The sequence below is a fragment of the Sphingopyxis jiangsuensis genome (assembly GCF_016734905.1).
Taxonomy (GTDB): domain Bacteria; phylum Pseudomonadota; class Alphaproteobacteria; order Sphingomonadales; family Sphingomonadaceae; genus Sphingopyxis; species Sphingopyxis jiangsuensis.
This window is the reverse complement of record NZ_JAERPO010000002.1, coordinates 57,672-113,332: the sequence shown is the minus strand read 5'-3', so window position 1 is coordinate 113,332 and position 55,661 is coordinate 57,672. Positions and strand designations below refer to the sequence as shown.

Annotated in this window: 55 protein-coding genes and 1 tRNA gene (2 of these 56 cut by a window edge); 30 read left to right on the top strand and 26 right to left on the bottom strand. The window is 64.0% G+C overall.

The window, feature by feature from the left end; translation table 11 throughout:
* The 5 genes in view from JI743_RS07250 to JI743_RS07230 are tightly spaced (at most 10 nt apart) and all read right to left on the bottom strand, a layout consistent with a single transcriptional unit that may run on beyond the window.
* On the bottom strand, nt 1–648 hold the 5' portion of the coding sequence (locus JI743_RS07250) for an SMP-30/gluconolactonase/LRE family protein (protein WP_330902218.1). The gene continues 198 nt to the left of window position 1, outside the view; the window shows 648 of its 846 coding nt (coding positions 1–648); the start codon lies at nt 646–648; its stop codon lies off the left edge, out of view.
* Nucleotides 645–1,292: a carboxymuconolactone decarboxylase family protein gene (locus JI743_RS07245; protein WP_201927513.1), complete on the bottom strand. Its 648-nt coding sequence runs from the start codon at nt 1,290–1,292 to the stop codon at nt 645–647. The genes JI743_RS07250 and JI743_RS07245 overlap by 4 nt, the downstream gene beginning before the upstream one ends.
* Before the next feature lie 10 nt (nt 1,293–1,302).
* Nucleotides 1,303–1,698 carry a nuclear transport factor 2 family protein gene (locus JI743_RS07240; protein ID WP_201927507.1) on the bottom strand — a complete coding sequence of 132 codons (396 nt, stop codon included), beginning with the start codon at nt 1,696–1,698 and terminating at the stop codon, nt 1,303–1,305.
* A gap of 9 nt (nt 1,699–1,707) precedes the next feature.
* The gene (locus tag JI743_RS07235) at nt 1,708–2,595 is read right to left on the bottom strand and encodes an SDR family NAD(P)-dependent oxidoreductase (RefSeq protein WP_201927504.1); all 888 of its coding nucleotides are present in this window, start codon (nt 2,593–2,595) and stop codon (nt 1,708–1,710) included.
* Nucleotides 2,592–3,887: a spinster family MFS transporter gene (locus tag JI743_RS07230; protein WP_201927501.1), complete on the bottom strand. Its 1,296-nt coding sequence runs from the start codon at nt 3,885–3,887 to the stop codon at nt 2,592–2,594. The genes JI743_RS07235 and JI743_RS07230 overlap by 4 nt, the downstream gene beginning before the upstream one ends.
* Nucleotides 3,888–3,994: 107 nt before the next feature.
* Between JI743_RS07230 and JI743_RS07225 the strand changes: the two genes are divergently transcribed.
* Complete coding sequence (locus JI743_RS07225) at nt 3,995–4,765, top strand: SDR family NAD(P)-dependent oxidoreductase (RefSeq protein WP_201927499.1); 771 nt, start codon at nt 3,995–3,997, stop codon at nt 4,763–4,765.
* Between the two features lie 18 nt (nt 4,766–4,783).
* On the opposite strand, the gene JI743_RS07220 is transcribed toward JI743_RS07225, so the two are convergent.
* From JI743_RS07220 to JI743_RS07210, 3 genes are read right to left on the bottom strand one after another with little or no spacing between them, the layout of a single operon-like run.
* The gene (locus JI743_RS07220; protein ID WP_201927496.1) at nt 4,784–5,494 is read right to left on the bottom strand and encodes a glutathione binding-like protein; all 711 of its coding nucleotides are present in this window, start codon (nt 5,492–5,494) and stop codon (nt 4,784–4,786) included.
* On the bottom strand, nt 5,491–5,988 hold the full coding sequence (locus JI743_RS07215) for a nuclear transport factor 2 family protein (protein WP_236659823.1): 498 nt from the start codon (nt 5,986–5,988) through the stop codon (nt 5,491–5,493). Before JI743_RS07215 ends, JI743_RS07220 begins: the two co-directional genes overlap by 4 nt.
* A 2-nt stretch (nt 5,989–5,990) precedes the next feature.
* Complete coding sequence (locus JI743_RS07210; RefSeq protein WP_201927493.1) at nt 5,991–8,219, bottom strand: TonB-dependent receptor; 2,229 nt, start codon at nt 8,217–8,219, stop codon at nt 5,991–5,993.
* 131 nt (nt 8,220–8,350) lie between these two features.
* On the opposite strand from JI743_RS07210, the gene JI743_RS07205 reads away from it, so the two are divergent.
* Complete coding sequence (locus JI743_RS07205; RefSeq protein ID WP_201927492.1) at nt 8,351–8,857, top strand: DUF3237 domain-containing protein; 507 nt, start codon at nt 8,351–8,353, stop codon at nt 8,855–8,857.
* Nucleotides 8,857–9,582, top strand: coding sequence for a glutathione binding-like protein (locus tag JI743_RS07200; protein WP_201927491.1), 726 nt, complete (start codon nt 8,857–8,859; stop codon nt 9,580–9,582). Before JI743_RS07205 ends, JI743_RS07200 begins: the two co-directional genes overlap by 1 nt.
* Before the next feature lie 31 nt (nt 9,583–9,613).
* Here JI743_RS07200 and JI743_RS07195 read toward each other — a convergent pair whose 3' ends face one another.
* Nucleotides 9,614–10,318: a glutathione S-transferase family protein gene (locus tag JI743_RS07195; RefSeq protein ID WP_201927490.1), complete on the bottom strand. Its 705-nt coding sequence runs from the start codon at nt 10,316–10,318 to the stop codon at nt 9,614–9,616.
* Between the two features lie 4 nt (nt 10,319–10,322).
* Nucleotides 10,323–11,489: a CaiB/BaiF CoA transferase family protein gene (locus JI743_RS07190; RefSeq protein WP_201927489.1), complete on the bottom strand. Its 1,167-nt coding sequence runs from the start codon at nt 11,487–11,489 to the stop codon at nt 10,323–10,325.
* Nucleotides 11,490–11,611: 122 nt separating this feature from the next.
* Here JI743_RS07190 and JI743_RS07185 point away from each other — a divergent pair, with 122 nt between their 5' ends.
* Genes JI743_RS07185 through JI743_RS07175 form a run of 3 tightly spaced genes read left to right on the top strand, consistent with a single transcriptional unit; the run spans nt 11,612 to nt 14,496 of the window.
* On the top strand, nt 11,612–12,520 hold the full coding sequence (locus JI743_RS07185; protein ID WP_201927488.1) for a hydroxymethylglutaryl-CoA lyase: 909 nt from the start codon (nt 11,612–11,614) through the stop codon (nt 12,518–12,520).
* A 21-nt stretch (nt 12,521–12,541) separates the two neighbouring features.
* The gene (locus tag JI743_RS07180; RefSeq protein WP_201927486.1) at nt 12,542–13,735 is read left to right on the top strand and encodes an acyl-CoA dehydrogenase family protein; all 1,194 of its coding nucleotides are present in this window, start codon (nt 12,542–12,544) and stop codon (nt 13,733–13,735) included.
* Nucleotides 13,735–14,496, top strand: coding sequence for an SDR family NAD(P)-dependent oxidoreductase (locus JI743_RS07175; protein ID WP_201927485.1), 762 nt, complete (start codon nt 13,735–13,737; stop codon nt 14,494–14,496). Before JI743_RS07180 ends, JI743_RS07175 begins: the two co-directional genes overlap by 1 nt.
* Nucleotides 14,497–14,521: 25 nt before the next feature.
* On the opposite strand, the gene JI743_RS07170 is transcribed toward JI743_RS07175, so the two are convergent.
* The 3 genes from JI743_RS07170 to JI743_RS07160 all read right to left on the bottom strand — a co-directional run bounded on the left by JI743_RS07170 (nt 14,522) and on the right by JI743_RS07160 (nt 16,229).
* Nucleotides 14,522–14,836 carry a hypothetical protein gene (locus JI743_RS07170; protein ID WP_201927484.1) on the bottom strand — a complete coding sequence of 105 codons (315 nt, stop codon included), beginning with the start codon at nt 14,834–14,836 and terminating at the stop codon, nt 14,522–14,524.
* Nucleotides 14,837–15,127: 291 nt separating this feature from the next.
* Nucleotides 15,128–15,203, bottom strand: a tRNA-Thr gene (locus JI743_RS07165).
* 153 nt (nt 15,204–15,356) lie between these two features.
* The gene (locus JI743_RS07160) at nt 15,357–16,229 is read right to left on the bottom strand and encodes a hypothetical protein (protein ID WP_201927483.1); all 873 of its coding nucleotides are present in this window, start codon (nt 16,227–16,229) and stop codon (nt 15,357–15,359) included.
* Nucleotides 16,230–16,292: 63 nt separating this feature from the next.
* Between JI743_RS07160 and JI743_RS07155 the strand changes: the two genes are divergently transcribed.
* The 13 genes from JI743_RS07155 to JI743_RS07095 all read left to right on the top strand — a co-directional run bounded on the left by JI743_RS07155 (nt 16,293) and on the right by JI743_RS07095 (nt 27,278).
* Entirely contained in the window at nt 16,293–16,871 is a 579-nt protein-coding gene (locus tag JI743_RS07155) for a NifU family protein (RefSeq protein WP_201927482.1), read from the top strand.
* A gap of 25 nt (nt 16,872–16,896) precedes the next feature.
* Nucleotides 16,897–17,490, top strand: a complete 594-nt coding sequence (locus tag JI743_RS07150) for a malonic semialdehyde reductase (protein ID WP_201927481.1) — start codon at nt 16,897–16,899, stop codon at nt 17,488–17,490.
* A gap of 18 nt (nt 17,491–17,508) precedes the next feature.
* Entirely contained in the window at nt 17,509–18,126 is a 618-nt protein-coding gene (tsaB, locus tag JI743_RS07145) for a tRNA (adenosine(37)-N6)-threonylcarbamoyltransferase complex dimerization subunit type 1 TsaB (RefSeq protein ID WP_201927480.1), read from the top strand.
* On the top strand, nt 18,123–18,587 hold the full coding sequence (locus JI743_RS07140) for a GNAT family N-acetyltransferase (protein WP_227340434.1): 465 nt from the start codon (nt 18,123–18,125) through the stop codon (nt 18,585–18,587). Before tsaB ends, JI743_RS07140 begins: the two co-directional genes overlap by 4 nt.
* 128 nt (nt 18,588–18,715) lie before the next feature.
* Nucleotides 18,716–19,147 (top strand): Ros/MucR family transcriptional regulator, encoded by a 432-nt coding sequence (locus JI743_RS07135; protein WP_201927478.1) that lies wholly within the window; start codon nt 18,716–18,718, stop codon nt 19,145–19,147.
* A gap of 132 nt (nt 19,148–19,279) precedes the next feature.
* Nucleotides 19,280–19,705 carry a Fur family transcriptional regulator gene (locus tag JI743_RS07130; RefSeq protein ID WP_201927476.1) on the top strand — a complete coding sequence of 142 codons (426 nt, stop codon included), beginning with the start codon at nt 19,280–19,282 and terminating at the stop codon, nt 19,703–19,705.
* A complete protein-coding gene (locus tag JI743_RS07125) occupies nt 19,677–20,471 on the top strand; it encodes a lysophospholipid acyltransferase family protein (RefSeq protein ID WP_201927474.1) in 795 nt (264 codons plus the stop codon). Before JI743_RS07130 ends, JI743_RS07125 begins: the two co-directional genes overlap by 29 nt.
* A 7-nt stretch (nt 20,472–20,478) precedes the next feature.
* Nucleotides 20,479–21,828: a tRNA (N6-isopentenyl adenosine(37)-C2)-methylthiotransferase MiaB gene (gene miaB, locus JI743_RS07120; RefSeq protein WP_201927472.1), complete on the top strand. Its 1,350-nt coding sequence runs from the start codon at nt 20,479–20,481 to the stop codon at nt 21,826–21,828.
* A gap of 145 nt (nt 21,829–21,973) precedes the next feature.
* Complete coding sequence (locus tag JI743_RS07115; RefSeq protein ID WP_236659900.1) at nt 21,974–22,966, top strand: PhoH family protein; 993 nt, start codon at nt 21,974–21,976, stop codon at nt 22,964–22,966.
* Between the two features lie 71 nt (nt 22,967–23,037).
* Complete coding sequence (locus tag JI743_RS07110; protein ID WP_201927466.1) at nt 23,038–23,355, top strand: YidH family protein; 318 nt, start codon at nt 23,038–23,040, stop codon at nt 23,353–23,355.
* Nucleotides 23,356–23,408: 53 nt separating this feature from the next.
* Nucleotides 23,409–23,915 carry a DUF421 domain-containing protein gene (locus JI743_RS07105; RefSeq protein WP_201927463.1) on the top strand — a complete coding sequence of 169 codons (507 nt, stop codon included), beginning with the start codon at nt 23,409–23,411 and terminating at the stop codon, nt 23,913–23,915.
* A 182-nt stretch (nt 23,916–24,097) separates the two neighbouring features.
* Nucleotides 24,098–26,281 (top strand): TonB-dependent hemoglobin/transferrin/lactoferrin family receptor, encoded by a 2,184-nt coding sequence (locus JI743_RS07100; RefSeq protein ID WP_330902217.1) that lies wholly within the window; start codon nt 24,098–24,100, stop codon nt 26,279–26,281.
* Between the two features lie 22 nt (nt 26,282–26,303).
* The gene (locus tag JI743_RS07095; RefSeq protein ID WP_201927461.1) at nt 26,304–27,278 is read left to right on the top strand and encodes a DUF6607 family protein; all 975 of its coding nucleotides are present in this window, start codon (nt 26,304–26,306) and stop codon (nt 27,276–27,278) included.
* Nucleotides 27,279–27,436: 158 nt separating this feature from the next.
* On the opposite strand, the gene JI743_RS07090 is transcribed toward JI743_RS07095, so the two are convergent.
* Nucleotides 27,437–27,823 (bottom strand): DoxX family protein, encoded by a 387-nt coding sequence (locus JI743_RS07090; protein ID WP_201927459.1) that lies wholly within the window; start codon nt 27,821–27,823, stop codon nt 27,437–27,439.
* A 141-nt stretch (nt 27,824–27,964) separates the two neighbouring features.
* On the opposite strand from JI743_RS07090, the gene JI743_RS07085 reads away from it, so the two are divergent.
* The 7 genes from JI743_RS07085 to JI743_RS07055 all read left to right on the top strand — a co-directional run bounded on the left by JI743_RS07085 (nt 27,965) and on the right by JI743_RS07055 (nt 35,568).
* The gene (locus tag JI743_RS07085; RefSeq protein WP_201927458.1) at nt 27,965–28,426 is read left to right on the top strand and encodes a carboxymuconolactone decarboxylase family protein; all 462 of its coding nucleotides are present in this window, start codon (nt 27,965–27,967) and stop codon (nt 28,424–28,426) included.
* Entirely contained in the window at nt 28,423–29,298 is an 876-nt protein-coding gene (locus JI743_RS07080) for a sigma-70 family RNA polymerase sigma factor (RefSeq protein WP_201927455.1), read from the top strand. The genes JI743_RS07085 and JI743_RS07080 overlap by 4 nt, the downstream gene beginning before the upstream one ends.
* Nucleotides 29,299–29,384: 86 nt before the next feature.
* Nucleotides 29,385–31,421 (top strand): transglycosylase domain-containing protein, encoded by a 2,037-nt coding sequence (locus JI743_RS07075; RefSeq protein ID WP_201927453.1) that lies wholly within the window; start codon nt 29,385–29,387, stop codon nt 31,419–31,421.
* A gap of 154 nt (nt 31,422–31,575) precedes the next feature.
* A complete protein-coding gene (gene ybeY / locus JI743_RS07070; protein ID WP_201927451.1) occupies nt 31,576–32,082 on the top strand; it encodes an rRNA maturation RNase YbeY in 507 nt (168 codons plus the stop codon).
* Nucleotides 32,083–32,099: 17 nt separating this feature from the next.
* Nucleotides 32,100–33,035: a hemolysin family protein gene (locus JI743_RS07065; protein WP_201927449.1), complete on the top strand. Its 936-nt coding sequence runs from the start codon at nt 32,100–32,102 to the stop codon at nt 33,033–33,035.
* Nucleotides 33,036–33,094: 59 nt separating this feature from the next.
* Nucleotides 33,095–34,249 carry a glycosyltransferase family 4 protein gene (locus tag JI743_RS07060; protein WP_201927447.1) on the top strand — a complete coding sequence of 385 codons (1,155 nt, stop codon included), beginning with the start codon at nt 33,095–33,097 and terminating at the stop codon, nt 34,247–34,249.
* Between the two features lie 2 nt (nt 34,250–34,251).
* Nucleotides 34,252–35,568: a replication-associated recombination protein A gene (locus JI743_RS07055; protein ID WP_201927445.1), complete on the top strand. Its 1,317-nt coding sequence runs from the start codon at nt 34,252–34,254 to the stop codon at nt 35,566–35,568.
* Nucleotides 35,569–35,574: 6 nt separating this feature from the next.
* On the opposite strand, the gene JI743_RS07050 is transcribed toward JI743_RS07055, so the two are convergent.
* From JI743_RS07050 to JI743_RS07035, 4 genes are all read right to left on the bottom strand, one after another.
* Nucleotides 35,575–35,985, bottom strand: coding sequence for a GFA family protein (locus JI743_RS07050; RefSeq protein ID WP_201927443.1), 411 nt, complete (start codon nt 35,983–35,985; stop codon nt 35,575–35,577).
* Between the two features lie 85 nt (nt 35,986–36,070).
* Entirely contained in the window at nt 36,071–38,365 is a 2,295-nt protein-coding gene (gene ptsP, locus JI743_RS07045; RefSeq protein ID WP_201927441.1) for a phosphoenolpyruvate--protein phosphotransferase, read from the bottom strand.
* 100 nt (nt 38,366–38,465) lie between these two features.
* Nucleotides 38,466–39,239: a hypothetical protein gene (locus JI743_RS07040; protein ID WP_227340438.1), complete on the bottom strand. Its 774-nt coding sequence runs from the start codon at nt 39,237–39,239 to the stop codon at nt 38,466–38,468.
* A complete protein-coding gene (locus JI743_RS07035) occupies nt 39,236–40,240 on the bottom strand; it encodes an NAD(P)H-dependent flavin oxidoreductase (RefSeq protein ID WP_201927439.1) in 1,005 nt (334 codons plus the stop codon). Before JI743_RS07035 ends, JI743_RS07040 begins: the two co-directional genes overlap by 4 nt.
* 336 nt (nt 40,241–40,576) lie before the next feature.
* On the opposite strand from JI743_RS07035, the gene katG reads away from it, so the two are divergent.
* Together katG and JI743_RS07025 are read left to right on the top strand one after the other, a co-directional pair.
* Nucleotides 40,577–42,745 (top strand): catalase/peroxidase HPI, encoded by a 2,169-nt coding sequence (katG, locus tag JI743_RS07030; protein WP_201927437.1) that lies wholly within the window; start codon nt 40,577–40,579, stop codon nt 42,743–42,745.
* A 133-nt stretch (nt 42,746–42,878) separates the two neighbouring features.
* Nucleotides 42,879–43,289 carry a PaaI family thioesterase gene (locus tag JI743_RS07025; protein ID WP_330902776.1) on the top strand — a complete coding sequence of 137 codons (411 nt, stop codon included), beginning with the start codon at nt 42,879–42,881 and terminating at the stop codon, nt 43,287–43,289.
* A gap of 8 nt (nt 43,290–43,297) precedes the next feature.
* Here JI743_RS07025 and JI743_RS07020 read toward each other — a convergent pair whose 3' ends face one another.
* Complete coding sequence (locus tag JI743_RS07020; protein ID WP_201927435.1) at nt 43,298–44,545, bottom strand: aspartate kinase; 1,248 nt, start codon at nt 44,543–44,545, stop codon at nt 43,298–43,300.
* Between the two features lie 154 nt (nt 44,546–44,699).
* Here JI743_RS07020 and ubiG point away from each other — a divergent pair, with 154 nt between their 5' ends.
* Both ubiG and JI743_RS07010 read left to right on the top strand, forming a co-directional pair.
* Nucleotides 44,700–45,425, top strand: a complete 726-nt coding sequence (gene ubiG / locus JI743_RS07015) for a bifunctional 2-polyprenyl-6-hydroxyphenol methylase/3-demethylubiquinol 3-O-methyltransferase UbiG (protein ID WP_201927434.1) — start codon at nt 44,700–44,702, stop codon at nt 45,423–45,425.
* The gene (locus JI743_RS07010) at nt 45,422–46,015 is read left to right on the top strand and encodes a YdeI/OmpD-associated family protein (RefSeq protein ID WP_201927433.1); all 594 of its coding nucleotides are present in this window, start codon (nt 45,422–45,424) and stop codon (nt 46,013–46,015) included. The genes ubiG and JI743_RS07010 overlap by 4 nt, the downstream gene beginning before the upstream one ends.
* Before the next feature lie 108 nt (nt 46,016–46,123).
* On the opposite strand, the gene JI743_RS07005 is transcribed toward JI743_RS07010, so the two are convergent.
* The 7 genes from JI743_RS07005 to JI743_RS06975 form a co-directional block, all read right to left on the bottom strand.
* Nucleotides 46,124–46,795 carry a glutathione S-transferase family protein gene (locus JI743_RS07005; RefSeq protein WP_201928701.1) on the bottom strand — a complete coding sequence of 224 codons (672 nt, stop codon included), beginning with the start codon at nt 46,793–46,795 and terminating at the stop codon, nt 46,124–46,126.
* Nucleotides 46,796–46,862: 67 nt separating this feature from the next.
* On the bottom strand, nt 46,863–47,294 hold the full coding sequence (locus tag JI743_RS07000) for a hypothetical protein (RefSeq protein ID WP_201927432.1): 432 nt from the start codon (nt 47,292–47,294) through the stop codon (nt 46,863–46,865).
* Nucleotides 47,295–47,418: 124 nt separating this feature from the next.
* Nucleotides 47,419–51,951, bottom strand: a complete 4,533-nt coding sequence (gene gltB, locus JI743_RS06995) for a glutamate synthase large subunit (RefSeq protein ID WP_201927429.1) — start codon at nt 51,949–51,951, stop codon at nt 47,419–47,421.
* Nucleotides 51,952–51,975: 24 nt separating this feature from the next.
* The gene (locus tag JI743_RS06990; RefSeq protein ID WP_236659819.1) at nt 51,976–53,088 is read right to left on the bottom strand and encodes a DUF2059 domain-containing protein; all 1,113 of its coding nucleotides are present in this window, start codon (nt 53,086–53,088) and stop codon (nt 51,976–51,978) included.
* 23 nt (nt 53,089–53,111) lie between these two features.
* Nucleotides 53,112–54,554, bottom strand: a complete 1,443-nt coding sequence (locus JI743_RS06985) for an NAD(P)-dependent oxidoreductase (protein WP_201927426.1) — start codon at nt 54,552–54,554, stop codon at nt 53,112–53,114.
* 159 nt (nt 54,555–54,713) lie between these two features.
* Nucleotides 54,714–55,514 (bottom strand): undecaprenyl-diphosphate phosphatase, encoded by an 801-nt coding sequence (locus tag JI743_RS06980; RefSeq protein ID WP_201927425.1) that lies wholly within the window; start codon nt 55,512–55,514, stop codon nt 54,714–54,716.
* A gap of 5 nt (nt 55,515–55,519) precedes the next feature.
* Nucleotides 55,520–55,661 carry the 3' portion of a complex I NDUFA9 subunit family protein gene (locus JI743_RS06975; RefSeq protein ID WP_201927423.1) on the bottom strand. 794 nt of this gene lie beyond the right edge of the window, so 142 of the gene's 936 nt are visible here — the last part of the coding sequence; the start codon falls outside the window, past its right edge; the stop codon is at nt 55,520–55,522.

Sequence of the window (55,661 nt, the reverse complement as noted above, 5' to 3'; positions counted from 1 at the left end):
ACGACCGGGCGCCCAGGGCGGGGGCGGCGTGAGTACACCGGGCATCACAATATCAATCGCCCACAGCCGGGCTGTCATCGTTTCGCTGACATAAAGTATGTCGCCACCGGGCGAGAGGCCGATGCCGTTGGGGCCGATCATCGCGGCACGCTGGAGGCTGAGCCGCTGACCGTCCGTGGTCGCATAATAAACCGCGCCATGATCGCGCCCGCTCGCGCGGACATGGCCATGGTCGGTGAACCAGAAACCGCCGCTTGCGTCGAAGACGATATCGTTGGGCCCACTGAGCGGCGCGCCTTTGAAGCTGTCGTACAGCGTCGTCACCGCGCCGGTCCCGAGGTCGACGCGCTGGATCGACCCGCAAGCCGCCTCGTGCGCCGCATGGCCGGGGAACAACAAGCCCTGGGCCTCGGTCCAGATGAACCCGCCATTGTTGCAGACATAGGCTGCGCCGTCGGGTCCGACGGCGAGCCCGTTCGGCCCGCCGCCGAGTTCGGCAACGACGGACAGTGCGCCGTTCGCGCCCACGCGCGTCAGCGTGCCGCGCGCGATTTCGACGAGCAGCACCGACCCGTCGGGCATCGGAACCGGTCCTTCGGGAAAGCGCAGGCCCGTGGCGACGACCTCGGGCGCGCCGAAGTCGTTCATTCGCCCGTGGGGCGCGGGGCGCTCAGGAAGTCGGCGGCGTCGAAGCCTTCGGGCGCCGCTACCTCGACGATCGGGTCCTCGCGGGCATCAAACTCCATGCGCAGTGCGCGGGTGATGACCGCGTGCATGTCATACAGGCAGGTGATGTATGTGAATTCGAAAATCTGCTCGTCGGTCCAGAAGCTTTTGAGCTTGTCGAAAACCTCCAGCGGGACGCGGCCGTCCGCCTGGCTAAGGCAATCGGCATAGGCAAGCACGGCGCGTTCCTGATCGTCATAGCAATCGGCGACCTGCCAATGCGCGATGCTCGCAATCTTGTCCTCGCTGACACCAAGCCCCCGCAGCGACTTGCAATGCTGTGAAAAGACGAACTGGCTTCCCTTGACCCAGCCGGCGCGCGTCTGGCCGAGTTCGCGCAAGACCGGGTCGATCGAGCGCGCGGGGTTGCGATAGACGGCAAAGCCGTCGACCGCATGTTTGAAGATGTCGGGCGACAGTGCATAGACGGTCCACCAATCGCCGGGCGTGCCCGTCGCCGTGCCCGGTTCGGCCACCGGGTCGCGATCGCCGAACAGGCGGTTGTAATAGGCGATGACCGTCTCGTCGGTGATTTCGGAACGGGGAACCTGGCGCAATACGGGCATGATTTTGTCCTCAGGCGTTTGCAAATTTGCGGAATTCGGCGACGTGCGCCGAATCGAAATATTCGTCGAGGCGCGTGATCTTGCCCGCTTCGACGCGGCAGATGATTGCGCAGGGCAGCCGCACGGGCACATCGTCGTGTACGCGGACGCCCTTCAGCTCATGCTGTTGTACGAACCCGCCGGGATAGACCGTCAGCCGCCGCTCGGCATATTTTCGGTCCTTGATCCGCGCGACCATCCCGGTCAGCGTCGTCGCAGTCTGGTCGCGGGTGACGATAGCCTCGTCGGTGTTGTGCCAGATTTCGGCGTCGGGCGTGAAGCAGCTTCGCATCGCATCGATGTCGCCCGCCTCGATCGCGTCGAAAAAGCGGGTCGCCATCGCCCGGATCTGTTCCTCTTCGGCCATGTCGCTCTCCTAAGCCTTGGCGCCGAACATGCGGCCGCCGTTCGCGGCGATCAGCCCGTCGATATCGTCGCCGCAATAGTCGGGATCGGCGGACGCGCCGAACGCCGACAGCATGTCGGCGGTCACCAGTTCGGCCATCGCCTTCCATTCGGGGTGGGTGAAGATCCAGAAGTCGCCAGCCTCTACGGCCGCCACGACGCGCGCGCCGATCCGGTCGGGCGACATGCCGCCCGCGAGTACGCCCTGCATCGCCTGGCTCGTCACCGCAGCTTGACCGACCTCAACCTCGACCGGGCGGAGGTCGCGCGTCGTTTCGACAATGCGTGTTGCCGACATGCCGGGCATCAGCACCGATACCCCAACCCCGCTGTCGGCCAACTCGTTGCGCAATGCCATTGCGATGCCCAGCGTCGCGAATTTCGAGCTGATGTAGGCGACCGAGATCGGCGGCGGCACAATGGCGACCATCGACGATGTGATGACAATGTGGGCGGGCTCGCCGGCAGCCTTCATGTCGCCCAGAAATGTGCGGCACGCATAAAGATGGGCATGCGCGTTGACAGCATAGTTCCAGCGCCAGACGTCGGTGTCATATTGCTCGAACGGACCCGATCCGCCGCCGACCCCCGCGTTGCTGAACAAGATGCGTACCGGGCCGAAGGCGCGTGCGGCTTCTCTCGCCGCCGCCCAGTCTTCCTCGCTGGTGACGTCGAGCCTGATGCCGAGCGCCTCGGCGCCGGCGCGGCGCAGCGTCTCGGCCGCGTCCTCGACGCGCGCACCGTCGATGTCGGCGACGATGACTACTGCGCCCTTGTCTGCCAACGCCCTGGCGGTTGCGAAGCCGATCCCGCTTGCGCCGCCTGTGATGAAGGCCGTTTTTCCGGCAACAGGGGTCATTCGGCAAAATCCTTGTCGAGGTGGCGCGTCATCGCGAACTGGGCGAAGCCCGCCGCGACCGCGAAAGGCATCAGCGCCATCAGCGCCCAGCGCAGGCTCGCATCGCCATGCTCCGGCTTCAGCGCGTCGCTGACCATGCCGGCAAAGAGCGGCCCGAGGCCGAGGCCGACGATGTTGAACATCAGCATCAGCACCGCAGCCGCAGTGGCGCGCGAGCGCGGCGGGGTGAGGTTCTGCACGAGCGCAAGCGCGGGCGCGACATAGGCGGTGCAGGCCGCCATCGGAACGAGCATCAGCGCCAGCGACAGCTGCCAGCTGTCGACGAGCAGCGCCGCGATGAAGGTCGGGACGAGCACCGCGGTCGCGAGCGCCGGGATCGTCCCATAGGCGCGCGGCGAGCGTTCTGCGGCGCGGCTGACAAGCCAGCCGCCGCCGAGAATGCCGACGCCGAAGGTGATCCCGGCTGCGGGCGCGAACCAGCTCGCCATCGCTTCGAGCGGCATCTTTTGTGTGCGCATCAGAAAAGCGGGGATCCAGTTGAGCATGCCATAGCTCACAAAGGCGGCGAGGCCGCTTCCCACCATCACCATGCGGAGCGAGCGGCGGCGCACGAACATCGCAAGGCTCTGGCCGAAGGGGAGGGCGGCGTCGGCCTGTTTCTGCGCATCCATCGCCCCGCGCATCGGCTCGCGTACCAGCCAGATCAAAAGCGGCGCGACGAGGATACCGACGATACCGATTGCGACAAAGGCGTTGCGCCAACCGATATTGGCCGCCGCCCACGCGCCGAACGCCGCGCCGACGAATACGCCGAACGGGCCGTTGCAGGTGAACAGGCCAATGGCGAAGGGGCGCTTGGCCGGGGGATAAAGGTCGGCAATCACCGACAGCGACGGTGCGGTTCCGCCCGCCTCGCCCGCGCCGACGCCAAAGCGCATCAGGGCGAGCTGCCAGAAGTTGGAGGCCAGTCCGCACGCCGCTGTGAAGGCGCTCCACACGATGCACGACAGACCGATCAGCTTCACCCGGTTCCAGCGGTCGGCGATCATCGCGACCGGCACCCCCATCGCCGCATAGAAAAGCGCAAAGGCAAGGCCCGTCAGCAACCCGAACTGTGTGTCGCTGAATTGCATGTCGGCGCGGATCGGTTCGACGAGCACCGACAGGAGCTGGCGATCGACGAAATTGATCGTGCCGACGACGAAGAGCATCCCCAGCGCAAAATTTCGCCGCGCGGTTCCCCCATAGATCTGCGCCCCTTTCGTGGCCGCGAAGGCGGTTGCCTCGGTCATGGCTCTCCCCATTGGTCGGCGAGTCCTCTCGCTTCAAAAATACTTAGATATTTAAGGTTATCTGTCAATGTGCTTTACAGTGTGCCGGCCAATGCAGGGAGGATGGCATGGAGATTCGCGGAAAAACAGCGATTGTGACGGGCGCGGCGAGCGGTATTGGTCGCGCGACCGCCGAAATTCTGGCGCGGCGGGGCGCTGCGGAAATTGCGCTCGTCGATGTGAATGATGCCGGGCTGGCAGAGACGGCGGCGCTGGTCGAAGCGCAGGGCACGCGTGCAAGCGTCCACCGGCTCGACCTGTCGGACATCGCTGCGGTCGAAGCCTGGTTCCGCGACCATGGCGACGTCGACATCCTGCACAATAATGCCGGGGTCGTGTCGGGCCTTCCGCAATTTCCAGACGTCGACGCCGCGCGCTTGCGATGGATCATCGACGTCAACGTCACCGCGCTTGTCGTCGCGACGCAGCTCGCGGTGCAGGCGATGCGCCAGCGCGGCGGCGGCGTTATCGTCAATACAGTGTCGACGGTCGCTCTCGGGACGGGCTTTTACGACGCCATGTATGCGACGACGAAGGCGGCGGCGATGATGTTCACGCGCTGCTGCGCCTCGCTGAAAGAAGAACATGGCGTCCGCGTCATGGGCATCCTGCCGGGGCTTGTCGACACGCCCATCCTCGACACCACCGGCGCAGGAGGAAAATCGGAATGGATGGAAACCGTGCTCGCCAACAATGAGGCATGCCTGCCCGAAGATATAGCCGAGGGCGTCGCGATGCTCATCGCCGACGACAGGCTGGCCGGGGGCGACTGGCTGGCCGTGCGCAGGCTCGAGGGCGCGATCGATTATGAGTGGGGGCACGCCGACACGGTCGTCTGACCGTGCGGCCACTCGGCGTTACCGCGTTGGGGCTTCGAGCATATTCTTGCCGAACAGGTTTGACCATTGCTCCTCGCTCAGCACGGGGCGAGCGCTCGACAGGTTGGCGGCGTTCTTGACGTCGGTCCCTGCGATGACGGCCGGGCGCTCGCCGACGCGAACAAACCAGTCGGCGATTGCGGGATAATCGTCGAGCGTCAGGCCGATGGCGCGTATCGCGCGCGTCCACGGCCAGGTCGCGATGTCGGCGATGCTATATTCCTCGGCCAGATAGTCCGCTTCCGACAGGCGCCCGTTAAGAACGTGGAGCAGCCGGAGCGTTTCGTTGCGATAGCGTTCGACGGGATAGGTCTGGCCTTCGGGTGCATAGCGAATGAAATGATGCGCCTGTCCCTGCATCGGACCAAAGCTTGCCATCTGCCACATCAGCCATTGCTGCGCCTGGCTTCGGCGGCGTGGATCGGCGGGGAGGAGCATGCCCGACTTTTCCGCAAGATAGAGAAGGATGGCACCGCTTTCGAATATTGGGAGCGGCGCGCCGCCGCCGACGGGATCATGGTCGACGATGGCGGGAAGTCGGCCGTTGGGATTGATCCGGCGATAGGCGGCAGTCAGGTGATCGCCCGCGAGCATGTCCATCTTGATCAGCCGGTGGTCGAGCCCGGTTTCCTCGAGCATGATCGATATTTTGTGCCCGTTCGGTGTGGGGGTGAAATAGACGTCGATCATGCTGAAGCCCCTTGTGCGAAACGGGTGCGAGCGAGGGCGAACACGCGGTCAAATGCCGCCCGGCCTGCCGGATAGCCCGCGACCGAAAGCGTCACGCCGACGATGGACCAGCGCTCGCCGCGCTGCAGCCTGAACCGGTAGCGTCCGATGAGGTTGCCCATAAGCTCGTCCTCTCCGTCGCGAATGAAATGGGCGGCGTCGACGATTGCGGCTACCTCGGCCTGTTTGCCCTCGACCGATGCCTGGAGGTTCGAAAGGCGGTGCGCGGTCGCGCCGAACGCTTCGAGCAGACGGCATCGCGCAGTCCACTCGTCGGATGATACGTCGGCCTTGAATGAGCCGATTGCGCTATAATCGATCGTTACGTTTGCACCGAACAGTGCGCGAAACGCTGTCCATTCGCGCGCGTCGAGCGCCGAGGCATAAGCGATTGCGACGGCCACCGCGGACTGCCGATCAAGCAGGTCTGCGATGGCCGCCGCTCCCCCCGGCATTGTCAGAATTTGACGCCCGCCTCGACCGAAATGCTGCGCGCCGGCTCGAGATAATGGATCGAGCGCGTCACGTCGGTGATGGGGAAGGGCAGGCGGAAGGCGCTGCCTGCGGTTAGCTTGTTTGTCAGGTTGCGCCCGACGAACGCGACGTGCCAGCGGTCCTCGGGCCCGCTCAATTGGACGCGCAGATCGACCTTGGCGTAGCCGCGCTGGAAACCGAAATTCGGGTCCTGATTGTCTGAATTAAAATATCCCGAACGCGCCGACACCACCCCGGTGACGTCGAGATCGAGCGAGGGCGACAGCGGCACCCATGCGTGGGCCGTCAAGCTTCCCGACCAGTCGGACACATAGGGCAGCGGCGCCCCGGCAATATTGTTCGCCGCGATGCTCGCCGGATTGGCCGGATCGCACGCGGAGATCGGCTGCGTCGCAAGGCAGGCCGCGCCCGGATAATCGATGTAACGGATATCCTGGTAAGCAGCCGATGCCTGCACGTCGAAATGGCGCGACGGTCGCAGAATGAAGGTGCTCTCGATCCCCGTCGATGCCGCGCTCGCCGCATTGCCTGTCTGATAGGTCGAGATCGTCGGGTTATAGACCGACACCTGCAGATTCTTGAACCGCGTATCGTAAACCGAGACGTTGGCCGTCAGCACGCCGAGCGTCGCACGAATGCCGCCCTCGATATTGCGCGATCGTTCGGGCTCGTACTGGAAGGTCGCATCGGTCGTGCCATAGGTGTTCGACACGAAGCCACCCGACTTCGACCCGCGGCCATAGGTGGCGTAAACCATGACGTCGGGGTTGATGTCATATTGGAGCGTGATCGACGGATCGACGTTGTTTTCCTTGCGCTTGCCCTGCGCCTGCGTGATCGGACGCAGGTTGAACGGGCCATAGATGCGCTCGCCGTCGAACGTCGCTTCCTTCTTCGTGTGCGTATAACGCAGGCTGCCGATGAAACGCAGCGCGTCGGTCGCATTCCACGTCGCCTGACCAAAGACCGAGTAGGATTCGGTCTTCTGGTCGAAGAAGGTGTGGAGCAGCCCGAAATAGGTCAGCGCGCTATTGTCGATATTGAAGCCGCCGAACTGGTCGAGATGATAGTCCGACTTATCGAAATAGGCGCCGACGATGAATTCAAGCGGGCGACCGGTCGGCGAAAGCAGCCGGATCTCCTGCGAGAATTGGTCGAACTTTTCAGGATAGCTGTTGTACACCGAATTGGTCGTCACCCCGCCGCCTGGCAGCGTCTGGTCGAACCCGTTGATCATCGCCGAATCGAACCAGCTGTATCCGGTGATCGAGGTTAGCGTATAGTCGCCGAGCTGGACGTTGGCGGTGCCCGAAATGTTGAGAGTCTCGCCGCGGATGCCTTCTTCGCCAAGCGCCGAATCTTCGAGGAAGCGCGTCTGGCGCAGATTGGGGACGGCTGTCGCCGAATCGGACACGGTGATCCCGCCCTCGATGTCCTGGTTTCCATATTCGACGCGCGCGGTGAAATCGAAGTCGGGGCTGGGTTCCCACAGCGCGGTGAAGCGAACGAGTTGCTGCTTCGTCTGCGGGTTCTTTTTGTCCGTCGCAAGGTTGCGGATATAGCCGTTGTTGTCGACGACGCGGCCGGCGAGGCGGACGCTCAGCGTCTCTGAAATCGGCCCCGACACATGGCCCGACAGTTCGAAGCCGTCATATTCGAAATCATAGCTTCCGGTGAGCGAACCTTCGAAATCGCGCGTCGGCGTCGCCGAAACGACGCTGATCGCGCCCGCCGCCGTGTTCTTTCCGAACAGCGCACCCTGCGGGCCGCGCAGCACCTCGACGCGCGCAATGTCAAAGAAGGGCGCCTGCGTCTGGCGACTGCGCCCGGCGTAGATACCGTCGACGTACAGGCTGACCGCTTGGTCGAACGAGAAATTCGACGGCGGCGAGCCGAAGCCGCGGATATAGATGACGTCGTTGCCTGCGGTCGTTTGGACGGCGACGTTGGGAACATAGGACGACATCGCCTGGAAATCGTTGACGCCGAGGTCCTGTAGCCTCTGGCCGCTCACAACCTCCATCGAAATCGGGACGTCCTGAATGCCCTGTTCGCGCTTTTGCGCAGTAACAATGATCTCATTGTCCAAACGGGCCTCGGCGGGCGCGGTTTGCGCCATCGCCGGTACTGCCCCGAAAATAATTGCTGCCCCGGCAACGCCCGAAAGCAGGACCTGATCCAATGCGCGCATCGACACCCTCCCTTGTGTAAATTTGCTGACGGTATGGGTGCGGCACGCCGCCTCCCATCCGTCAATTTGATTGACCCTTAGTATACTAATTGTTTTATACTTGTCCATAGCTGGACAGGAGGATTTGCAAGATGGACACTCTCGACGACGCCAACGCGCTCGCGCCGCTTCGCACGCGCCATTTGTGTACCGTGGAGTTCGAGGTCGAAGGCGGCATCATTGACATCGGGGCATCGCCATTCGGTGTGCAGCGGATGGGCTATGTCACGGGCGGCCGCTTTTTCGGACTGCGTATCAACGGCTTGGTGTTACCTGGTGGCGGTAACTGGTCGCGCAGCGGACAGCTAGCCGGGGACGAGGCGGTCGGGACTTTCGACGCGCGATCCGTGTGGCAGGCCGACAATGGCGACCGCATCTTCGTGAGCTATTCGGGACGCAGCGTCGTTCCTCCCGATGTGCGCGCGGCCTTCGCAGACCCCGACGCAGCGCCGGTCGAATCGTCGCGATATTATCTGCGAATCGCGCCCGTGTTCGAAACGGCGAGCACAGAGCTCGGTTGGCTCAACGCGATTCTCGCCGTCGGCGTCGGCGAGAGAACCGATTTTGGCGCCCGCCATGTGATCCACGAGGTGCTGTGATGATCGACCTTCATTATTCGGCGACCCCCAACGGGCAAAAGATTGCCATCATGCTCGAAGAGATAGGCGCGCCATATCGCGTTATCGCCTATGATATTTTCCGGGGCGACCAGCTGACGAGCGTGTTCGGGCGTATCAACCCCAATCACAAGCTTCCCGCGATCGTCGATCGGGCGCCTGCCGAAGGTGGCGAGCCCGTGACCGTCTTTGAATCGGGCGCGATCCTGCAATATCTGGCCGAGAAGAATGGCCGTTTCCTGCCGCCGAGCGGCGCGGCGCGTGCTGCGACATTGTCGTGGCTGACCTGGCAGGTCGCGGGGCTCGGTCCGATGGGCGGGCAGGCGAGCCATTTCCTCCGCTACGCTCCGCCGGGGCAGGACTATGCGGTCGAACGATACACGCGCGAACTCGACCGGCTTCTAACGGTGCTCGAACGCCGCCTCGAAAAATCGACCTATGTCGCGGGCGAGGACTATACGATCGCCGACATGGCGATCTGGCCCGGCCGGGCGTCGGCGTTCGTCATGGGCATAGAGCTCGACAAATGGCCGGCAATGAAGGCGTGGTTCGACCGGATCGCCGAGCGCCCCGCTGTGAAGCGTGCAATGGAACGTGCCGATCTGGCCGCGCCCGCGAAATATGTCGGGCGCCACCAGAAACTCGATGACGAGGAATGGTCGAACATGTTCGGCCCGGCCAATCACGCCGCTGTTACGCGCGACTAGGGCATAGTCCTGGGGGGTAGCGCGAGCAGCCTCAGCGCGGGGCGTGTTGGCGGTCGCCCCACAGGATCGCGCGATGCTCGTCGGTGAAGCCTGTCAGTCCGCCTTCGATCGTTTCGGCGCGCGCGACGCCGACCGTCATGCCTTCGGCGACCGCGGGGCGCTCGAACATCGCGGCGCCCCAGCGCGCAACATTGGGAAATCGCGCGCCATTATCAATCAACTGGCGGCGCAGATAGGGCAGGGTCGCCATATCGGCGATGCTATATTCGTCGCCGGCAAGCCACTCGGTCTCACCGAGCCTTTTGTCGAGAACCATCATCAGCCGGTCGACCTCGCGTGTATAGCGATCGATCGCATAATCGTGGCGGTCCTTTGCATAATGGGTGAAATGTGCAGCCTGTCCGAACATCGGGCCGATACCCGACAGCTGGAACATCAGCCATTGCCAGCATAGCGCGCGCTTCACCGGATCGGCGGGGAGGAAGCGCCCCGTCTTTTCGGCGAGGTAAAGCAGGATTGCGCCGGTTTCCCACAAGACGAAACCCGGACCTGCCGGACCGTCGTCGTCGACAATGACCGGGGTCTTGTTGTTCGGATTGAGCGCGAGGAACGCGGGGGTCAGTTGATCGCCCGCGAGGATGTCGACCGGTTCAAGCTGCCATTCGAGATCCATTTCGAGCAGGGCAATCGCGATTTTGCGCGCATTGGGCGTCGGCCCGCCATAAAGGGTGATCATTGCGCTATTCCTCCCGGCCCAGCCATCGCCTCAGAATCTCGCCCGTATCCTGCCCGACCGCGAGCGGCGCGGGGCGGCGTACACTACCGGGTGTAGCCGACAGCTTCGGGAACACGCCTTGCATCGTCACCGCTCCCAGTTCGGGGTCGTCGACCGTGACAAGCGCTCCGCGCGCCGCGAAATGCGGATCGTTCAGCATATCTTCCGCGTCATAGACCCGCCCCGCCGGGACACTTGCGTCAAGCAGGCGTGCCTCGAGTTCGGCGATGGTCAGCGTGCGGGTCCAGTCGGCGATGAGCGCGTCGAGTTCCTCCTGATGCGCGCCGCGCGCGCGGTGCGTCGCATAACGGGGGTCGTGCGCCAGTCCGGGCCGCCCCATCGCTTCGGCGAGCCGCGCGAACACGCCGTCCTGGTTCGCGCCGATCAGATAGTCGCCGTCGCGGCAGGGATAGACGTTCGAAGGCGCAATGCCCGGCAGCGTCGAACCGGTCCGCTTGCGCTTGGCGCCGCTGACTGAATAGTCGGAGACTGTCGATTCCATCACTTGCAACACGGCCTCGTAAAGCGCCGAATCGATAATCTGGCCTTCGCCTGTCTGGGTACGGTGGTGGAGTGCGGCAAGCGCGCCGAGGCATCCATAGGTCGCTGCAAGCGTATCGCCAATCGACACCCCCATCCGTGCGGGGGGCAGGTCGGGATAGCCGACTATCCCGCGCCAGCCGCCCATCGCTTCGCCGATGCCGCCGAAGCCCGCGCGCGCCGAATAAGGGCCGGTCTGGCCATAGCCCGAAACGCGCACGACGATCAGGCCAGAGTTCGCCCGGCGGAGTTCGGCCGGGTCGAGATTCCATTTTTCGAGCGTCCCCGGCCGGAAATTTTCGATCAATATGTCGGCTTCGGCAATCAGGTCGCGGGCGAGCGCCTGACCCTCTGGCGAACGCAGGTCGACCGCCACCGAATATTTGTTCCGGGCAATGACGCGCCACCAGCTCGGCTTCTCGCCTTGGCCCCAGTGGCGCATCTGGTCGCCCGTTTCGGGAGGTTCGATCTTGACGACTTCGGCGCCCATGTCGCCAAGGAGCTGGCCGCAAAAGGGTCCTGCGATAAGCTGGCCCATTTCGACGACCTTGATTCCTTCCAGCGCTCCCCCGCCGCTGTTCGCGTCTGTCATTTCATTCCTTTCGGGACCGGACTGGCCAGAGGCGGTCGCCTCGCACCCCATTGGCTCTTTATACTTAGAATGCTATGTAATTTTCAACCTGCTAATTGGTCGGACCCGCCAGGAAGGAAAAAATGTCGATAAATCAGAGTGTGGAGATGGTCGAGGTCGGACCGCGCGACGGCCTGCAGAACGAATCGCGGGTGATCTCGACGGCCGACAAGGCCGAACTGGTCCGCCGCGCAATCGACTATGGCACACGCCGCATCGAGGTGACGAGCTTCGTCAATCCGAAGAGGGTGCCGCAACTTTCCGACGCCGAGCAGCTGGTGACGCTGCTGCCCGATCGCGCCGACGTGACCTATATCGGCCTCGTTCTCAATCGCCGCGGGGCCGAAAGGGCGCTTGCCACGGGGCGCATCGACGAGCTGGGGGCCGTGTGCGTGACGACCGACAGCTTCGGTATCCGCAATCAGGGACAGAACGCCGCCGAATCGCTCGCCGCCGCCATCGAAATCGTCGCGCTGGCAAAGGCGTATGGCCGCAGCGCGCAAATTACCATTGCGACCGCCTTCGGCTGTCCGTTCGAGGGCCGCGTGGCGTTGCAGCAGGTTGTCGAGATGGCGAAACGCGCCGCCGACGCGGCGCCGCGCGAGGTCGCGCTTGCCGACACGATCGGCGTCGGAGCGCCGGGGCAGGTGGCCGAGACGGTCGGGCGCGTGCGCGAGGCGATCGCTGGATTGCCGCTCCGCGCCCATTTCCACAATACGCGCAACACCGGACTCGCCAATGTCTGGGCGGCGGTTTGCGAGGGCGTGGCGACGGTCGACGCATCGCTCGGTGGGCTTGGCGGCTGTCCCTTCGCTCCCGGCGCTGCGGGCAATGTTCCGACCGAGGATGTCGCTTATCTTTTGGAGCAAAGCGGCGTTGTCACGGGCCTTGACCTGGCCAAGGCGGTCGATGCGGCCCGATGGCTGACCGGCGTAATGGAGCGATCGCTCCCTGCGCTCGTCAGCAAGGCTCCGGCCTTTCCCAATGTTTGAACTGTACCGGGAGACGCTGCAATGAACTGGTCCGAAGACCTGAGCGCGGCGAAGATTGCGGCGCGCGTCGAACGTTTCGTGCGTGAAGAGGTTGTGCCCTATGAGCGCGACGATCGCTGCGGCCCGCACGGCCCGTCGGACGATCTCGTCCGCGAGCTGCGCGCCAAGGCACGCGATGCGGGTGTCCTGACGCCGCACATCCTCGACGATGGCGCGCACCTCAGCCAGCGCGCGACGGCGATGGTGCTGAAGCCGTCGGGCCTCTCGCCGCTCGGGCCGGTCGCGGTCAACGTCATGGCCCCCGACGAGGGCAATATGTACCTGATCGGCAAGGTCGGGACGGACGAACAGAAGGAGCGTTTCCTGCGGCCGCTCGTGCGCGGTGAGGTGCGTTCGGCCTTTTTCATGACCGAACCCGCGGCCGAGGGCGGTGCGGGTTCCGACCCGTCGATGATGCAGACGCGCTGCTACCGCGACGGCGACGACTGGATCGTCGACGGCCGCAAGGCGTTCATCACGGGCGCGCAGGGCGCCAGCGTCGGCATCGTGATGGCCAAGGCCGAGGAGGGGGCGTGCATGTTCCTCGTCGATTTGCCCGACCCTGCGGTGCGGATGGAGCGGCTGCTCGACACCATCGACAGCTCGATGCCCGGCGGCCACAGCATCGTGCGGATCGACAATCTGCGCGTCCCCGGCGCGCAGATGCTCGGCGCGCCGGGCGAGGGGTTCAAATATGCGCAGATCCGCCTGGCGCCCGCGCGCCTGTCGCACTGCATGCGCTGGTGGGGCGCGTGCCAGCGCGCGCACGAGATTGCGACCGCCTATGCCTGCACGCGCATGGCGTTCGGCAAGCCGCTCGTCGACCATGAAGGGGTCGGCTTCATGCTCGCCGAAAATCGCATCGACCTGAAGCAGGCCGAGCTGATGATCGACTGGTGCGCCGACATACTCGACAGCGGTTCGCTCGGTACTGCCGAAAGTTCGATGGCGAAGGTCGCGGTGTCGGAAGCGCTGATGCGGATCGCCGACCGCTGCGTGCAGGTGATGGGCGGAACGGGCGTCAGCGGCGACACGATCGTCGAACAGGTTTTCCGCGAGGTGCGGGCCTTCCGGATTTACGACGGCCCGACCGAGGTCCACAAATGGTCGCTCGCCAAGGCGGTGAAGCGCGAATGGATGCAGGGCAACGCAAGGAACAGCGAAGGGACAGCATAATGACAACGGTCGCGGGACGGACAATCATCGTGACCGGCGCATCGGCGGGGCTCGGTGCGCATTTTGCGCGCCTTTATGCTGCGGCGGGCGCGCGCGTCGTCCTTGCCGCGCGCCGCGTCGACCGCGTCGAGGCGCTGGCGGCATCGATCGAGGGTGAGGGCGGCGAAGCGCTGCCCGTCGCGATGGACGTCGGCGATGCGGACTCGGTCGCTGCCGCCTTCGACGCCGCAGAGGCGCGCTTCGGTCTTGTCGATACCATCGTTGCCAACGCTGGCGTTTCGATGGTGGGGCGGTCGACCGACCTGTCGGCGGACGCGATCCGCCAGGTGCTCGACACCAATATCGCCGGCGTATACCTGACCGTGCGCGAGGGCGCGCGGCGCCTGATCGCATCGGGAAGCCGCGAAAGCGGCGCGGGACGCGTCATCATCATCGGATCGATCACTTCGCACATGACCGCCGTTGGCGACGCGGCCTATGCCGCGTCAAAGGCCGCGGTGGCGCACCTCGGCCGCAATTTTGCGCGCGAATGGGTGCGCCAGGGCATCAACGTCAATGTCATCCAGCCGGGCTATATCCAAAGCGAGCTGGCGGGCGACCTCTATCAGACCGAAGCGGGCGCACAGAAAATTGCCGCATTCCACCGGCGCCGCCTGCAGCCAGTCACCTCGCTCGACCCGTTCATGCTGCTGTTCGCGTCGGACGCGTCGGCCTGCGTGACGGGCGCCGTCATCGACGTCGACGACGGACAGTCGCTGTAACGGCGGCGGTCTTTGCTGAAGCCGATTATCCAAATTTGTTGCGATGTCCGCACCGGATCAACGCGACCATTTCCGGCGTCAGCTTTCGCATCGCCTCGACTTTCTTTTCATAACCATAGGCGTTGGGGACCTCGGCCAGCCCACTCGTTGTTCCGCGGCCGGCGCGATACATTGAGGCAGCCTGCACGGCACCGTCGAGCTCGCCGCGCATCGACAGCTCGGTCAGGATCTCGATGGCCTTTGCCGTGTTGCGCGGAAGCAGATAGTCGCCGGACAGCGCTTGCCAGCGGGACGATTGCGATTGGCTGATCCCGACTCCCGCCCTCCAGGGATATTGCACGCCGGTCAGATATTTTGCCGCCAGCAGGTGCGCGGCCGCGTCCCTCGGGCGCAGTCGGGCGGGCGTGGCATATCTGATGGCCTTGGTCAGCGCTTCGGTCTTTTCGGTGCGATAATTACAGGTGGAGAAAAATCAGGGGGCATGTCACTTTCTTCAATTCTCTCGCAATAATGGGCTCTCTCGAGAATTGGACCGGTTTTTCCAAGGCAGACCATGAAACGACCGATAACCACGGTAATACCAGAAAATCTGCCAAAATCGAGAAAAACCCGCAGTTTTCTGCGGGTTATGTGGTGCCGGCTGTCAGACTCGAACTGACGACCTACCGCTTACAAGGCGGTTGCTCTACCAACTGAGCTAAGCCGGCGCACCTTGAGCGCCCCCTAGAACATTTTTTGTCGCGAAGGAAACTCTGTTGTTGGAGTGAATGGTGGCGGCGGTGTGCTCCCGATTGTGTTGGCGGGGCCGCTTGTGACGAGCTGACGCCAGAGCTTGGGTCAAACGGCTTTCGCGTTGGAAATCAAAGGATACCGAACGTCCAACCCTCGGTGTGCGCGATCGCCGCGTCGAGCGGGACAGGTGACCAGATGTCGCGCCGGTGCGCGATGGCGCGGAGCCATGCGGCGGTGAGCAGGGCGTCGCTGGCGTGGTCGCTCAGCGGGCCGCGCATCCCGGTCACGGGCGAACCCAGTGCGGCGAGCGCGCAATCGAGCGCGGCGCCGTCGCGGATCTTGCTGCGGCCCGGCGCCATGCCCGCGGCGCGTGCGGCGAGGCTGGTGTAGATTTCGACGAGCAGCGGGCCGCGCGCCGGAACCGGGTCGAGCGGCCACAGCGGGATGCGCCCGCGCAGCCGGTGGAGCAAACGCATGCCGCTCAGGCTCGCCTTGCCGACCTGCGCGGCGCCGACGAGGTTGAAATTGCTGACGCTGGCGGCTTGGCGGGTCGCGCGCTGGTGCCGTTCGACGAGGCGCAACCGCCCCGCGCCGGGTTCGAAACGGTCGCCGGTGTCGCCCTTGGCGTGGCGAAAATGCCGCCGCGCTTCTGGATGGGCGAGAAAGCTGTGCGCTTCGTAATGCGGATCGGTCGCGCAAATCCGCTCGACGAGCGCCCACAAGTCGGGGAGGTCGCCGGGGCTTTCGCTCCATTCGGGGAAATAGGCGCCATGATCGGCAAAGGCGAAGGCAGCTGAAAAATCGAAGCCGATCAGCATGTCGATGCCTTCGTCGGCGCGTGCCTCGAGCCAGGCCAATATTTCGGCCCGCGACCATTTGCGGCCCGGGCGCACCAATGCCGGGGCCTCGTTCTCGCACGCGACCGCAAGCGCGATTCCGGCCTGCCGCAGACCGCGCGCGCCCGACCAGTCGAGCGCGGCAAATTGGGTGAAATGGCGCATCCGTGCCCCTTTAGCGCCGCGATGCGGCTTGCACAAAGCCGCACCGCGCCCCACATGCTGCCCATGCTTATCGAAACCGAATCGACGCCGAACCCCGCGACGCTCAAATTCCTGCCTGGCAGGGTGGTAATGGAAGCCGGTACTCGCGACTTTGCGAGCCCGGAGGAGGCCGCTGCGTCGCCACTGGCGACCGCATTGTTCACGCTCGGCGATGTCACCGGCGTGTTCTTTGGCCGCGACTTTATTTCGGTCACCATCGCCCCGGGGGCCGAATGGAGCGACGCAAAGCCCGATGTGCTCGGCATCGTGATGGACCATTTCTTGGCCGAAATGCCGCTGTTCCATCCCGCCAGTGCCGCGGGGATCAGCGTTCCGGGCGAGAATGAAGAGGATTTCTCCGACGATCCCGCCGATGCCGACATCGTCGCGCAGATCAAGGAACTCATCGAAACGCGTGTGCGACCGGCGGTTGCGAACGACGGCGGCGACATCGTTTATCGCGGGTTCGACAAGGGCAATGTCTATCTGAAGATGCAGGGCGCGTGCGCGGGCTGTCCTTCCTCGACGGCGACGCTGAAAAATGGCATCGAATCGCTGCTCAAGCATTATGTTCCCGAAGTGACGGCCGTCCACGCCGTCTGACCGGCCCCAATCAGGAGTTTGCCGAATGAGCGAGCCGCTTTCCGATAGCGCCCTCGACCAGCTGTTCCGTACCGCGCGCACCTATAACGGCTACCTCGACAAGCCGGTGAGCGAGACGCAGTTGCATGCAATCTGGGACCTGATGAAGTACGGCCCGACGAGTGCGAACAGCCTGCCGGCGCGGATCGTCTGGTGCGTCTCGGATGCGGCGAAGCAGAAGCTCGCGCCGCTGACCATGCCCGCGAATGGCGAAAAGATTTTGAAGGCGCCCGTCACCGCGATCATCGCGATGGACAATGAATTTTACGAACATCTTCCCGACTTGTTCCCGCACACCGATGCGCGCAGCTGGTTCGCGGGCGATGCAAAGCATGCGGAGACCACCGCCTTTCGCAACTCGAGCTTGCAGGGCGCCTATTTCATCATGGCGGCGCGCGCGCTCGGGCTCGATACGGGGCCGATGTCAGGGTTCGACAATGCGGCGGTCGATGCCGCCTTTTTCGTCGATGAGCCCAATGTGAAGAGCAATTTCATCTCGACGCTGGGCTATGGCGACCCCGCGAGCATTTTTGATCGCAGTCCGCGCCCCGATTTTGCGCGCTTCAACCGTATCGCCTGACCGGGCCCGCCAGATCCCATGCGCCAACTTGTCATCGATTCGGCGAGCGAGGCTTGCACGGTGGCACTGTTCGACGCCGGGACGCTGGTCGATTTCCGGCACGAGGTAATCGGGCGCGGGCATGCTGAACGGCTCGTTCCGCTGATCGCCGAACTGGACGGCGGTGGGCGCGCCGATGAAATATTGGTCGGCTGTGGCCCCGGAAGCTTTGCGGGCGTGCGCATCGGCATCGCGGCAGCGCGCGCGCTCGCGCTCGGTTGGCAGATCCCGACGCGCGGCTTCTCGACACTCGCGCTGGTCGCGGCGAGCGCCGCCGACGATATTGCCGCCGCGGGCGGATCAGTGGTCGTGATGGAAGGTGGGCACGGCCAGTATTTCGTCCAGCCCTTTGCCGCCGACCTGTCGCCGCGCGGCGACGCACAATCGCTCCTTCCCGACGACGCGGTTGGGCATCGCGACGAACTGGCTGTGGGCAATCGGGCGGAAGCCTTTGTCGAACGCCGCGGATCGGGCAGGGCGCGCACGACCTTGCCCGATGCGCGCGCCTTTATCCGCCTGCCCGAACAGGCCTTGTTCGATAATCCCGGCCCTACCTATGGCCGCGCGCCCGATGCCAAGCCGATGCACGCTCCATGACCTGTCCGGTGTCCCTGTCTGCGGCAACCCCCGCCGACCTCGCCGCCGTCATGTCCGTAATGGAGGCGGCGTTCGATCCCGCCTATGGCGAAGCATGGAGTTCGGCGCAGCTCCTCACGCTGTTCGCGCTGCCTTCGGCCCGGATTGCGCTTGCCCGCGATGACGAGTCGCCGTGCGGTTTCTACGCGGCGCGGATTGCCGGCCCCGAAAGCGAATTGCTGTTGCTCGCGGTCGACCCCGCGTGGCGCGGGCGCGGCATCGGCCGTGCGCTGCTGCGTGACTGGCAGGCGTGGGCGTCCGCCAAGGGCGCCGACGATCACTTCCTTGAAATGCGCGCCGATAACGACGCGGTTCATCTGTACAGCCAGACCGGGTTTGTGGAGTGCGGGCGTCGCCGCGACTATTATCGTGGTGGCGACGGCAAGCTTCGCGACGCGATTACAATGCGGCATCGGAAATAGAATTGCGGGAAATTTCTATGGGGCATTGCGAAATTACCGCCAAAATGGCATAAATATAACTGGGCGGGGGGACGATGTAATATTCGCCGTCCATATCTCTGGGTTGCTAAAGACAAGGGAAATCATCGATGGCGGATCAAGCCGATACAAATGAAATGCTCGTCACACTGACCGCGGATATAGTGGCCGCCCACGTCAGCAATAATAGCGTCGCAATTTCCGATCTCGCTCTTTTGATCAATAACGTCCATTCGGCGCTTTCGACGCTGGGGAGCGAGCCCGTCGCGGAAGAAAAACCGGTTCCCGCGGTGTCGATACGCGCATCGGTAAAACCCGATCACATCGTCTGCCTCGAAGACGGCAAGAAGCTGAAGATGCTGCGCCGTCACCTGATGACGCATTATGGAATGACGCCCGACGAGTATCGCGCGAAGTGGGGACTTCCCGCCGATTATCCGATGGTTGCCCCCAACTATGCCGAAAAGCGCCGCGAACTCGCAAAGCAGATCGGGTTGGGCACCAAGGGGCGCGGCGGCGGGCGCAAGCGCAAAAAAGCCTGACCGTTCCGGTCGGTACTGCCGCAAAGCGGTCGGGGGCGGGGCCTGCGGGCGCCGCCCTTGTTCTATCCGCACCGCGAAACTATAGAGTCGGATAGATAAAAGTCACGGCTGCCCAAGGCAGGAAAGGCGCGCATGTCCGGTAAAATCGATCTTGAAGCATTGTGCCACGAAAAGGGGCTGCGCATCACCGAACAGCGCCGGATCATCGCGCGCGTGATTTCGGATTCGGAGGATCATCCCGACGTCGAGACGCTCTATGAGCGTGCCTCGGCAATCGATAGCGGGATATCGATCGCGACCGTCTATCGTACCGTCCGCCTGTTCGAAGAAGCGGGCATCCTCGACCGGCATGATTTCGGCGACGGCCGCTCGCGCTACGAAGCGGCGCCGGAGGCGCATCACGACCATCTGATCGATGTCGAAACCGGCAAGGTCATCGAATTCGTCGATCCCGAGCTTGAGGCGTTGCAAAAGGTCATCGCCGAACGGCTGGGCTATCGCCTCGTCGACCATCGCATGGAGCTTTATGGTGTCGCCATCGGTCGCGACAAGGGCTGAACCTGCACGCGTCACCTGGCGCGTCGTTGCGCGCCTGTTGCTGATGGTGCTGACGCTGCTGTTCCTGATCGTTCCGCATCTTCTCTATCGCGCAGTGGGTCGGCCGTCGCCGATGGTGATGGCTTTTCTGAACGCGGTCGGATGGATCGCGGGTCTTCGTATCCGCACCACGGGCACCCGCCTTCGTCGCGATGTGCTGTTCGTTTCGAACCATGTCAGCTGGCTCGACATATTGGCGCTTGGCGGCGCGGCGCGGTCGTCGTTCGTGTCGAAGGCAGAGGTCGGGACCACCCCGCTTGTCGGATGGCTCGCCGATCAGAACCATACCATCTATGTGCAGCGCGAAGCGAAGCGCGAAATCCAGAGCCAGGCGGAAAATTTGCGCAGCGCGCTTGCCCACGGCCGTCCGGTGACGCTGTTTCCGGAGGGAACCACGGGGCCGGGGGATGGCCTGTTGCCCTTTCGCCCGGCGCTGCTGCAGGCGGTGATCCCGACCCCGCCGCGACTTCAGGTTCAACCGGTATTCCTTGATTATGGCGACGAAGGCCCTGAAATTGCTTGGCTCGATCCCGAATCCGGGCTCGATAATTTCAAGCGGCTTTTGGGGCGCAAGCATCCCGTGCCGCTGATCATTCATTATCTCGATCCACTGCCTGATGCGGTGGAACGCGACCGGAAAACCCTCAGCGAGGCAGCGCGCGCCGCAATCGCCGCGCGGATGGCGCAGCCCGCGCACTCTTCCGCCCGCGCACCGCATCGCCTATAGCGCGCCGATGAAATCCGACTCTCCCCCAAATTCTCATAAGACCTTTCACGTCAAATCCTTCGGCTGCCAGATGAACGTCTATGACGGCGAACGCATGGCAGAGATGCTGGGCGCCGAGGGCTATGTGCCCGCCGCCGACGGCAGCGATGCCGACCTGGTCGTGCTCAACACCTGCCACATCCGTGAAAAGGCGGCCGAGAAAGTCTACTCGGACATCGGTCGGTTGAAACGCGCCGACGGCAGCACGCCGACGATCGCCGTCGCCGGATGCGTTGCGCAGGCCGAGGGCGCCGAGATTGCGCGCCGCGCGCCGAGTGTCGATGTCGTCGTCGGTCCGCAGGCGTACCACCGCCTTCCCGACCTGATCGCGCGCGCCGAACGCGGCGAGAAGGCGGTCGACCTCGACATGCCGATCGAGAGCAAGTTCGGCGCGCTGCCCAAACGCAGCGGAAACCAGCGCCCGACCGCCTTCCTGACCGTGCAGGAAGGCTGCGACAAATTCTGCACCTATTGCGTCGTCCCCTATACGCGCGGGGCGGAGATCAGCCGGCCTTTCGCCGACCTGATCGCCGAGGCGCGCGCGCTCGTCGCGGGCGGGGTGCGCGAGATCACCTTGCTTGGCCAGAATGTGAACGCGTGGGACGGCGAAGACGACAAGGGCAGGGCGATCGGCCTCGACGGATTGATCCGCGCCCTCGCGAAAGAGGACGGTCTCGAACGCATCCGCTACACGACGAGCCATCCCAACGACATGACCGACGGGCTGATTGCCGCGCATGGCGAGGTCGAAAAGCTGATGCCTTTCCTTCACCTGCCGGTGCAGGCGGGGAGCGACCGCATCCTCGCGGCGATGAACCGCAGCCACAGCGTCGACAGCTATCTGAAAATCATCGAGCGCGTCCGCGCCGCGCGCCCCGACATTGCGATTTCGGGCGACTTCATCGTTGGTTTCCCCGGCGAGAGCGATGCCGATTTCGAGGCGACGCTCGATATCGTGCGCGCGACCAATTATGCGATGGCTTACAGCTTCAAATATTCGCGCCGCCCCGGCACGCCCGCCGCGACGATGGACGATCAGGTCGACGAAGCGGCAATGAACGATCGGCTCCAGCGGCTTCAGGCGCTGCTCAACGAGCAGCAACAGGCGTTCAACGAGGCGACCGTGGGGCGGACGACGCGCCTGTTGCTCGAACGCAAGGGCAAGCTCGACGGCCAGCTTATCGGCAAATCGCCCTGGCTCCAGTCGGTGCACGTCATCGCGCCGGGCCTCGCGATCGGCGACATGGTCGATGTCCGCATCACCTCGGCGGGTCCGAACAGCCTTGGCGCCGAGGCGCTGGTGGAAGCGGCGGTTTAGTGGCCATCGCACGTCGCGTGTTCCCTTGCAGGCGGAAACTCGGAGTATCGCAGCCCGATCATCACATGCTGGACTCCCGCCTTCGCGGGAGTACACAGTTTATGCCTCTAGCCCAAGGAGTCCTGCCCACGTGTCCAAACGCCCGATGACCGCCGCTGCCCCCGCCGAACCCGGCGACCGCGTTCGACTGACGGCCGAATTTGAACGGACACAATTGCTGGGAATCCTTTTCGGCGAATTCGACCGCAATCTGGTGGCCATCGAGAACCGCCTCGGCGTCTATATTTCGGCGCGCGGCAACCGCGTGCAGATCGAGGGCGAGGCCGAGGCCGCGGCGCGCGCGCGCGATGTTCTCACCGACCTGTATGACCGCATCGAAAAGGGGCAGGAGGTCGACGCGGGCATGGTCGACGGGGTGATCGCGATGTCGGCGCAGCCGACGCTCGACGGCATCATCCGGCACGACCAGAATGAAGCGCCGCCGGTGATGATCCGCACGCGCAAGAAAACGATTGTCCCACGCGCGCCGTCGCAGGTTCCCTATATGCAGGCGCTCGCGCGCGACGACGTGATCTTCGCGCTCGGTCCCGCGGGCACCGGCAAGACCTATCTTGCCGTGGCACAGGCCGTTGCGCAGCTCATCACCGGCAGCGTCCAGCGGCTCATCCTGTCGCGCCCCGCGGTCGAGGCGGGCGAAAAGCTCGGTTTCCTGCCCGGCGACATGAAGGAAAAGGTCGACCCCTATCTGCGCCCGCTCTACGACGCGCTGCACGATTGCCTTCCTGCCGAGCAGGTCGAGCGCCGCATTGCGAGCGGAGAGATCGAGATTGCGCCGCTGGCCTTCATGCGCGGGCGGACGCTTGCCGATGCGTTCATCATCCTCGACGAAGCGCAGAATACGACGATCCCGCAGATGAAGATGTTCCTGACGCGTTTCGGGATGAACAGCCGGATGGTCATTTGCGGTGACCCCAAACAGGTCGACCTGCCGATGCCCGCAACCTCCGGTCTCGCCGACGCTGTGGCGCGGCTCGAAGGGCTCGAGGGCATCAACGTCAGCCGCTTCACCGCCGCCGACGTCGTGCGTCACCCGATCGTCGGCCGCATTGTCGAAGCCTATGAAGGGCCCGGCAGCTGAACGCCAACGCGGATACGGACCGCGACGAGCTCGCCGAGGAACGCACGGCCTGGGCCGAGGACCGCACCCTGATGGCCAACGAGCGGACCTTCGCCGGCTGGATGCGCACCGGAATGGCGGCGGTCGGCATCGGCCTCGGTTTCAATGCCCTGTTCGGAAAGCTCGAGCCCGCGTGGGTGCCGCGCGCGATCGCCACGATCTTCATCCTGATGGGCGTGTTCATTTTCTGGGCGGCGCAGCGCAGTGGCTGCGCGGTCAACGATCGGCTCAGCGCGCACCAGGCCGAGCCGCTCAAGGGAATGAAACTGCGGCTCGTCGCGGCCATGTTCTCGCTTGGGGGGCTCGCGCTGGCCGCCGCAATCTGGCTACTCGACATTCGGCTCGACTAGATTTTCCTGGCCGCGGTCGCGCAACGCTCGCCGTGTCGCGGCGTTGGACGGGCATGTTCTACGACAATCTTTTCGGGCTGCTTCGCGTGGTCGTGATCTCGGTCGCCGCCTACGCAATCCTGATCCTCATCCTTCGTGCCGCCGGGAAACGTGCCCTCGCAAAGCTCAACGCTTTCGATCTTGTCGTAACTGTCGCCCTCGGCTCGACGCTTTCCTCCGTCCTGCTTTCGAGCGAAATCGCACTCGCCGAAGGGGCTTTGGCGTTCGTCATGCTCGCCCTGCTCCAATGGATCGTCGCAAAGCTGTCGATCCATTCGGCGCCGGTACGCCGCGCGACGCGTGCCCGGCCAGCGCTGCTGCTTCGCGACGGGGCCATTTTGCACGAGACATTGCGCGACGAACGGGTAACCACCAGCGAAGTCTATTCGGCCGTTCGCGGGCAGGGCGTTGCAAAACTCGCCGACGTTGCAGCGGTTGTGCTCGAAACCGACGGGTCGCTTAGCGTGATCGCGCGCCCGGCAAGCGGATCTGTCGATACGCTCGATTTTCTGCCCGACTGAATGAGCGAAAGCCTTGGGCATCGCTTCAGGCAATTAATGCGAACGACTCCTATTAGCAAAAACCTTGACCCCTAAAATTTGATTGCCTATTTCGCGGCTATTGCGAATCACTCGCAATAAAATTAGGGGGATCAAGATTGTCCGTACAACGACGAATATATTGCGCACGCCTTGCGTGCGGCGTGGCCGTGCCTGTTTTTGCGTCGCTCGCCGCTCCTGCCGCCGCGCAAGACAATGACGGTGCCTATTGGCTGGCACGCAAGAATCAAATCGTTGTCACCGCCACGCGCGTCGCGACCCGGGCCGAGGATTTGCCGGTCACCGTCACCGTCAAGACCGACGAACAGATTGCCGACGAACTCGTCACCGACATTCGCGACCTCGTCCGCTTCGAGCCTGGCGTCAGCGTCCAGCGTCAGCCCGCGCGCTTCGGTGCGGCGCTCGGTGCGACCGGGCGCGCCGGTAATGAAAGCTTCAACATCCGCGGGATCGGCGGCAATCGCGTCCTGATCCAGATCGACGGCGTGCGCGTTCCCGACGGTTTCAGTTTCGGCGCACAGGCGTCGGGGCGCGGCGATTATGTCGACCTCGGCCTTATCAAGTCTGTTGAAATATTGCGCGGCCCCTCTTCGGCGCTTTACGGCAGCGACGGTCTTGCGGGCGCGGTCAGCTTTATTACCGCCGACCCGGCCGATTTCATCGCGGGCAGCAATGCGGTCGGCGGCCTCGCGCGCGCCGCCTATGGCAGCGCCGACAAGGAGTTCAGCGAGACCGTCATTCTTGCCGGGCGTAGCGGCGCCTGGTCGGCGATGGCCGCCTATACGCGCCGCGACTGGCAGGAACTCGATAACAAGGGCGCCGTCGGAGGCACCGGGTCGACGCGCACCTTGCCTAACCCGCAGGATGGCTATTCGAATGCTGCGCTCGCGCGCATCGTCTATGATCCGGCGAACGGCCACAAGCTGCGCCTGACCGGTGAATATCTCGATACGCAGCTTTATACCAATGGCCTGACGGGAGTTGGTCCCGGCAGCTTTGGCGCCTCGGTTGACCGGCTCGAGGGCTGGGACAGCGGCGACCGCAAGCGCGTCACGATCGACTGGAGTTGGGAAGGCGAGGGGGCGATCGATTTCGCGCGCGTCGCGCTTTACTGGCAGGACGGCGAGGATCGCCAATATACCGAAGAGGATCGCACGCCGTCTGCCGACCGCACGCGCCTCAACACTTTCGAAAATCGTGTAATCGGCGCATCCGCCGACGCGCGCGCCGACTTTGCGACCGGCGCCGTCACGCATCGTCTGGTATTCGGCGGCGATGTCAGCATAACGCGCCAGCGCGGTATTCGCGACGGCACCGTCCCGCCCTTTGGCGAAACCTTTCCCACACGCGCCTTTCCCGAAACCGACTTCACCCGCGGCGGCCTGTTCGCAGGCGACGAGATCGGGATCGCCGACGGGCGGGTGCGGCTCTATCCGGCGGTGCGTTTCGATTTCTATGACCTGTCGCCGCAGGACGACCCGCTGCTTCCCGCCTTTTCGGGGGCAGGGCAGGACGGATCGCGCCTGTCGCCGAAATTCGGTGCGGTGTGGAAGCTCACTGACGAGGTGCGCCTGTTCGCCAATTATGCGACCGGGTTCAAGGCGCCCGAGCCGGGGCAGGTCAACCAGTTCTTCGAAAATCTGGCGTTCGGCTATACCTCGGCGCCCAATCCCGACCTCGATCCCGAGCGCAGCGAAAGCATCGAAGGTGGGCTTCGCTTCTCGGCAGACAATATCAGTCTCGACGTCACGGCCTTTTCGGCGCGCTACAAGGATTTCATCAGCCAGGAAGTGGTGAGCGGCAGTTTCACGCCTGCCGACCCCGCCGTCTATCAGTTCGTCAATCTCGATCGCGCCCGCGTCAAGGGAGCCGAAGCGCGGTTCGAGGGGCGGGCGTCGTCCGGCCTGTATGCGACGCTCGCCCTATCCTATGCGAAGGGTAACGAGATTTTGCCTGATGGATCGCGCGTGCCCTTGTCGACGATCGATCCGCTCAAGCTCGTCGTCGGCGTCGGCTATCGCGAACCGCAGAGCGGGCGCTTTGGCGGCCAGCTCATCATGACGCACAGCGCGCGCAAGGAGGCATCGCGGACCGAAGGGCTCTGCACGCCCTCCTGCTACCGTCCCGACGGCTTCACGATCCTCGACGCAACGGCCTTCGTCCGCATCGTCGAAGGGCTGACGCTGCGCGCCGGCGTCTTCAATATTCTCGACAGGAAATACAGCTGGTGGAGCGACGTGCGCGGGCTCGCGTCCACCTCGACCGTTACCGACGCCTACACCCAGCCGGGCCGCAATGCGAGCGCGTCGCTGAGCTTCCGTTTCTGACAAGATGAAGAGGATTGGACCGATGAAAACCATTCGTACAACCGCCGCCGCGCTGCTGATTTCGGTCGCGCTGCCGCTCCCTGCCACGGCGCATCCACCGATCGCCGCCGAGGATGCCGCCGCCAATTTCGAGAAGGACCGCGCCGACATCCTTGCGATGGCGGGCAATTACCGCGTCAGCTTCAATATGCAGGAATCGACACGCTGGGACCCGGATTACGAAGTGCTCGATCCCAAGCGTTCGGGCGGTAACGAGGTCGTGCGCGTGATCGAGGATACGGGGCGCAAGATCGTGCTCCAGCACCTGCTGGTCATCACCGACGAGAATGACAAGTCGCACATCATCAAGCATTGGCGTCAGGACTGGGAATATGAGCCCGAAAAACTGCTCGTCTATTCGGACAAGGGCGGCTGGACTTGGGAAGATGTTCCCGAACGCATGCGGACGGGCCGCTGGTCGCAGACCGTGTGGCAGGTCGACGATTCCCCCCGCTACGGCGGCTGGGGTCAATTCGAGACGCAGGCGGGAATTCGTCGCTGGCGTTCGAACTGGACGTGGCGCCCGCTCGCGCGCCGCGATGCGGTTCGCAACCCCGTTTATGACCGCTATTATTCGATCAATCGCCATCAGCCGACGCCCGACGGCTGGATTCACTGGCAGGACAATACCAAGATGGGGACCAGGGACGGCAAGCTTGTTCCCATCGTCCAGGAATATGTTCTCAACACCTATATCAAATATGACAATTACGACGTGAAGGCCGCCGATGACTATTGGGCCGCGACCAAGGACTATTGGGCTGCGGTGCGCGCCGAATGGGACCGGATCGCCGCGACCAAGGGCGGGATCGCCATCGAGGAAAAGACCGATACCGGCACCGTCATCAGCGGCCGCTTGCTGACGATCGCCGACGAAATCCACGAAAACAGGCTCACGATTGCAAAGGCTGTCGCGGAAGCGAAGAAGCTGATCGAAGCGAACACGCGCAAGCTGTGACCATCTTCACCATGTGAAGCCCGCAACTGGGGGCGGTCTCGTCGCCGGGACCGCCCCGATTTCAGGTGGCGATTGTCGCCTTCTGCCAAATCAGCGTTCCTCGGCGAAAGCCGGGGAGCACCAATTTTCCTGCACCATGCTGTGGTCGCGAATCTGCCTCAACCGGCCTTCGCGCGCGATCCGTCGACGCTCCAGATTCCGGCGCCGCGCGTCGCGACGAACAGGAAGATGAAGCAGTAAAGCGCAATCGTCTCGCCGCCGTTCTGGATGGGGAAGGGGCTTTGGGTGCCATGCGCCATCCAGTAACCGACAGCCGACATGCCGCTGGCCAGGAAGGCGGCGGGGCGCGTGAACAGGCCGATGACAATCAAACCGCCCGCGACCAGTTCGATCGCGCCGGCCGCCATCAGTACGGGGTCCAGCGGATAGGGAAAGGCGTCGGGGAAATTGAAGAATTTGTGCACACCGTGCGCGAGGAACATCAGACCCGCCGTGATACGCAGCAGCGCATAGGCCTGTTCGCCATATCCATCGAGAAACTTCATGAGCAAACCCCCTCCTTGTCATTGATGACGCGCGGGAATTTACCTTAATTCGGTCGCAAAGCGAAATTAATTCGTGCGCCATGTCACAGGGCGGCGGCCTTGCTCGTCATGTCTGTACCACCCCATGAAGGAGGACGTGACATGACCAAGGTAACAGACCCCTTTGCCGCCGCGCCGCAGCTGATGAAGCAGTGGATGGCCGTCAGCATCGCCGCGCAGAACAGCCTCGAGCCGAGCCTGATCGAGCTCGTCAAAATTCGTTCGTCGATCCTCAATGGCTGCGCCAATTGCATCAACATGCACACAGTCGAGGCGCGCGCGAAAGGCGAAAGCGAACAGCGCCTCTACCTCATCGCCGCCTGGCGCGAAGCACCCGTCTACAGCCCGCGCGAACGCGCTGCCCTCGCATGGACCGACGCCTTGACCCGCCTGCCCGAAGGGCACACACAGCACGAAGCCAAAGAGGCGCTCGAAGCGCATTTTACGCCGGAGGAGCAGGTGAACCTGACGCTGATGATCAATGTCATCAATGGCTGGAACCGCATCGCGGTGGGCTTTGACCTCTGGTACGAAAATGGGGCGTCGGTGGCCAAGGCGGCATGACCGCGGTGGGCGGCGCCACCGACGGTGGGGATGCGGCGGCGAGTTTCGACCCGCTGCGTCCGATGCTGACGCGCGTCGCCTATCGTATGCTCGGGTCGGTCGCCGATGCCGAGGATGTCGTGCAGGACGCCTTCCTCCGCTGGCTCGGCGCCGACCGCGCGGCGGTGCGCGAGCCGGCGGCTTTCCTCCGCCGCACCGTGACGCGGCTTTGCCTCGATCAGCTGAAATCGGCGCGGGCGCAGCGCGAAACCTATGTCGGGCCCTGGCTTCCCGATCCGCTCGTCGATGATGGGGAGGGCGAAGCGGACGATGTCACCTTGCCGTTGATGCTGGCGCTCGAAAGGCTCTCCCCCCTGGAGCGCGCAGCCTTCCTCCTCCACGATGTCTTCGGCGTCGGCTTCGACGAGGTCGCAGCGACGATCGAGCGCGATCCCGCTGCAACACGCCAGCTCGCCGCGCGGGCCCGCGCGCATGTTCGCGACGCGCGGCCGCGTTACAAGCTGGAGAAGGAGCGCGGGCTGGAAATAGCCCACGCCTTTTTCGAAGCGTCGCGAAGCGGCGATATGCAAGCGCTCGGCGCCATGCTCGCCGCCGACGTCGGAATGTGGGCGGACGGCGGCGGCAAACGCCCCGCGGCCGCGATCCCGATCCTCGGCAAGACCTTGGTGATGAAGGTCCACCGCAGCGTCGCGGTATTGCTGCGCAAATATGGCTCGACGCTGGTTCATACGGGCATGATCAACGGCCTGCCGGGTTTCGTGACGCGCGAGGCCGATGGCGAGTTCCAGACCACCGCGCTCGATATCGAGGATGGCCGGATTGCCGCCATTTATGTGATGCGCAACCCCGACAAGCTCAAACATATGCACTGAGGGGAGGGGCCGCCCCGGTCCAGACGTCCAACGCGTGCCGAACGCGTTTGCAAGCTCTGTGTTGCCAGTGTAATACGGCATCAGGCATGAATGCGTTTTATCATCCGCTGTTCCGTGCGCCGCCTCCGCCGGCCGAGGAGGAGCCGTTCGATCCGTCGACTGGAGGGCTGCCGCCGCCCGAGCCGCGCTGGCGCAAGCGGCTGCGCTGGGTCGGCCGCGGCTTTGCGGCGCTCGTATTGCTGTTCGTGCTGCTAGTCGGCTGGCTTGCGTTCACTGCGCCCTTGTCGAAATCGCTCGAACCGATCGCGCCGCCGCAGATCACGCTGCTGGCCGCCGATGGCACTCCCATCGCGCGCACCGGTGCGATCGTCGAGCGCCCGGTCGAGGCGGCAAAGCTTCCCGCTCACGTCAAACAGGCCTTTCTCGCGATCGAGGACCGGCGTTTCTATACCCATTGGGGGATCGACCCGCGCAGCATCGCGCGCGCGGTGTGGAGCAATGTCACCGGCGGGCCGACGCAGGGCGGCAGCACGATCACGCAGCAGCTCGCCAAATTCACCTTCCTCACGCCAAAGCGCACGCTCGGGCGCAAGGCGCGCGAGGCGCTGATCGCCTTCTGGCTCGAGGCATGGCTGACCAAGGATCAGATCCTCGAACGCTATCTGTCGAACGCCTATTTCGGCGACAACACCTATGGGTTGCGCGCCGCGTCGCTGCACTATTTCTATCGCCAGCCCGAAAATCTGACGCGCGCGCAGGCGGCGATGCTTGCAGGACTGGTGCAGGCGCCCTCGCGCCTCGCGCCGACGAAAAACCCCGCGCTCGCCGAAAAACGGATGAAGCTGGTGCTGAATGCGATGGTCGCGACCGGCTATATGACCGAGCGCGAGGCGCGCGCGACCCGTACGCCGCGCATCGACGTGCGCACGCGCAACGACCTGCCGACGGGCACCTATTTTGCCGACTGGGCGCTACCCGAAGCGCGCAAGGCGAGCGACGTCGGATATTCGCGCGAAACGCTCGTTACCACGCTCGACTCGCGGCTCCAGAATATCGCCCGGCGCGTGACCAGTCGGGCAGGCCTGGGGTCGGCGCAGGTCGCGCTCGTCGCGATGCGCCCGAATGGCGAGGTGGTCGCGATGATCGGGGGGCGCGATTATGCGAAGTCGCCGTTCAACCGAGCGACGCAAGCGAAACGCCAGCCGGGATCGACCTTCAAACTGTTCGTCTATCTCGCCGCGCTGCGCGCCGGGTGGAAGCCCGGCGACACGATCGGCAACATGCCGATCGAAAGCGGCGCCTATCGTCCCAAAAATTCGGGCGGCTCCTATTCGGAGGCGATCTCGCTCGAGGATGCCTTTGCGACGTCGAGCAATGTCGCGGCAGTGCGCCTGTTCGGCGCAGTCGGCGATGACAAGGTGATCGCGATGGCGCGCGACCTTGGCGTGACATCGCCGCTCGCAAGGGGCGACCCCAGCCTCGCGCTCGGCACTTCGACGATGACCTTGCTCGAACTCACCGCTGCCTATGCCGCGGTGGCTGCCGACAGCTATCCGGTGACGCCGCGCGCGTTCAAGGCCGAGGGCACGAACTGGTTCGAGCGGCTGGTCTGGGGGCCGAGCCATTTCAGCTCACGCGAGCATGACGGGATCGAGAGGATGCTGCGCGCGGCGGTCAATCGCGGCACCGGGCGCGCAGCGCGGCTCGCCGTTGCCAATTACGGCAAGACGGGAACGAGCCAGGACAATCGCGATGCGCTGTTCGTCGGCTATGCGAACGGACTGGTCGTCGGGATATGGATCGGTAACGACGACAATTCGCCGCTCGCCGGTATTTCGGGCGGCGGCTTGCCCGCGCGCATGTGGCGCGATTTCATGAACGAGGCGGCGGGGACCAATATCCGCCCGCCCGCGCCGCAGCCGGCCGTCGATCCCGAAGGGCCGGTACAGCCGCTCGACGTTCCCGACATTGGCGACATCCCTGTCGGCGATGGCACGCGCATCGGCGTGCGCGATGGCGACGCGGTGATCAGCACCGACATCGGCGGCACGCGGATCGACCTTCGCGTTCCGGTCAATGGCGAGGGCGAAACACGCATCGAGGCGGCACCGGCGCCGCCATAGGATGCGCGCTCATTTTTGGCTGTCCTATATCGTCGGGGCGCGATAGCGTGGCGGTGATGAACCGTCCTATTTTATCCGTCACCAACGCGAAGCGTTCGCGAATTGCGCGTGAAGTTACACCGTTTTCTGCGCCATTTCGCGCCGTGGCCCGCCGATGCTGATCGTCGAGACGCAAGAGGCCTCGCCATGGCCGGCGGCGCTCGATTGGGAGAAGCGCGCGAACGAATCCGTCGCCGCCGCGCTCGGGCTGACGCCCTTCGCCGCGCTCGCCCATGCGGCGCCACTCGTCGAGGTCGCGGTGCGGCTGACCGACGATGCCGAGGTGCAGCGGCTCAACCGTGATTTTCGCGGCAAGGACAAGCCTACCAACGTCCTGTCCTTTCCGCAGGTACAGGTCGATCTGCTCGAAAGCCTCGACAACAGCGACGACGGCGAAATCCTGCTCGGCGACATCGTCCTGGCGCACCAAACCTGCGCCCGCGAGGCCGAAGAAAAGGGCGTGTCGCTCGCCGACCATGCGACGCATCTGATCGTCCACGGAACACTGCATCTCGTCGGCTATGACCATATGGACGAGGTCGGTGCGACGGCGATGGAGGCGTTGGAAGTGAAAGCACTTGCATCGCTGGGCGTCGGCAATCCATATGCGGATCAGGATTAACAGGGAACGCCCACAACATGCCCGACGACCAGGGGTCTTCGAACCGATCGGAAGAGGACAGTAGATCCAGTCTGTGGACCGGCCTCAAGAACATGCTCTTCGGCGGCAACAGTGAGCCGTCGCTCCGCGAGCAGATCGAGGATTTTATCGACGAGGCCGAAGAGGAGGGCGAGGAGCGCCGCGGGAGCAGCGTCGTCGGCGACCTTTCGCCCATCGAGCGCAAGATGCTGCGCAACCTCCTCCATTTCGGCGAACAGACGGTTGACGATGTCGCGGTGCCGCGCGGCGAGATCATCGCCATCCCCGAAAGCGCGAGCTTTTCAGAGCTTGTCGCGAACTTCGCCGACGCGGGCCACAGCCGCCTGCCGGTCTATCGCGAGACGCTCGACGAGGTGATCGGGATGATCCACGTCAAGGACGTGTTCGCCGTGCTCGCCGAAGGGCGCGCGCCGCCGCCGCTGATCGACCTGATCCGCCAGCCGCTCTATGTGCCGCAGTCGATGGACGTGCTCGACCTGCTCGCCGAAATGCGCGCGCAGCGCACGCACCTCGCCATCGTGATCGACGAATATTCGGGGACCGAAGGCCTTGTGACGATCGAGGATCTGGTCGAGGAAATCGTTGGCGAGATCGAAGACGAGCATGACGATGAGCCGACCGCGCTGTTCGCACGCGCCGACGATGGCTGCTGGGACGCCGATGCGCGCGCCGAACTCGACGATATCGGTGAGGAAATCGACCCGCGGCTTGCCGAGGTCGACGAAGATGTCGACACTGTCGGCGGCCTTGCGGCGGTGCTTGCGGGACATGTTCCAGAGGTTGGCGAAGTGCTGCTCCACCCGAGCGGCTGGCGCATCGAAGTGACCGAAGCCGACGAGAAGCGCGTCCACCGCTTGCGCCTCCACCCCCCGGTCGAGGTCGAGTTGGAGGCGCCGTCGGATACCGGCGACTAGGCTGAACGTCGCGCCGCGCTCGATTGCCTTTGCGCGGCGATGCGACTAGCGCTGGCGCAATGGAAGTTTCCGATTTGCGCATTGCCCTGTTCAGCGGCAATTACAATATGACGGTCGATGGGGCGAACAAGGCGCTCAACCGCCTTGTCGGCTATCTGTTGGGGCAGGGTGCCGCCGTGCGCGTCTATTCGCCGACCGTCGACGACCCCGATTTCGAACCGACGGGCGACCTCGTCAGCGTGCCGTCGATGGCGATCCCCAACCGTCCCGAATATCGCATTCCGCTGCATTTTTCGGCGCGCGTCCGCGAGGATATAGCGATGTTCGCGCCGAACGTGCTCCATATTTCGAGCCCTGACCGCGTGTCGCGACAGGCGGCAGCCTGGGCGCGGCGGCGGCATATTCCGGTGGCCTGTTCGGTGCACACCCGCTTCGAAACCTATTTCCGCTATTATAATCTGTCGTTTCTCGAGCCGCTCGTGGTTGCGTGGCTGCGCCGCCTCTATCGCCGCTGCGACGCGCTGATCGCGCCGTCCGAAAGCTTTGCGCAGGTTCTGCGCGACCAGCGTATGAACTATGACATCGGCATCTGGACGCGTGGAGTCGAGCGCGACATTTTCCGCCCCGACCGTCGCGACATGAGCTGGCGGAAAAGCTGGGGCATCGCCGACGCTCGCCCCGTCATCGCCTTTCTCGGGCGCCTGGTGATGGAAAAAGGGCTCGACGTCTTCGCCGATACCATCGATGTCTTGCAACGTCGCGGCGTCCCGCACGAGGTCGTCGTAATTGGCGAGGGACCCGCCGGAGAGTGGTTCGAATCGCGTTTGCCCAATGCGAAGTTCGTCGGCTTTCAGGGCGGCGAGAATCTGGCGCGCTCGCTTGCGTCGTGCGACATGCTCTTTAACCCGTCGGTGACCGAAACCTTCGGCAATGTGACGCTCGAGGCGATGGCGTGCGGCTTGCCAGTCGTGGCCGCGCGCGCGACGGGCAGCGCGAGCATCGTCAAGCATGGCGTCACCGGCTACCTCGTCACTCCGGGCTCGATCGGCAACTTCGCCGACGATCTCGAACTTTATTGCCGCGACGAGAATTTGCGCCGCCAGCACGGCGCCGCCGCGCTCGCCGAAAGCGGCGCCTATCAGTGGGACGCGATCAATCAGGCGGTTGCCGACACCTATTTGCGGCTGATCCGGCAGAAACAGCGGCAGCGCTAACAATGGCGGGCGATCTGTTCGCGCACGACGAGCCGCTGCCAGCGACGGATAATGCTGCTCCGGTTCCGCTCGCCGAGCAGCTTCGTCCGCGCAAATTGGCCGACGTCGTGGGGCAGGAACATCTGACCGGACCCGATGGCGCAATCGGCCGCATGGTGACTGCCGGAACGCTCGCCTCAATCGTCCTGTGGGGACCGCCCGGAACGGGCAAGACGACGATCGCGCGCCTGCTTGCCGAAGCGGTTGGAATGCGCTTTGCGCCGCTGTCGGCTGTCTTTTCGGGGGTCGCCGATCTCAAAAAGGTCTTTGCCGACGCCGACAAGATGGCCGCCGCAGGGAAGCGAACCCTGTTGTTCGTCGACGAGATTCACCGCTTCAACCGCGCGCAGCAGGATGGCTTCCTGCCCTATGTCGAGCGCGGTACCGTCGTGCTCGTCGGCGCAACGACCGAGAATCCCAGTTTCGCGCTCAACGCGGCTTTGCTCAGCCGCGCCCAAGTCCTTGTCCTGTACCGCCTCGACGAATCCGCGCTTGCGACGCTTGTCGATCGCGCCGAAGCTTCGGCAGGTCGCGATCTTCCGGTGACTGCCGAGGCGCGCTCTGCGCTAATCGCGAGTGCCGATGGCGACGGGCGCTTCCTGCTCAATCAGGTCGAAACATTGTTCGCGACCGATATTGCCGCTCCGCTCGATGCGGCGGAATTGGCCCAATTCCTGCACCGTCGCATGCCTGTCTATGACAAGGATCGCGACGGGCATTACAATCTGATCTCGGCGCTCCACAAGTCGCTGCGCGGGTCGGACCCGCAGGCCGCGCTTTATTGGCTCGCCCGCATGTTGGTGGCGGGCGAAGAGCCGCTCTATGTGCTGCGCCGCCTCGTTCGCTTCGCAAGCGAGGATATCGGGCTCGCCGACCCGCAGGCGCTGACCCAGTGCCTTGCCGCCAAGGACGCCTTTCAGTTTCTCGGATCGCCGGAAGGCGAGCTCGCCATCGTGCAGGCATGCCTCTACTGCGCGACTGCGCCCAAATCGAACGCTGCTTATGCCGCGCAAAAGGCGGCGTGGACGGCCGCACGCGACACGGGCTCGCTTGCTCCTCCGTCCAACGTCCTCAACGCTCCGACAAAGTTGATGAAGGACTTGGGCTATGGCGCGGGCTACAGCTATGATCATGATGCGCCCGACGGCTTTTCGGGCGACAATTATTGGCCCGACGATATGGAGCCCGCCACCTTCTATCGCCCGGTCGATCGCGGTTTCGAAAAACGGATCGCCGAGCGGCTGGCGTGGTGGGACGAGCGCCGACGCGCGCGCGATTGACGGCGCTCAGCCCGGATAGCGGTCAAAAGCAGGCATCTTGTCCAGATTCTCCATCCAGCCGATGCGTTCGGCGGTCTGGATCTGCACCTGCGCCGGAATCAGATCGGGATCGTCGAGCGTTGCCGTCTGAACGTCGATCTGTCCCGGGAATATCTCTTCGTTCGTATAGAAGAGCCCTGAGCCGCAATTGCCGCAGAAATGGCGACGTGCATGCTCCGACGATGCATAGATTTTCGGCGTTCCCTCGACCGACAGATCGCTCTGACTGACGAGCGCCCAACCGACCAGCGGCGCTCCCGCATGGCGGCGGCAATCGCTGCAATGACAAAGCGCATGATGCGCTACCGCGGTGGGCATCGAATAGCGGATCGCCCCGCAATGGCATTGGCCCGTGGCGCGCGCGTTCGAATCGGACATGCTTATTCTCCTTCATCGTATGATGAGAACATAACATAAACATTTTTGCCGAGGCAATGACCTGCCAGGTTACGGTCTGCTATCGTCAATCGCCCAGATCGACCTGATGCTTCTCGGCCCAGGCGCGATACTGGCCGCGCGGGTCGGCCGACGGCTGCGCAAGCATCGCGGGTATCGCGGCCCGCAGCGCACCAAGGTCGAGCGAGCGGATCATCGCCTTGACCGGTCCGACGCCGGCTGGTGTGATTGAAAGCCGCTCGATGCCGATGCCGAGCAGCGCCATCGCCTCGAGCGGACGTCCGCCCATTTCGCCACACACGCCAAGCTGGACCTTGCTGCCCGCGACTATTTTGACGACCCGGGCGAGGTAGCGCATCACGGTCGGCGACAGCCAGTCATAGCGCTCGGCAAGCCGCGGGTGCGCGCGGTCGGCCGCGAACAGGAACTGCGTAAGGTCGTTCGTCCCGATCGACAGGAAGTCGAGGTGCGGCAGCATCAGGTCGAGCGTTTCGACCAGACCCGGTACCTCCAGCATCGCGCCATAGCGGATCGCGGCGGGCAGCTTCTTGTTATGCTTGGCAAGCCATGCACGCTGCCCGACGAAAAGGGCGCGCGCCGCTTCATATTCCCAGGGTTCGGAGACCATCGGGAACATGACGTTCAGCGTTCGACCGGCGGCCGCCTCCATCAAGGCGCGCGCCTGTACTTTCAACAGGCCCTCGCGTTCGAGCGCGAGGCGCAGCGCGCGCCAGCCCATCGCCGGATTTTCCTCGAGCGCCGTGTCGACGTTCATATAGGGCAGCGCCTTGTCGCCGCCGATGTCGACCGTGCGAAAGATGACCGGGCGGTCGCCCGCCGCGTCGAGCACGTCGCGATAAAGGCGCTGCTGGCGCTCGCGCTGGGGCAGGGTGGCCGACACGAGGAACTGGAACTCGGTGCGGAACAGCCCGATCCCGCGCGCGCCCGTCAGGTCGAGCGCCGCGACATCCTCGCGAAGCCCCGCGTTGATCATGAGTTCGATCGTCACGCCGTCCTTGGTAACGGCAGGGAGGTCGCGCAGCGCCGCGAGATTGGCGCGGCGTTTTTGCGAAATTTCGAGCTTGGCATCGAATGCGTCCTGCACCGCCGAAGTCGGGCGGACGTGCACATTGCCCGATGTGGCATCGAGCAACAGCATGTCACCCTCGCGGATCGAGGTGCGCACGTCGTTGACGCGGCCGATGACCGGAACTCCCATCGCGCGCGCAACGATGATGACGTGCGCGGTGAGTGATCCTTCCTCGAGGACGACGCCCTTCAACCGGCGCCGGTCATATTCGAGCAGTTCGGCGGGCCCAAGGTTGCGCGCAATCAAAATCGAATCGTGCCGCAGACCCATTTGCGCTGCGGTGCCCATCTGTCCCGACACGATGCGGATCAGCCGGTTCGACAGATCCTCGAGGTCGTGCATGCGTTCGCGCAGCAATGGGTCGTCGATCTGGCGCATCCGCATGCGTGTGCGTTGCTGGACGCGCTCGATCGCCGCCTCGGCGGTCAGGCCGCTGTCGATCGCCTCGTTGATCCGGCGCGACCAACCCTCGTCATAAGCGAACATCTTGTAGGTTTCGAGCACCTCTTCATGTTCGCCGCCGACGCCGAATTCCGCCTGGCTCGCCATGCGGTCGATCTGTTCGCGCATCTTGTCGAACGCGGCATAGACGCGATGCCGCTCGGCCTCGATGTCGTCGGCCATCGTGTGCTCGATGGTTACGCGCGGCTGGTGATAGACGGCAACGCCGGCGCCCATGCCATCGACCAGCTTTTGCCCCGTCAGGCGCTGCGCCGACTGGTCGGCGGCGGCGGCGTCGATACGCGCCGTAGTATCGACCAGATCGGCATTGGCAATCAGTTCGGACAAGACCATCGCGACCGTTTGCAGCGTCTCGATCTCGATATCGTCATACCGCCGCGGATCGGCATGCTGGACGCAGAGCACTCCGACCGCGCGTTCGCGGCGGATGATCGGAACCCCGGCAAAGCTGTGGAACAACTCCTCACCTGTTTCGGGGCGGTAGGAAAAGTCGGGGTGGGCTGCGGCTTCGTCGAGGTTCAATGTCTCGATCTGATCGGCGATCGTGCCGACAAGACCCTCGCCGAGCGCGAGCCGCGTCACATGGACCGCTTCCTGCTTCAGCCCCTGCGTCGCATAAAGTTCGAGCGCGCCTTCGCGCAGCAGATAGATTGAGCACACCTCGCTATCGAGGCACTCGCCGATGATTCCGACGACTTGGTTGAGTTTGCTCTGCGCATTGGTGCGCGCCGCCATCACCTCGTGCAATCGCGTCAAAATATTGCGGGCGGACTGAGCAGCCGACGAAGGAGGGGGTGGAGCATTGGTCATCGCTCCACCCTGCTATCAGAAGCTTGTCGACGTTGCCATCGCCCGCCGGTGAAATCGTCCGCTGTTTACAGCGAATTCCGGATGCCCAGAGAACCAGGCGTCAATTGCTGGCCGGAGCTGATCCCGGGGGCGACGCCGCGGCGCTGTCGGTCGTCGCCGCAGGCGTTGTCGTATCGAAGATCGAGGCGTTGGCGGGAATGGCATATTTTGCGTCCCACGCCACCACGTCGCGCTGATATTGCGCATAGGCTTCGTAAAAGTCGACAAAGGGCTGGTCGAGCTGCGCGAGGTGCGCGGGCGCTTGCTCGACAATCTGCGCGCTGGGCGTAGTCGAGACAAGCTGGGCAATCTCGTTCGCGCGCGGGCAAAACTGGCGCTGCGCCGGCGGCTGGGCGAAATAGTTGAAGAGCTGCGTCGCCAGGCGGTCGCGTGCTGCCGTGCCGTTGGTGCCCGACTCCTTGCCTAGCTGGCTGATGACGGTCTTTTCGGTCGAGCGGATCACCTTGCCATGCGCCTTGATGATATTGTTGTAGGCCGAAACCAGCGTCGCTTCCTCGGCACCGCGGCAGCCGATCGCTGCGACGTTGAGCGCGATCTTGAGCTGCCAGAAAGCGCGGTCGCCGGTGACATTGCTGTTCGCGGTCACAAAGCGGCCGTCGAGCCCCCGCTGCGGAAGGATCTGCGTAAGCGAAGCATTGCCGGGCGGAAGCGGACGCGGCGGGATGACCACGGCCACCGGCGGTGGCGGCGGTGGCGGCGGGGGCGGAACCGGCGCGGGAGCGCAGGCAGCGACGCTCGCGAGCAGCCCGGCCAGGATAATCTTGCGCGACACATTCATGATATTCTCCCCTGCCGCCATATGCTGCGACGTCATCCGCGCGCGTGCAACGCGGCTTCGGCCTGTTGCACCAAAGATGCGACGATATCGGCGACACTCTCTTCGCTGGTTACCATACCGACAGATTGCCCTGCCATTAACGAGCCGTTCTCGACATCGCCGTCGATGACGGCGCGCCGCAGCGCGCCAGCCCAATAATGTTCGATTTCTAGCTGCGCCGCTGCCATGTCGACGGTGCCGCTGTCGAGCAGGTTGGCAACTTCGCGCTGCTTGGCGGTGAAGGCTTCGGTCCCGTTGTTCTTGAGCGCGCGCACCGGAATCACCGGCAGCCGCGGATCGAGCTGGACGCTCGCGACGGCATCGCGCGCCGATGCGCGCATGAAGGCCTTTTTGAAATTGGGATGCGCGATGCTCTCCGTCGCGCAGACAAAGCGTGTCCCGAGCTGGACGCCCGACGCGCCCATTTCGAGATAACCGGCAATCGCTTCGCCGCGACCGATCCCGCCCGCGACGAAAATCGGCACCTCGGCCGAAAGGGCCGGCAGAATTTCCTGTGCGAGCACGCTCGTCGATACGGGACCGATATGCCCACCGGCCTCCATCCCTTCGATGACCAGCGCATCGACGCCTGAACGCACGAGCTTTTTCGCGAGCGCGAGCGTCGGCGCAAAGCAGATGACTTTGGCGCCCGACGCCTTGATCGCCTCGAGGCTTCCCTTGGGCGGCAGGCCGCCCGCAAGAACAACATGGCCGACCTTATGCTTTGCGCACACGTCGATCAGGTCGAACAATTGCGGGTGCATGGTGATCAGGTTCACGCCGAAGTTGCGCTTCGCGAGCGCCTTCGTCGCCGCAATCTCGGTATCGAGCAGGTCGGGGGTCATCGCGCCGCACGCAATCACGCCAAATCCGCCTGCATTGCTGATTGCGCTGACCAGATTGCGCTCCGAGACCCAGCTCATCGCGCCGCACAATATGGCGTAATCGCTGCCGAGAAGGTCGGTCCCGCGCGCCATCAATTCGTTTAATTTGCCCATTGCTGCCGCCTTTGCCAGCACTGTCGCCCCGGCGCAATGACTAGCTGAAAATGCGTGACTCAGCCGGTCGTGCAGTTGATTCGGTTCGTCGCGCGCGGCGAACTTTGCGGCGCCCAGCGTCCCTATTAATCGGCCCGGTCGATGACTATGTGCTGCTTATTCGTTTAGGTTGAAGCGCGAGCGCAGCCTATCCTTCGCCGGTCAGAGTAACGCAGTCGGACACCGACTCGGCGCCGGCCATCGCCGTGCGTCCGCCAGAAGGGGTAAAACGCCGCGTCATCCACCGGTCACCGAACCGCGTCACCACATCAGACCAAACCACAGAGGAGAGTCAGCATGAACGTCGAAAGCAAATGCCCCATGACAGGGACCCAGGTCCGATCGTTCCTGGGACGCCAGAACCGTGACTGGTGGCCCGACGCGCTCGACCTCTCGATCCTGCAAAGTGGCGCGCGCGCGGTCGACCCGATGGGCGGTGCGTTCGACTATGCGAAAGCCTTTAAGTCGCTCGATTATCAGGCACTCAAGAAGGATCTGACCGACCTGATGACCGACAGCCAGGATTGGTGGCCGGCCGATTATGGCCATTATGGCCCCTTCTTCATCCGTATGGCTTGGCACGCGGCGGGCACCTATCGCACCGGCGACGGCCGCGGCGGGTCGTCGAGTGGGCAGCAGCGGTTTGCGCCGCTCAACTCGTGGCCCGACAACGGCAATCTCGACAAGGCGCGCCGCCTTCTCTGGCCGATCAAGCAGAAATACGGGAACAAGATCAGCTGGGCCGATCTGTTCATCCTGACCGGCAATGTCGCGATCGAATCGATGGGCGGGCCGGTGTTCGGCTTCGGCGGCGGCCGGGTCGACGTTTATGAACCCGAAACCGTCTATTGGGGCACCGAGGAGCTTTGGGTCGACCAGGGGGCCGAGACGCGCATCATTCCCGATGAAGGCAAGGCACTCGAAAATCCGCTCGCCGCGATCCAGATGGGGTTGATCTACGTCAATCCCGAAGGACCCGGCGGCAATCCCGATCCCCTGCTGTCGGCGCGCGACATGAAGGAAACTTTCGCGCGCATGGCGATGAATGACGAGGAAACAGTGGCGCTGACAGCTGGCGGCCACGCCTTCGGCAAGGCGCACGGCGCGCAGCCCGCCGAAAATTTTGGATCGGGTCCCGAAGCATCGGCGCTCGAATTGATGGGCTTTGGCTGGCTCACCGACAAGGACGAGATCGGAAAGGGGCATATCACCACTTCGGGCATCGAGGGTGCATGGACGCCGAACCCGACGCAATGGGGCGGCGACTATTTCCGCCTGCTGTTCAAATATGACTACGAACTGGTGAAGAGCCCCGCCGGCGCGCAGCAGTGGCAGCCGATCAACCCGGACCCCGAGGACATGGCGCCCGACGCGCGCGATCCGTCGAAAAAAGTCCCGACGATGATGACCACCGCCGACATGGCGCTGAAGATGGACCCCGACTATCGCAAGATTTCGGAGCGCTTCCGCGACGATCAGGCTGCACTCGACGACGCCTTTGCGCGCGCGTGGTTCAAGCTGTGCCATCGCGACATGGGGCCCAAGGTCCGATATCTCGGCCCCGAAGTGCCGGACGAGGATCTCATCTGGCAGGACCCGGTTCCTGCCGGAACCAAGCCGTCGAATGCGGCGGTCGCCGATTTCAAGGGGAAGGTGCTGGCAAGCGGGTTGACTGTCTCCGAACTCGTCAAGGCGGCGTGGGCATCGGCCTCAAGCTATCGTAACTCGGACCATCGCGGCGGCGCGAACGGCGCGCGCGTCCGGCTCGCGCCGCAGAAGGACTGGGCGGTCAACGATCCGGCGGAGCTTGCAAAGGTGCTCGGCAAGCTCGACGAACTGCGCGGCGATTTGTCGATGGCTGATGCCATCGTGCTCGCTGGTGCGGCGGCGATCGAAAAAGCCGCGAAGGACGGCGGGTTTGACGTCGCGGTCGCAGTATCGACCGGCCGCGGCGATGCCGGGGACGAGCATACCGACGCCGAAAGCTTTGAGCCGCTCGAACCCTTTGCCGATGGTTTCCGCAACTATCTGAAGACCAAGGCGCAGGTTAAGACGGAGGAAATGCTGATCGACCGCGCCGATCTGCTCGGCCTGTCGGTGCCCGAAATGACTGCGCTGGTTGGCGGGATGCGCGTCCTCGGGGCGGTGACCGGCAACACCGGCGACGGCGTATTCACTGACCGCGTCGGAACACTGTCGAACGATTTCTTCGTCAACCTCCTCGACATGGGCACCGAATGGCGCGTCGTCGACGAAAGTGGCGATGAAGAGTTCGTAGGCAAGTGCCGCAAGACGGGTGCTGACAAATGGCACGGCACGCGTACCGACCTTGTCTTCGGTTCGAATTCGCAACTCCGTGCGATCTCGGAGGTCTTCGCCGAAAGCAGCGGCGCCCCGCTGTTCGTCGACACCTTCGTCAGGGCATGGACCAAGGTGATGGACGCCGACCGCTTCGACATCGTTTGACCATTCGCACGGTTCCCCGATGACCCTTGACCGCTTCGGCGCGCCATTGCGCCGGAGCGGTCTTTATTTTGCCGTGCGACGGCGATAGCAGCCGCGACGGTTCATCCTAAAAACAGGAGTCGCGGTCTTGACGGTGGAAAGTGTGAGGCGGCTGATCGCCGCGGGCGGGCGACCACCCATCGGCGAGACTCTGGGATTTCAGCTTGTCGATTGCGGCGACGGCTGGGCGGTATTTGAAGGCAACCCCGGTCCCGAGACCTATAACCCGATGAACATCGTTCATGGCGGATATGCGGCGACCTTGCTCGATTCGGCATGCGGAATTGCGACGGTCACCAAGCTTGCTGACGATCAGTCGATGACCACCCTCGAGCTCAAGACGAGCTATTTGCGCGCAATGACTGCCAATACCGGAAAGGTGCGGGCCGAGGGCAAGGTCATTTCGATCGGGCGCCGCGTGGCGTTCAGCGAAGCACGGCTTACCGACGAGCACGGGCGGCTGCTCGCAACGGCGACCTCAACACTGCTGATAATGTCGAACTGAACCCGATATTATTCGGCGTCGAGCCCATAGGCGGTGTGCAGAACGCGCACCGCAAGCTCGGTCTCGTCCTCGTCAATCAACACGCTGACCTTGATCTCGCTCGTCGAGATGGCCTGGATGTTGATGCCGCGGTCGGCGAGCGCGCGGAACATCGTGCTCGCAACGCCTGCGTGGCTTTTCATGCCGACGCCAACGACGCTGATCTTGGCGACCTTGTCGTCGCTCAGGATACGGTTGAAGCCGATCTTGTCCTTCGCGCCTTCGAGCAGGTCGATCGAGCGGAGGAGATCGGCACCCGGCACGGTGAAGGTCACGTCGGTCTCGCCCTTGTCGCGCCCGACGTTCTGGATGATCATGTCGACGTTGATTCCGGCGGCGGCGAGGGGGCCGAAGATGCTGGCGACCGCGCCCGGCTTGTCGGGGACGCGCGTGACGATGATTTTGGCTTCATTCTTGTCGTGGGCGATGCCGGTGATCAGCTGCCGTTCCATCTGATGTTCCTCTATTTCCTCGTCGCTGACGATCATCGTGCCTTTGGCGGGCGCCTCGTCGCCTTCGACGAAGCTCGAAAGCACCTGCACCCGCACGCCTTCCTTCATTGCAAGGCCGACCGAACGCGTCTGGAGAACCTTCGCGCCGACGCTCGCGAGTTCGAGCATTTCCTCATAGGTGACATAGTCGAGTTTGCGCGCCCGCGCGACGATGCGCGGGTCGGTTGTGTAAACACCGTCGACGTCGGTGTAGATGTCGCAGCGGTCGGCCTTGACCGCCGCCGCGACCGCGACCGCGCTGGTGTCCGATCCGCCGCGGCCGAGCGTCGATATGCGGCCGTCGTCCATCATGCCCTGGAAACCCGGGATTACTGCGACCTCGCCCTTGGCCATCGCTGCGCTCAGTGCGCCCGTGTCGATGTCGGCGATGCGCGCGCGCGCATGCGCCTCTTCGGTGCGGATCGGGAGCTGCCAGCCGAGCCAGCTGCGTGCGGGGACGCCCATCGCCTGCAGCGTGAGCGCCAGTAGCCCCGACGTCACCTGCTCGCCGCTCGCGACCACGACATCATATTCGGCGGGGTCGTGACGCGGGTTCGCCTCGCGGCAGAAATTGACGAGCCGGTCGGTTTCGCCAGCCATCGCTGAAACGACGACCGCGACCTCATTGCCCTGTGCGACCTCGCGCGCGACGAGTTTCGCGACGGTGCGAATCCGCTCGGTGCCCGCCATCGACGTGCCCCCGAATTTCATCACGATCCGCGCCATTTCGCCCTGCCTCCCAAACTGGTTGCTGCCGCAACTTTTCCAAGTTTTCTGCGGCGTCCGGCTGTTAGGGAAGGGGGAGGGCGATGGCAAGGGCGCCATCGTATGCGGCGCAAATTTCTTGCGCCAACGTGGGCGCGGTGCCACTGATTGTTCCATGAACGCCGCGACAATCAAAGCCGATGAAGCCGCCCATTTCGGCAGGCTTGCCGCCGACTGGTGGGACGCCAAGGGCTCCTCGGCGATGCTGCACAAGCTCAACCCTGTGCGGCTGGGCTATATCCGCGAACAGGCCGATCTTCACTGGCAGCTCGACGCGCGCGACCGTCATCCGCTTGTCGGACGGACGGCACTCGATGTCGGCTGCGGCGCAGGACTGCTCGCCGAACCGCTCGCACGGCTCGGCGCCAAGGTGACCGGCGTCGACGCCGCGCCCGAGAATATCGCCGTCGCGCGCGATCATGCCACAGGGCATGGACTCGCGATCGACTATTTTGCGGGCGAGCTTGCTAGCCTTCCTCTGGCAAAATTCGACCTCGTGACCTCGATGGAAGTCGTCGAGCATGTCGCCGACCCGGCAGCGTTTGTCACCGAATTGGCGACGCGGCTTGCACCGGGCGGACTGATGATCCTGTCGACACCCAACCGCACGATCGCGTCGAAACTATTGCTCGTCGAAGCCGCCGAGCGCCTCGGCGCCGTGCCGCGCGGGACGCACGACTGGGGCCAGTTTCTGAAGCCCGAGGAACTTGGCGATTTGCTGAAGGCCGCGGGGCTGGCGGTCATCGACCGCACCGGCCTCTCACCTTCCGCCGCGACCGGGTTCAAGCTCGGCGGCAGCGAGGCGCTCAACTATCTCGTTGCGGCGCGGCACGCCGAATGACTCGCGACCCGCGCGTCGACGCCTATATCGCGGCGCGCCAGCCCTTCGCACGGCCAATCTTGACGCATTTGCGCGAGCTGGTTCATGCTCACGCGCCGGGGACTGAAGAGACATTGAAGTGGGGCATGCCCTATTTCGTGCTCAACGGACAGAATCTGGCGGGGATGGCGGCATTCAAAGCGCATGCGACCTTTGGTTTCTGGCGCGACGAAGAAGTGACCGGATCGCCGCGGAACGCCGATGCAATGGGCAGCATGGGCCGATTGGTGGGGCTGTCCGATCTGCCTTCGGACGAGGCGCTCGGAGCCTGGATTGCCAAGGCCGCCGCCTTGTGCGGAGAGGACAAGCCCAAGCGCGCGGCGCCCAAATCCAAGCCCACGCTCGATCTTCCCGACGATTTGCGCGCGGCATTGAAAGCCAACGCCGCCGCGCAAGGCCATTGGGATGCGTTCTCGCCCGGAAAACGGCGCGATTATATCGAGTGGGTGATCGATGCGAAGCGCGAAGAGACGCGCGCCAAGCGCATCGCGACCACCGCCGATCAGGTCGCCGAAGGGAAGGACCGCAACTGGAAATATAAGGGCTGTTGACGTTAGCTTGGACGATCCGCGCCGAAAGCCGGGACCCTGTCGCGCAATGCCATGCCGGCTGGACCCCGGCTTTCGCCGGGGATCACACGCTCCGCGTTCCGTGGCGCGTCAGAAGTCCACATCCTCATAATATTTCGGCGGCGTCACGATCTCCATCCGCTCGGCAAGGAGCGGTCGGAAGCTGGGGCGCGACTTGAGGCCCGAATACCAGCCCTTCGTCTGTTCGTGCCCCGTCCAGTCGATTCCGCCCAGATAGTCGGCGACCGAGATATGCGCGGCGGCCGTCAAATCGGCGAGGCTCATCGTCGCGCCGGCGAGCCAGGTGCGGTGATCGATCAGATAGTCGACATAGTCGAGATGCTGGTTCGCGGCTTTCATTGCCTCGCGTAGTGCACCGCCGTCGGGCGGCTGGCGGTGAACGATGCGTTTCTGCATCCGCTCGAACAGCAGCGGACCGGTGACTTCGAAATAGAAATCCTGATCGAACCAGGCGACAAGACGGCGGATTTCGGCGCGGTTGGCGGCGGTGCCGTTGATCATCGCCTTGCCCTCGACTGTCTCCTCGAAATATTCGGCGATGGCATTGCTGTCGATCAGCACCTGCCCACGTTCCTGATCGACCATCACCGGCGTGCGGCCGGCAGGGTTCAGGTCGACGAACTCGTCGCGCCGTTCCCACGGCGATTCGCGCACCAATTCGTAACCGACGCCTTTCTCGCCCAGCAGGAGCCGGATCTTGCGCGAAAAGGGACACAGGGGAAATTGGTAAAGCTGCCACATGATTTTCGCATAGCGGCAGCGGGGGTTGCCGCGCAACGGCTATGGCAAGCAGCGGGAGGGGTGATGATTAGCGCCGCGTCGCGTCGCGCTCATACTTCCATTGAGCGAGGAGGTCGCGGGCCATGTCTTTCAGGACCGGAGCATAAACAGCCATCGTCGATGCGGCACTGCTCGCCATGCGGGCGCTCGCGCGGACGTCGTCGCCCAGACGTTCGCCATATTCAGGGTCGCGTCCAGCGACGTCGCCCACCGTTGCATCGGGCGGAATATAGGCTGCGTCGGAGTCGGGGTCGATGCGAGCGACAGCCTCGGCAAGCGGGCCAATAGGCATCTCCAGCATGGCGCCGACGATGGACGCCACGGTGTCGGCCATCCGATCCTGCACGATGGGGTCGCTCAATGTCGCGGCGGCATCGGCAAGCTCGCGCTCGGCGGCCTGAGCGGGCAATGGATTGGTGATGACGAGAAGCGGCAGTGCCGCGAGTGTCCAGCGATGCATTGTGTTCGTCCTTCAACAAGGCGCGATAAGATGGCGCGCGTTGTAACAGACACACGCTTGCGCCTTGCTGAACGTGCGGCGCCCTTCGACGGAACGTGCCGGAAAGGCGCCGCGCCGCGTCCGGCTATTCGGCGGCAACCATCTCCACCTCGGCATCGCTCAGCGGATGGGCGAGGCGGCTCAGCATCTCCTTCGGGCAGACCTGCCAGAAGCGACCGCGCCAAAGGTGCCAGTCGGCCAGAACTTCACCGGACCATTTGCTACCCGTCGCCTTGGCATGCTCCTCGACCAACGCGCGCAGCTCGGCTTCCCAATGGGCGCTGTCGAGCCTTTGCCACATGATTGATTCGCCATTGGCGTGACGCTCGAAGCTCTCATCGGTATCGAGAATGAACGCCATGCCCCCGGTCATGCCGGCGCCGAAGTTCGAGCCGACCGGGCCCAGCACGACTGCCGTCCCGCCCGTCATATATTCGCAGCCGTTCGCTCCGCAGCCTTCGATTACGACATTGGCACCCGAATTGCGCACCGCGAAACGCTCGCCCGCCTGGCCCGCCGCGAGCAGTGTGCCCGCGGTCGCGCCGTAAAGAACGGTGTTCCCGACGATGCTGTTGTTCTGGCTGACCAGCGGGCTCGATACAGTCGGGCGCACGATGATGCGACCGCCCGACAGGCCTTTGCCGACATAGTCGTTGGCGTCGCCGAACACCTCGAGCGTGATGCCCTGGCACAGGAAGGCGCCGAGCGACTGGCCCGCGGTGCCCCGCAGGCGGACCTGCACATGATTGTCCGCCAGTCCCGTCATCCCGAAGCGCTTGGTCACTTCGGCCGACAGGCGCGTGCCGACGGCGCGGTGCGTGTTGCGGACATTATAGGTAAGCTGCATCCGCTCGCCGCGTTCGAAGAGCGGCTGTGCGTCGTTCAATATCTGCGCGTCGAGGCTATCGGGAACGGGGTTGCGGAAATGCGGCCCCTGCGAGCGGCGCTGTTCGTCGGGCGCGTCGACCTTTGCGAGAATGGGGTTGAGGTCGAGGTCGTCGAGATGTTCGGCGCCGCGGCTGACCTGGCGCAGAAGCTCGGTTCGGCCGATCACCTCGTCGAGGCTCCGGTAGCCGAGCTTGGCCAGGATTTCGCGGACCTCCTCCGCGATGAAGGTCATCAGATTGATGACCTTCTCGGGCGTCCCGGTGAACTTCTGCCGCAGCTTCTCGTCCTGCGTGCAGACGCCGACGGGGCAGGTGTTGCTATGACACTGGCGCACCATGATGCAGCCCATTGCGACGAGGCTCAGCGTCCCGATGCCATATTCCTCGGCGCCGAGAATTGCGGCTATCACGATGTCACGCCCCGTCTTGAGACCGCCGTCGGTGCGCAGCCGAATACGGTGGCGCAGACCGTTCAGCGTGAGCACCTGATTGACTTCGGAAAGCCCCATTTCCCAGGGAGTTCCGGCGTATTTGACGCTCGTCTGCGGCGACGCGCCGGTGCCGCCGGTGTTGCCCGCGACAAGGATGACGTCCGCGTGCGCTTTGGCGACACCCGCCGCAACGGTGCCGATGCCCGCCGAGCTGACGAGCTTCACGCATACGCGCGCCTTCGGGTTGATCTGCTTCAGGTCATAGATGAGCTGCGCCAGATCCTCGATCGAATAGATGTCGTGGTGCGGCGGGGGCGAAATGAGCATCACGCCCGGCGTCGAGTGACGCAGGCGGGCGATGAATTCAGTCACCTTGAAGCCAGGAAGCTGACCGCCTTCGCCGGGCTTAGCGCCCTGCGCGACCTTGATCTCGATTTCGTCGCATGCGCCCAGATATTCGGCGGTGACGCCGAAGCGGCCGCTGGCGATCTGCTTGATGTTGCTGTTGGCGTTGTCGCCGTTGGCATAGGGACGATAACGTTCCTTGGCTTCGCCGCCTTCGCCCGACACGGCTTTCGCGCCGATGCGGTTCATCGCGATTGCCAGCGTCTCGTGCGCCTCGGGTGACAGCGCGCCGAGCGACATGCCGGGAGTGACGAAGCGCTTGCGGATCTCGGTGATCGCCTCGACGCTTTCGAGCGGCACGCCCTGCGACGGATAGTTGAACGCCATCAGGTCGCGCAGATAGACCGGCGGGAGGTCCGCCACGCCGCGCGAGAATTGCAGATAGGTCGAATAGCTGTCGGTCGCGACGGCGGTCTGGAGCAGGTGCATGAGCTGCGCCGAATAGGCGTGCGTCTCGCCGCCTGCGCGCTGGCGATAAAAGCCGCCGATAGGCAGCGTCGCGACGCGCTTGTCGAACGCCGCCTCATGCTTCTCGGTCGCGTTGATGAACAGCGACTGATAGCCTTCGCCCGAGATTTTGGCGGGCATGCCGGGGAACAGGTCGTTGACGAGCGCGCGGCTCAAGCCGACCGCCTCGAAATTATATCCACCGCGATAGCTGGAGATCACCGCGATCCCCATCTTGGCCATGATCTTGAGCAGCCCGTCGTCGATCGCCTTGCGGAAGCGCTGGCGGCAATCGTCGAGCGTCAGCTCGCTGCCGAACAGCCCGCGGGCATGGCGGTCGGCAATCGCGGCTTCGGCGAGATAGGCGTGAACGGTCGTCGCGCCGACGCCGATGAGCACCGCAAAGGCGTGGGTGTCGAGCACCTCGGCCGAGCGGACGTTGATCGAGGCATAGCTGCGCAGCCCCTTGCGGACGAGATGGGTGTGGACGGCAGCGGCGGCGAGCACCATCGCCATGCCGACACGGTCGGACCCGATCCGTTCGTCGGTCAAGAACAGCTCGCTCCGTCCCGCGCGCACCGCGTCCTCCGCCTCGCGCCGCACGCGCGCGATCGCCTCGCGCAGCGTCGAAGCGTCGCCGCCGGTGGGAAAGGTGCAGTCGATATCGGCGACGGCATCGCCGAAATAGGCGCGCAGCCGGTCCCAATCGTCGCCGACGAGAACCGGCGAGTCCATCACGAGAACGTGCGCGCTCTGCCCCTTTTCGTCGAGGATATTGGCGAGGTTCGAAAAGCGCGTCTTCAGGCTCATCACATGCCGTTCGCGCAAGCTGTCGATCGGCGGGTTGGTGACCTGGCTGAAGTTCTGGCGGAAGAACTGTGCGACATGGCGCGGCTTGTCCGAAATGACCGCGAGCGGCGTGTCGTCGCCCATCGAGCCGACAGCCTCCTTTGCGTCCTCGACCATCGGTGAGAGGATGAGTTCCATATCCTCCATGGTCAGGCCGGCGGCGACCTGGCGGCGCAGCAATTCGCTGCGGTCCCAGCCGGCGAGGCTGGACTTGCCGCCCTTTGGCAGGTCGTCCATCGAGCGGAAACCCTTGACGCGAGAGCCATAGTCGTGCGCGCTGGCGATCTTGTCCTTGATCGCACGGTCTTCGTAGAGTGTCCCCTTGTCGAGATCGACCGCGATCATCTGTCCGGGGCCGAGGCGGCCCTTCTTGCGGATGCTCGCTTCGGGAAGCAGAACCATCCCGCTTTCCGATCCAACCACAAGCAGATTGTCGGCGGTCAGCGAATAGCGCAACGGGCGCAGCGCGTTGCGGTCCATCCCCGCAACCGCCCAGCGGCCGTCGGTCATCGCGAGCGCTGCGGGGCCGTCCCACGGCTCCATCACGCTCGCGAGATATTTGTACATGGCGGTGTGCGGCTCGGGCATGTCGGTTTCGTTCGCCCAGGCTTCGGGGACGAGGATCAGCTTCGCCGTTGGAGCGTCGCGGCCGGCGCGGCACAGCGCCTCGAACACCGCGTCGAGCGCGGCGGTGTCGCTCGCGCCCGCGGGGATCACGGGCTTGATGTCCTCCGAATGCTCGCCAAAGGCGAGGCTCGCCATCTTGATTTCGTGGCTCTTCATCCAGTTCTTGTTGCCGCGGATCGTGTTGATCTCGCCATTATGGGCGAGCGTGCGGAACGGCTGTGCGAGCCACCATTGCGGGAAAGTGTTCGTCGAATAGCGCTGGTGGAAAATCGCGACGCGGCTTTCGAACAGCTTGTTCGTCAGGTCGGGATAGAAATCGGCGAGGCTCTCGGCGAGGAACAATCCCTTGTAGATGATCGAGCGCGCCGACAGGCTGCAGATATAGAAATCGTGGATCTGCGCCGCGACGACCTTTTTCTCGATGCGGCGGCGGACGAGATAGAGCTGCTTTTCGAACTCGTCGATCGACTGTTCGTCCGGCAGCGGGCCGGCGATCATGATCTGCTCGATCTCGGGCCGCGTGCGCTGAGCCTTGTCGCCGATCACCGACACGTCGACGGGCACCTGCCGCCAGCCATAGATGGTAAAGCCCGCGTCGATGATCTCGGATTCTACGATCGTGCGGCATTCTTCCTGCGCATTGAGGTCAGTGCGCGGCAGAAAGATCATCCCTACCGCGAGCCGGTTCGGCAGCACATTATGCCCCGATGCCGCAATCGCATCGTCAAAGAAGCGCACGGGCAGGTCGACATGGATTCCCGCCCCGTCCCCCGTCATGCCGTCGGCATCGACGGCGCCTCGGTGCCATACGGCGCGCAGCGCTTCGATCGCCGCCTCGACGACGCGGCGCGACGGCTTGCCGTCGGTTGCCGCGACCATGCCGACACCGCAAGCGTCGGATTCCATGTCGGGGCGATACATGCCCGTCGCGGCGAGCCGCGCATGTTCGGGGGTGGGGTAGTGGGTCATCATTTCGTTCCTGAAATTTGCGCCGCCCTAGTCGGACGGATCGGCAATCTTGAGCCGCTTGCGGGCGTTGGCGACGGCTTCCATTTCTGCGTCGAACGCGGTCCCGGACGCTTCGTCGGCCGCGGCTTCGAGCGTCTCGACGCGCTCGCGGTCGGCGGCGGTCCAGTTGCTGCGGTCAAGGGCGGGGTCGGCGACATCATAGGAATCGGCGTCACTCGCCGACTCCCAGTCGGCTTCGCCGCCAGACTCGCCGGCGTCGTTCGCCTCGCCGCTGCCCATCCACATATCGCGATGCTCCTTGAGCGTTGCGACATCGACCTTCATCAACTTGGCGAGCGACGACAGTTCGGTTTCGCTGAGGTCGGCCAGCCCGCGCTCCTTGGGCAACGCCTTGAACTTGCCTTCCAGCTCGGGCGCGCGGTCGATGAATTTTTCGATCAGCGGCGGGACAGCCTTGATCATCGCAATCATGACTTCGGGGTCTGCCTGAAGCGCCATCCATTCGCCCGCGAAGGCGCTTCCCGCCGGCGTCGCGAAGAAGCTGTTCATATCGCCAAGATGCGCCGCGGTGAATTTGCGCGAATAGGCGTGCGCCATGCCGTCGCGCATCGGCGCCTCCAGATCGCGCAGCACTTCGCTGATCAGCGGCTTCACGACCTCCATCACCTGTTCTTCGCGCGCCTTGCGATTGGGGTCGAGTATTTCGACGGCCTTCGACTTGGTGTCGGCGTCGAGCCCGGCGAGCGTCTCGTCATCGACGCCGGTCTTGATCGAGAGCATCAGGTCCGACATGCCGCCGGCCTGTTCCATCACCGCCTTGAATATCTTGCCGTACATATTGTCGAGCATCTTCTCGAGGCTGCCCGCCGGGATCAGCGCTGCCGTCGTCTGCCGCGCCAGCGCAAGCCGCGCGGGGTCGACCGGCGGCAGCTTGTCGACCTCGAAAATCTTCTCGACGAGTGCAATCGCCTCGTCGATTTCCTTCTGCATCTTGGCCTTGGCTTCGGCGAGCGCGGCATCGTTCATTGCGCCATCTGGCGCCTCTGCCGCCTCGACCTGAGTTGGCGTCGGCGCGGCACCGGCGTGCACCGGAACGATTACCGCGGCGCCCGCGAGCGCCAGAGATTTCCACGTCGACATACACATGATCCTTCCCCTGTTGGTCATGCTGCCTTCTTTTCGCCTTTTGCCTTCGCCTTCAACCACTTTGCCATCTGCTCGCTCACGTCGCGACCATCGCGGATTCCCCAGACGACGAGGCTCGCGCCGCGGACGATATCGCCGGCCGCAAACACGCCGGGCAGGCTGGTCATCATCGTCTGGTGATCGACGCGCAGCGTGCCCCAGCGCGTGACGCTGAGGTCGGGCGAGCCGAACAGCTGCGGCAGTTCTTCGGGGTCGAAACCAAGTGCCTTGATGACCATGTCGGCAGGGATGTCGAACGAGCGGCCGGGGTCGGGTTCGGGGCTGCGGCGCCCGCTCGCGTCGGGCGAGCCGAGGCGCATGCCCGCCACAGATACCTGCTTGACCCGCTTGTCCGCGGTGAAGCTTGCGGGGGCGGACAGCCAGACGAACTCGACCCCTTCTTCCTCGGCGTTGGCGACCTCGCGCTGCGATCCCGGCATATTCTCGCGGTCGCGGCGATAGAGGCACTTCACCGATTTCGCTCCTTGGCGAACCGCGGTGCGGACGCAGTCCATCGCCGTGTCGCCGCCGCCGATCACGACGACATGCTTGCCCTTGGCATCGAGGCTGCCGTCGTCGAAGGCGGGAACGGCGTCGCCGAACCCTTTGCGGTTCGAAGCGACCAGATAGTCGAGCGCGGCGATCACTCCCTCCGCCTCGTTGCCCGGCACGGCAATCTCGCGCGCCTTGTATACGCCGGTCGCGACCAGGAGCGCGTCGTGTTTCTGCCGCAGTTCGTCGAGCGTCGCGTCGGCACCCACTTCGAAGCCCAAGTGAAAATGGATGCCGCCTTCCTCAAGGCGCGCGATGCGGCGCATCACCACATCCTTCTCCAGCTTGAAACCGGGGATGCCATAGGTCAGCAATCCGCCTGCGCGGTCGTGGCGGTCATAGACATGGACTTCATGTCCCTGGACGCGCAGATATTCGGCAGCGGTCAGCCCTGCGGGTCCGGCGCCGATTACGCCGACCGACTGGCCCGTTGCCGGCCCGGCCTGCAACGGCTCGACCCAGCCCTCGGCCCAGGCGGTATCGGTGATATATTTTTCGACGCTGCCGATCGTCACCGCGCCGTGGCCGGTGAATTCGATCACGCAATTGCCTTCGCAAAGGCGATCTTGCGGACAGATGCGCCCGCAGATCTCGGGCATCGTCGAGGTCGCGTTGCTCAGTTCGTATGCCTCGCGCAGCCGTCCTTCGGCAGTCAGGCGCAGCCAATCGGGGATATGGTTGTGGAGCGGGCAATGCACTGAGCAATAGGGCACGCCGCACTGCGAACAGCGCGCCGCCTGTGCGTCGGCGTCGGGCGCGGCGTAGCGTTCCGCGATCTCGCGAAAGTCGCGTGCGCGCTCCTCCGCAGTGCGCTTGTCGGGATAGGATTGTTCACGCTCCACAAACCGGAGCATGCGTTCGGAAGCCATGCAAATTCCCCTTCGTTGAAGAGGTGGTTGCATCGGCTTGACCGTGCTGTCACTCGCAAAATCTCAGATAAGACAGCAATATTTACCTAAAATTGCTTCGATCCGAGCGCCACGCTTCCCGTGCGCAACAATCTTTCATTATTTAGTCTCGTATCGGACCTATCTCGACCCAAGCCATATCAGTGCCGCGACGCCGACGATAATCCGGTACCAGGCAAAGGGCGCAAAGCCATAGCGCGTCACGATTGCAAGGAAGGCCTTGATCACGATCCAGGCGACGACAAAGGAGACGATCGACCCGACGGCAATCAGCCCCAGGTCCCCTGTCGTGACCGCATCGCGATGCTTGAACAATTGCAGCGCGGTCGCGCCGGTTAGCGTAGGGAGCGCGAGGAAGAAGCTGAACTCGGCGGCTGTCTTGCGGTCGACCCCCATTGCCATCGCCCCCATGATCGTCGCGCCCGACCGGCTGACGCCGGGGATCATCGCAAGGCACTGGACGATGCCGACTATTGTCGACTGGCGCAGCGAGAGGTTGGCGACCCCGCCGCTTTCCTGCGTTCGGGCAAGCCGTTCGACGATCAGGATCGCAAAGCCTCCGATGACAAGCGCCCATGCGACGACGACGGCATTTTCGAGCAGCAGCTCGATCTGGTCACCAAAGGCAAGGCCCAGCACCACGGCCGGAATGAAGGCGACGATAAGGTTGCGGACAAAGGCGATCGCCACCGGATCGCGCCGGAAAAAACCGACTCCCATGTCCCAGAACAAATGGCGATAGAGCACGACGATGGCGAGGATCGCGCCCGGCTGGATCGCGATGTTGAAGATCGCCCAGCGCGACGCGTCATAACCGAGCAACTCGGTCGCGAGGATTAGATGCCCGGTCGAGGAAACCGGCAAAAATTCGGTGAGCCCCTCGACGATGCCGAGGATGATGGCGGTCAGCCAGATCGACATGCCGCTCAGCGCGCGTATTCGGAAAATCGACCGTGGCGGCGATACTGGACGAGCCAGCCGTCGGCGACCGCAGCAAGCGCCGTCGGCGTGATGCCGAGCTGTTTCAGCCCCGCGGCGCGCGGCGCAACGACGTTGTCGCGCTGGAGC

Excerpts from the sequence above, each read along its gene's own strand:
- JI743_RS07050 (WP_201927443.1), bottom strand. The coding sequence starts at position 35,985 with ATGTCCGATTCGAACGCGCGCGCCACGGGCCAATGCCATTGCGGGGCG.
- JI743_RS06985 (WP_201927426.1), bottom strand. The coding sequence starts at position 54,554 with ATGGCTTCCGAACGCATGCTCCGGTTTGTGGAGCGTGAACAATCCTAT.
- JI743_RS07195 (WP_201927490.1), bottom strand. The coding sequence starts at position 10,318 with ATGATCACCCTTTATGGCGGGCCGACGCCCAATGCGCGCAAAATCGCG.
- JI743_RS07075 (WP_201927453.1), top strand. The coding sequence starts at position 29,385 with ATGAATGCGTTTTATCATCCGCTGTTCCGTGCGCCGCCTCCGCCGGCC.
- JI743_RS07190 (WP_201927489.1), bottom strand. The coding sequence starts at position 11,489 with ATGACAGACGCGAACAGCGGCGGGGGAGCGCTGGAAGGAATCAAGGTC.
- JI743_RS07210 (WP_201927493.1), bottom strand. The coding sequence starts at position 8,219 with ATGCGCGCATTGGATCAGGTCCTGCTTTCGGGCGTTGCCGGGGCAGCA.
- JI743_RS07020 (WP_201927435.1), bottom strand. The coding sequence starts at position 44,545 with ATGGCGCGGATCGTGATGAAATTCGGGGGCACGTCGATGGCGGGCACC.
- JI743_RS07080 (WP_201927455.1), top strand. The coding sequence starts at position 28,423 with ATGACCGCGGTGGGCGGCGCCACCGACGGTGGGGATGCGGCGGCGAGT.
- JI743_RS07140 (WP_227340434.1), top strand. The coding sequence starts at position 18,123 with ATGACCTGTCCGGTGTCCCTGTCTGCGGCAACCCCCGCCGACCTCGCC.
- JI743_RS07160 (WP_201927483.1), bottom strand. The coding sequence starts at position 16,229 with ATGCGCCATTTCACCCAATTTGCCGCGCTCGACTGGTCGGGCGCGCGC.
- JI743_RS07240 (WP_201927507.1), bottom strand. The coding sequence starts at position 1,698 with ATGGCCGAAGAGGAACAGATCCGGGCGATGGCGACCCGCTTTTTCGAC.
- JI743_RS07185 (WP_201927488.1), top strand. The coding sequence starts at position 11,612 with ATGTCGATAAATCAGAGTGTGGAGATGGTCGAGGTCGGACCGCGCGAC.
- JI743_RS07090 (WP_201927459.1), bottom strand. The coding sequence starts at position 27,823 with ATGAAGTTTCTCGATGGATATGGCGAACAGGCCTATGCGCTGCTGCGT.
- JI743_RS07205 (WP_201927492.1), top strand. The coding sequence starts at position 8,351 with ATGGACACTCTCGACGACGCCAACGCGCTCGCGCCGCTTCGCACGCGC.
- gltB (WP_201927429.1), bottom strand. The coding sequence starts at position 51,951 with ATGATGACCCACTACCCCACCCCCGAACATGCGCGGCTCGCCGCGACG.
- miaB (WP_201927472.1), top strand. The coding sequence starts at position 20,479 with ATGAAATCCGACTCTCCCCCAAATTCTCATAAGACCTTTCACGTCAAA.
- katG (WP_201927437.1), top strand. The coding sequence starts at position 40,577 with ATGAACGTCGAAAGCAAATGCCCCATGACAGGGACCCAGGTCCGATCG.
- JI743_RS07040 (WP_227340438.1), bottom strand. The coding sequence starts at position 39,239 with ATGACGTCGCAGCATATGGCGGCAGGGGAGAATATCATGAATGTGTCG.
- JI743_RS07130 (WP_201927476.1), top strand. The coding sequence starts at position 19,280 with ATGTCCGGTAAAATCGATCTTGAAGCATTGTGCCACGAAAAGGGGCTG.
- JI743_RS07235 (WP_201927504.1), bottom strand. The coding sequence starts at position 2,595 with ATGACCCCTGTTGCCGGAAAAACGGCCTTCATCACAGGCGGCGCAAGC.
- JI743_RS07180 (WP_201927486.1), top strand. The coding sequence starts at position 12,542 with ATGAACTGGTCCGAAGACCTGAGCGCGGCGAAGATTGCGGCGCGCGTC.
- JI743_RS07150 (WP_201927481.1), top strand. The coding sequence starts at position 16,897 with ATGAGCGAGCCGCTTTCCGATAGCGCCCTCGACCAGCTGTTCCGTACC.
- JI743_RS07225 (WP_201927499.1), top strand. The coding sequence starts at position 3,995 with ATGGAGATTCGCGGAAAAACAGCGATTGTGACGGGCGCGGCGAGCGGT.
- JI743_RS07200 (WP_201927491.1), top strand. The coding sequence starts at position 8,857 with ATGATCGACCTTCATTATTCGGCGACCCCCAACGGGCAAAAGATTGCC.
- JI743_RS07135 (WP_201927478.1), top strand. The coding sequence starts at position 18,716 with ATGGCGGATCAAGCCGATACAAATGAAATGCTCGTCACACTGACCGCG.
- ybeY (WP_201927451.1), top strand. The coding sequence starts at position 31,576 with ATGCTGATCGTCGAGACGCAAGAGGCCTCGCCATGGCCGGCGGCGCTC.
- JI743_RS07085 (WP_201927458.1), top strand. The coding sequence starts at position 27,965 with ATGACCAAGGTAACAGACCCCTTTGCCGCCGCGCCGCAGCTGATGAAG.
- ubiG (WP_201927434.1), top strand. The coding sequence starts at position 44,700 with ATGAACGCCGCGACAATCAAAGCCGATGAAGCCGCCCATTTCGGCAGG.
- JI743_RS07055 (WP_201927445.1), top strand. The coding sequence starts at position 34,252 with ATGGCGGGCGATCTGTTCGCGCACGACGAGCCGCTGCCAGCGACGGAT.
- JI743_RS07215 (WP_236659823.1), bottom strand. The coding sequence starts at position 5,988 with ATGCCGGGGGGAGCGGCGGCCATCGCAGACCTGCTTGATCGGCAGTCC.
- JI743_RS07010 (WP_201927433.1), top strand. The coding sequence starts at position 45,422 with ATGACTCGCGACCCGCGCGTCGACGCCTATATCGCGGCGCGCCAGCCC.
- JI743_RS07245 (WP_201927513.1), bottom strand. The coding sequence starts at position 1,292 with ATGCCCGTATTGCGCCAGGTTCCCCGTTCCGAAATCACCGACGAGACG.
- JI743_RS06980 (WP_201927425.1), bottom strand. The coding sequence starts at position 55,514 with ATGTCGATCTGGCTGACCGCCATCATCCTCGGCATCGTCGAGGGGCTC.
- JI743_RS07175 (WP_201927485.1), top strand. The coding sequence starts at position 13,735 with ATGACAACGGTCGCGGGACGGACAATCATCGTGACCGGCGCATCGGCG.
- JI743_RS07105 (WP_201927463.1), top strand. The coding sequence starts at position 23,409 with ATGTTCTACGACAATCTTTTCGGGCTGCTTCGCGTGGTCGTGATCTCG.
- JI743_RS07000 (WP_201927432.1), bottom strand. The coding sequence starts at position 47,294 with ATGCATCGCTGGACACTCGCGGCACTGCCGCTTCTCGTCATCACCAAT.
- JI743_RS07005 (WP_201928701.1), bottom strand. The coding sequence starts at position 46,795 with ATGTGGCAGCTTTACCAATTTCCCCTGTGTCCCTTTTCGCGCAAGATC.
- tsaB (WP_201927480.1), top strand. The coding sequence starts at position 17,509 with ATGCGCCAACTTGTCATCGATTCGGCGAGCGAGGCTTGCACGGTGGCA.
- JI743_RS07155 (WP_201927482.1), top strand. The coding sequence starts at position 16,293 with ATGCTTATCGAAACCGAATCGACGCCGAACCCCGCGACGCTCAAATTC.
- JI743_RS06990 (WP_236659819.1), bottom strand. The coding sequence starts at position 53,088 with ATGTCGACGTGGAAATCTCTGGCGCTCGCGGGCGCCGCGGTAATCGTT.
- ptsP (WP_201927441.1), bottom strand. The coding sequence starts at position 38,365 with ATGACCAATGCTCCACCCCCTCCTTCGTCGGCTGCTCAGTCCGCCCGC.
- JI743_RS07065 (WP_201927449.1), top strand. The coding sequence starts at position 32,100 with ATGCCCGACGACCAGGGGTCTTCGAACCGATCGGAAGAGGACAGTAGA.
- JI743_RS07035 (WP_201927439.1), bottom strand. The coding sequence starts at position 40,240 with ATGGGCAAATTAAACGAATTGATGGCGCGCGGGACCGACCTTCTCGGC.
- JI743_RS07110 (WP_201927466.1), top strand. The coding sequence starts at position 23,038 with ATGGCCAACGAGCGGACCTTCGCCGGCTGGATGCGCACCGGAATGGCG.
- JI743_RS07095 (WP_201927461.1), top strand. The coding sequence starts at position 26,304 with ATGAAAACCATTCGTACAACCGCCGCCGCGCTGCTGATTTCGGTCGCG.
- JI743_RS07060 (WP_201927447.1), top strand. The coding sequence starts at position 33,095 with ATGGAAGTTTCCGATTTGCGCATTGCCCTGTTCAGCGGCAATTACAAT.
- JI743_RS07230 (WP_201927501.1), bottom strand. The coding sequence starts at position 3,887 with ATGACCGAGGCAACCGCCTTCGCGGCCACGAAAGGGGCGCAGATCTAT.
- JI743_RS07115 (WP_236659900.1), top strand. The coding sequence starts at position 21,974 with ATGACCGCCGCTGCCCCCGCCGAACCCGGCGACCGCGTTCGACTGACG.
- JI743_RS07220 (WP_201927496.1), bottom strand. The coding sequence starts at position 5,494 with ATGATCGACGTCTATTTCACCCCCACACCGAACGGGCACAAAATATCG.